This window comes from Burkholderia sp. AU33545 (assembly GCF_020419685.1).
Lineage (GTDB): Bacteria > Pseudomonadota > Gammaproteobacteria > Burkholderiales > Burkholderiaceae > Burkholderia > Burkholderia diffusa.
Map to the genome: position 1 here is coordinate 1 of NZ_JAIZRQ010000008.1, position 57,122 is coordinate 57,122.

Below are 57,122 nucleotides of genomic sequence, written 5' to 3' on the forward strand. Positions count from 1 at the left end.
CCCATCCCGAACAGGACCGTGAAACGACTCTACGCCGATGATAGTGCGGATTCCCGTGTGAAAGTAGGTAATCGTCAGGCTCCCTAAGCCAAAAACCCCCGCCCAAAAGGCGGGGGTTTTTGCATTTCGGCTGCGAAAGCGCGAGTGCAGGGAGGTGTCCGGATTGCCGATCGATCGGATTACGATCCACAGGATCGGAAAGGTTCTGCCCGGCAGCACGCAGGACTCTTTTTTCACCGACTTTTTCGGCCCCGAGCATCAGATAGAACGGCACGGCATTGTGATCCGCCTCGAGCACAAAGCTTCGGTCCCTTTCCTTGCCGCTTCCGTCCGGATCTCCTTCCGTAGCGCGCGGGCAACGCCGTGCCCCACATGCTCCGGATGGACGAATAGCCAACCGGGCGTCGGGAGATCCGAATCCGCCGACGGCCGGATTCAGAACCCGATCACCATCCCTCCGGCTTCGGCGACGTAGCCCGTGCGGTTGCTCAGGCTGTTGGCCTTCAAAGGAAGTTCTGGCAGAACCGTTCTCTTTTGCTTCAAGAGGCGATTCCTGCGCATTCGACGGCCACGCAATCGATTCGGCTGCGAGCACGTGATCACTCTGCAGTTTATTGGCGCTCAATCGCCTCCGGCTGCGCCAACGACACGACGCAGCATCGACCACGCCGCATGCCGGCTCCAAGTTGCGCGTTGCGCTGCCTGACCACATACTGACCGGCCCATGCGAACAAGGCCGCATTGATGGTGACTGTCGATCAGGGTGCCGCTTCAGTGCTGGGTGTCGTGGGATCTGCCGTGTCCTTGCTGGCAGCCATTCCGCACGCGCGCGCAATCTACCGGCGCGGCGTTCGGCCGCACCTGTTCACGTGGCTCATCTGGTCGGTCGTCACGGCGATCGCGGCCGCCGGCCAGTTGGTTGCGGGTGCCGGACCGTTCGCATGGTGCACGGCGGCGATCGCACTCACCTGCTTTCTGACTTTCGTCGCGTGCCTGTTTCTCGAGATCTCAGCGGAGGCAATAGAAGGATCGATCGACTGCTGAAATTCACAGTGGTCATGCACGTCAGCGTTACCCTTTTGCGCGCTCGCACCGAGTGTGACGCGCGCCCGCGCCGCAATTCAATGCTCCGCCTGCGCCGCGTTGACATCCCGCCGAAATGCTCCCGGGCTCGTCCCGGTCCATTTCCGGAACGCGCGATGAAACGCGCTGGGCTCCGTAAAACCGAGTTCCGCCGCGATTTCCGCGACGCTGAGCGTGTGCCCGCGCAGCAGCGACTGGGCCAGCGCTCCGCGCAGTTCGTCCTTGATCGACGCGAAGCTCTGCCCCTCGCTGCGCAACCGTCTCCGCAGCGTCGCGGGCGTCGTGCCGAGGCGCACGGCCAGCGTGTCGAAGTCCGGCCACTCGGCGGCCGGTTGCGCCTTGAGATGCGCACGCGTCTTCGCCACCCAGCCGGTGTCGTGCCGATAGCGCACGAGCAGGTTGCCGGGCGCGCCGCGCAGGAAGGGTTTCAGCGCCTGCGCGGAGCGGATCGTCGGCAGCGCGAGGTACGCGGCGTTGAACGCGAGTCGGCTGTCCGGGCGGTCAAAATGCACGGGCACGCCGAAGAACTGGTGGTAGTCGCTGCGCTGGTCGGGGCTCGGGCACGCGAAATCGATGCGCTGCAGCGGAATGCGTCGGCCGATCAGCCAGCAGGCGACGCCGAGCAGGATCAGCCAGAACGTCCGGTACGCGAACGCCGAATACGGTGCGCCCGCCTGCGTGAGGACGATCTGCGCCTGGCCGTCGGCGACCGCGAGCTCGCCGCGCGGTTCGTCGAGCACCACGCGCAGGAACTGCAGCGCACGCCGCAGCGCCTTCTCGAGCGTGCCCGCGTGCAGCACGGCGTGGCACAGCAGCGTGAAGCTGCCGCGCCGCATCGGGCGGGCCGCGAGCCCGAAGAATTCGTCGTCGATCGCGTTGGCGATTGCCAGCCACAGGCGACCGTACTGTTGTGGCGTGACGGGCTCGCGCACGGTGGCCGGCAGGCCGGCAACGCGCAGCACGGGTTCGGTCGGAATCCGCTGCCGGCGCAGGCTCTCGAGCGCGTCCTCGACGAAATCCGGCGAGATCATCTGCGGCCCCATTTTTTCATGTCCTCCAGACATGGCAAAAGCGATCACGATTCTAGATTCTGTTTGTCATTGATTGCAATGTGACGGCTGTCTACCATCATCGATATACCCCCGGTTCGCCGGCGGACATAACGAACAGGAGACACGCATGCGTGATGGAGCAACCACCCGGGTGGTGCCGGCTTACGCCGACGCCGTGGCCGGCTTCCGTATCGAGACCGCCGCCGCATATCTGCACGGCGACCTGGAGCAGGGCCTGAACGCCTGCGTCGAATGCTGCGACCGGCATGCGGCGGCGGACGCGAATGCGATCGCACTCGACTGGATCGACGTCGGCGGCCGGCACTGCAGCTTCACGTTCGCGCAGATGCAGGCGCTGTCGGCGCGGGTCGCAAACCTGCTGGTCGAGCAGGGCGTGAAGCCGGGTGACGTGGTTGCCGGCCTGTTGCCGCGCACGCCCGAACTCGTCGCGACGATCCTCGGCACGTGGCGCGCGGGCGCCGTCTATCAGCCGCTCTTCACCGCGTTTGGGCCGAAGGCGATCGAGCACCGGTTGCGCATGAGCGATGCGCGGCTGGTCGTCACCAACATCGCGAATCGCGCGAAGCTCGACGAGATCGTCGATTGCCCGCGGGTCGCGACGGTGCGCGAGTCGGGCGACACGCTGCCGGCGCGCGACATCGATTTCCGCGCGGCACTCGACGCGCAGTGCGACGTATTTGAACCGGTCCCGCGCAAGGGCACCGACCTGTTCATGATGATGTCGACGTCGGGCACGACGGGTTTGCCGAAGGGCGTGCCGGTGCCGCTGCGCGCGCTGCTCGCGTTCGGCGCGTACATGCGCGACGCGGTGGACCTGCGCGCCAGTGACCGCTTCTGGAACATCGCCGATCCGGGCTGGGCATACGGCCTCTATTACGCGATCACGGGCCCGCTGCTGCTCGGCCATGCAACGACGTTGTACGAGGGCGCTTTCACGGTCGACAGTACCTACGACGTGATCGAACGGCTCGGTATCACGAGCCTCGCTGGTTCGCCGACCGCGTTCCGGATGCTGATGGCGGCCGGCACCGAAGCGGCCGCGCGCCTGAAAGGGCAACTGCGGGTTGTCAGCAGCGCGGGAGAACCGCTGAATCCGGAAGTCGTGCGCTGGTTCCACGCGGCGCTCGGCGCGCCGATCTACGACCACTACGGCCAGACCGAACTCGGGATGGTCGTGAACAATCATCACGGGCTCGAGCACGTCGTCCATGCCGGGTCGGCGGGTTTCGCGATGCCCGGCTATCGCGTCGCGGTGCTCGACGAAGCCGGCCGCGAACTCGGCCCCGGCGAGCCCGGCATCCTCGCGATCGACATCGCGCGCTCGCCGCTGCTGTGGTTCGATGGTTACTGGAAGCAAGACACGCCGGCGATCGCGGGCGGCTATTACCGCACCGGCGACAACGTCGAACTCGAGCCGGACGGCACCGTGAGCTTCATCGGCCGCGCGGACGACGTGATCACATCGTCCGGTTACCGGATCGGTCCGTTCGACGTGGAAAGCGCGCTGATCGAGCATCCGGCCGTCAGCGAGGCCGCGGTGATCGGCGTGCCGGACCCGGAGCGCACCGAGATCGTCAAGGCGTTCGTCGTGCTGTCGAAAGACTTCGACGGCACACCGGCGCTGGCCGAAGAACTGAGCCAGCACGTGAAGCGGCGGCTGTCGGCACACGCCTATCCTCGCGCGATCGACTTCGTCGACGCGCTGCCGAAAACCCCGAGCGGCAAGATTCAGCGCTTCATGCTGCGCAAGCTGGAAGCCGAGAAGACCGCTCAATCCTGAATATTGACTATGGACTGCGAATGAACATCAAGGATCGCGTTTTTCTGATTACGGGTGCCGGTTCGGGCCTCGGCGCAGCGGTGGCGCGCATGGTGGTCGCCGAAGGCGGCAAGGCCGTACTGCTGGACGTCAATGAAGACGCCGGTGCGAGCCTCGCGCACGAACTGGGTACGTCCGCACGCTTCGTGAAGACCGACGTGACGAGAGAAGCCGACGGGCAGGCCGCCGTTGCTGCCGCGCGCGACGCGTTCGGCCGCATCGATGCGCTCGTGAACTGCGCGGGCGTCGCGCCGGGCGAGAAGGTCGTCGGCCGCGAAGGCCCGCATTCGCTCGACCGTTTCGCGCGTGCGGTGTCGATCAACCTGGTCGGTACGTTCAACATGATCCGGCTGGCTGCGGAAGCGATGTCGAAGCAGGACGCCGACGCGGAAGGCGAACGCGGCGTGATCGTCAACACCGCGTCGGTCGCGGCGTTCGACGGACAGATCGGGCAGGCCGCGTATGCGGCATCGAAGAGCGGCGTGGTGGGCATGACGCTGCCGATCGCGCGCGAACTCGCGCGGTTCGGCATTCGCGTGGTGACGATCGCGCCGGGCATCTTCGCGACGCCGATGATGGCCGGCATGCCGCAGGACGTGCAGGACGCGCTCGGCAAGAGCGTGCCGTTCCCGCCGCGGCTCGGCCGCCCGGAAGAATTTGCGGCGCTGGTGCGCCACGTCGCCGAGAATACGATGCTGAACGGCGAAGTCATCCGTCTCGATGGCGCGCTGCGCATGGCACCGCGCTGACACTGGAGGAATGCAATCATGACGACACAGGATCCGATCGTAATCGTTGGCGCGGCGCGCACGCCGATGGGTGGTTTTCAGGGCGACCTGGCCGCGGCCAGCGCGAGCGAGCTTGGCGCGGCGGCGATTCGTGCGGCGCTCGAACGCGCGAACGTGCCCGCCGAGCGCATCGATGAAATCGTGTTCGGCTGCGTGCTGCCGGCCGGCCAGGGTCAGGCACCGGCGCGGCAGGCCGCGCTGAAGGCGGGCTTGCCGCTGGCGGCGGGCGCGACCACGGTCAACAAGATGTGCGGCTCCGGGATGAAGGCCGCGATGTTCGTGCACGACCTGCTGCTGGCCGGATCGGCGGACGTGGCCGTCGCGGGCGGGATGGAGAGCATGACGAATGCGCCGTACCTGCTGCCGAAGGCGCGCGCGGGGATGCGCATGGGGCATGGCCAGGTGCTCGATCACATGTTCCTCGACGGGCTCGAGGACGCGTACGACAAGGGCCGGCTGATGGGCACGTTCGCGGAGGATTGCGCGCAGGCATATCAGTTCACGCGCGAGGAGCAGGATGCGTTCGCGATCGCATCGCTGACGCGCGCGCAGCGTGCGATTGCAGAAGGACGCTTCGTGTCGGAGATCGCGCCGGTGACCGTGAAGGCCGGCAAGACGGAAGCCGTCGTGTCGATCGACGAGCAACCGGGCAAAGCGAAGCTCGACAAGATTCCGACGCTCAAGCCGGCATTCCGCGAAGGCGGCACGGTGACGGCGGCCAATTCGTCGTCGATTTCTGACGGCGCGGCCGCGCTCGTGATGATGCGTCGCTCGGAAGCGGATCGGCTCGGCCTCGCGCCGAAGGCAGTGATCGTCGGGCATTCGACCTACGCGAACAAGCCGGGCCTGTTCGCGACGGCACCGATCGGCGCGATCCGCAAGCTGTCGGAGAAGACCGGCTGGAACCTGCGCGATGTCGACCTGTTCGAGATCAACGAAGCCTTCGCGGTGGTCGCGATGGCCGCGATGCGCGATCTCGACCTGCCGCACGACAAGGTCAACGTGCATGGCGGCGCGTGTGCGCTTGGCCATCCGATCGGCGCATCGGGCGCACGCGTGATGGTGACGCTGCTGGCCGCGCTCGAAACGTACGGCCTGAAGCGCGGCGTCGCGTCGCTGTGCATCGGCGGCGGCGAGGCGACGGCGATCGCGATCGAGCGGGTCGCGTAACGCGAACGCATTGATGCATCACGCGCGAGACGGCACCCATGCCGTCTCGCGACGCGGGCGGCGGGCATCGTGCCCGTCGCCCGTTTCGCTTTCCGGCGCGCGCGCGATCGCGTTACGCGTTCGCCTCCGGCGACACCGCCCCGCACGCACGAATCACGAGCTGCACGACCTGCTCGGTCTTCTCGGCGAACGCCTTCTGCGTGAACGCACGCTTGCCGCTCAGCGCCCGGATCTGCGCGTCGAAATCCGCATAGTGCTGCGTCGTCGCCCAGATCAGGTACATCAACGCGTGTGCATCGATCGGCGCGAGCAGCCCGCGCGCGATCCAGCCCTCGATCACCTTCACGCGCGTGTCGAACCAGGGCTTCACGCGTTCCGACAGGATGTCCTGCATGTGCGCGGCACCGTGGATGATCTCGTTGGCCCACACTTTCGAGCCGAGCGGGCGCCGTCGCGACAGATCCATCTTCGCGCGCACGTAGCCGCCGATCGCTTCCACCGGATCGTCGCCGGCCTCGAACGAACCTGCCGCGCGATGCCAGTCCTCGAACAGGTCGTCGAGCACGCGACGGTACAGCGCAAGCTTCGTCGGGAAGTAGTAATGCAGGTTCGCCTTCGGCAGGCCCGCACGTTCGGCGATCATCGCCGTGCTCGCGCCGTCGAGCCCGCGCTCCGCGAACACGGCTTCCGCACAGGCCAGCAGATGCGCTTCGTTGGACTCGCGGATATGCGCCTTGCGTCGCCGCAAGGGCGTGTTCGTTTCGTCGTCGCCGGTGGCTTCGGCGGCCGCTTCGTCATGTTTCATCGTTACCCTCGCGCGGCTTGCATGCCGCGTTGCGCTTCATTCTAGCCGCTGGTTCGCATCGAACGCACGTGCCCGCCCACATCGGCGCGCGTGATGCTGCAATGCGGTGGCACGTTTCTCGCTCGCTCGATTCACGCAAGAAAGACATTGCGCTGGGCATTTTGATCGTCTAAAACCTGTCCAATCGGACAGGATTTGATGATCGACGGAATGCAGTGCCGGCAATCCGCCGATCGGTCGGACGAATCACACGAACGATGCGCATCTGCACCTTGCCGGTGCGGGCTTGCCCCGACAGCGGCAATGCGTGCACCGGCGGCAACCGGAATGACAACATGACCGACCCCACAGGAGCGATACGAATGAACGCGGTATCGGAAACAGTGAAGCGGGCAGCATTCGACACGTCGATCAAGGTCGACGGCAAGCGGTTGTGGGACAGCCTGATGGAAGTCGCGAAGATCGGCGCGACGCCGAAGGGCGGCGTGTGCCGCCTCGCGCTGACCGATCTCGACAAGGCCGGACGCGACCTGATCGTCGGCTGGGCGAAAGCCGCCGGCTGCACGGTGACGGTCGATACGATGGGCAATGTGTTCATGCGTCGCGCGGGCCGCGTGGCCGACGCGGCGCCGGTCGTTACCGGCTCGCATGCGGATTCGCAGCCGACGGGCGGCCGCTTCGACGGCATCTACGGCGTGCTCGGCGGCCTCGAGGTGATTCGCAGTCTGAACGATCACGGCATCGAGACCGAGCATCCGGTCGAGGTCGTGATCTGGACCAACGAGGAAGGTTCGCGTTTTGCGCCGGCGATGGTCGCGTCGGGCGTGTTCGCGGGTGTGTTCCCGCTCGAGTACGGGCTGTCGCGCAAGGATGTCGACGGCAAGACGATCGGCGAGGAACTCGCGCGCATCGGCTACGCGGGCGACGTACCCTGCGGCGGCCGCAAGCTGCATGCGGCGTTCGAGCTGCATATCGAGCAGGGGCCGATTCTCGAGGCCGAGTGCAAGACGATCGGCGTCGTGACGGACGCGCAGGGGCAGCGCTGGTACGAGATCACGTTCACCGGCCAGGAAGCGCACGCGGGGCCGACGCCGATGCCGCGCCGCCGCGACGCACTGCTCGGCGCATCGCGTGTGGTCGACCTCGTGAACCGGATCGGCCTCGATCACGCGCCGTTCGGCTGCGCGACGGTCGGCATGATGCAGGTTCACCCGAACTCGCGCAACGTGATTCCCGGCCGCGTGTTCTTCACCGTCGATTTCCGTCATCCGGACGACGCGGTGCTCGCGAAGATGGATGCTGCATTGCGCGAAGGTGTGGCGCGCATCGGGGGCGAGATCGGGCTCGAATCCGCGCTCGAGCAGATTTTCTACTACAAGCCCGTCGCGTTCGATCCGGCCTGCGTAGCGGCCGTGCGCGGCGCGGCCGATCGCTTCGGCTACTCACATCGCGACATCGTGTCGGGTGCGGGGCATGACGCGTGCTATCTGGCGCAGGTTGCGCCGACGTCGATGGTGTTCGTACCCTGCGTCGACGGCATCAGTCACAACGAGATCGAGGACGCGACGCCCGCATGGATCGAGGCCGGCGCGAACGTGCTGCTGCACGCGATGCTGTCGCGCGCATGCGAGCCGACTTCATGACGGACCGGATCTAGCGCAGCCGGCAGGCCGCTCATCGCCTGACCGTGGCATTCCCAAGCAGGACCGCCCCGACTGTGCATTCGCAGCCGGCGGGGACGGCTTTGTCTCCACCCAGTCGAAGGAACGCGTATGACCACCAAGCCAACCGGCGATATCGCCGCGCATCGCCTGTCGTCCACGCAACTCTCGTGCGAATTCGCAGATATCGCGCCGCTGCTCGATCCGACTGCCGCCGCGGCCGCCGCCAGCCGCTGCCACTACTGCTACGACGCGCCGTGCGTGCAGGCCTGCCCGACGCAGATCGACATCCCGAGCTTCATTCGCAAGATCGGTAACGGCAACCTGAAGGGTGCCGCGACCGACATCCTGTCCGCGAATCCGCTCGGCGGGATGTGCGCACGCGTTTGCCCGACCGAGATCCTGTGCGAAGGCGCGTGCGTGCGCAATCACCAGGATGCGCAGCCGGTCGCGATCGGCGCGCTGCAGCGGCACGCGACCGACTGGGCGATGGCGAGCGGCGCGGTGCGCTTTACGCGTGCGCCCGATACGGGGCGGCATGTCTCGGTGGTCGGCGCGGGGCCGGCCGGGCTCGCTTGCGCGCACCGGCTCGCGCTCGCCGGGCATCGCGTCACGCTGTTCGACGCGCGGCCGAAGGCGGGCGGCTTGAACGAATACGGGATCGCCGCGTACAAGACGGTCGACGATTTCGCGCAACGCGAGGTCGATTGGTTGCTGTCGGTCGGTGGCATCGCGCTGCAGACGGGTGTCGCGCTCGGCCGCGACGTGACGCTCGACGCATTGCGCGAGCGGCATGACGCGGTGTTTCTCGCGATGGGCCTGGGCGGCGTGCGCACGCTCGCGATCGACGGCGAGGAATTGAGCGGCGTCATGGACGCGGTCGACTTCATCGAGCAGGTGCGGCAGGCCGACGCGCTGGAGAACGTGCCGGTCGGGCGGCGCGTGGTCGTGATCGGCGGCGGCAATACGGCGATCGACGCGTCCGTGCAGAGCCGCAAGCTCGGCTCGGAGCGCGTGACGATGGTGTACCGGCGCGGCGTGGACGCAATGAGCGCGACCTGGGCCGAACGCGAGTTCGCGCAAAAGAGCGGCGTCACGCTCGTCACGCACGCGAAGCCGGTGCGTATCACGGGCGCGGATGGGCATGTGACGGGTGTCGAATTCGAGGCCGCGTCGGGCGAGCGTTTCACCGTCGACGCGGACATGGTGCTGAAGGCGATCGGCCAGACGCTGGTGCCGGACGGTGTCGCGGCCGCGCTGCTGACGGCGGACGGCACGCGCATCGCGGTCGACGCGGACGGACGCACGGCGTTGCCCGACGTGTGGGCCGGCGGCGATTGCGCGGCGACGGACGGCATCGACCTCACGGTGCAGGCCGTGCAGGACGGCAAGCGCGCGGCGGCGGCGATCGACGCGGCGCTCGCGCGGCGTGCCGCCAAGGCCGCGTGAGCGCGGCATACGCAACGGCATCCCGCGCATCGCGTGCATTGCGCGCGCCACGCGAATCACGATAGACGCCCCATTCTTACGGAGCCGAACATGGCCGACCTTCGCTGCACCATCGCAGGCATCACTTCGCCGAATCCGTTCTGGCTGGCCTCCGCGCCGCCGACCGACAAGGCGTACAACGTCAATCGCGCGTTCGAGGCGGGCTGGGGCGGCGTCGTCTGGAAGACGCTCGGGCTCGATCCGCACGTCGTCAACGTCAGCTCGCGCTACGGCGCGGTGCAGTGGAACGGCCAGCGGATCGCCGGGCTGAACAACATCGAGCTGATCACCGACCGGCCGCTCGACGTGAACCTGAAAGAGATCGCGCAGGTGAAGCGCGACTGGCCCGATCGCGCGCTGATCGTCTCGCTGATGGTGCCGTGCAACGAGCGCGACTGGAAATGGATCCTGCCGCTGGTCGAGGATACGGGCGCCGATGCGGTCGAGCTGAACTTCGGCTGTCCGCACGGGATGAGCGAGCGCGGGATGGGTGCGGCGGTCGGACAGGTGCCGGAATACGTCGAGATGGTCACGCGCTGGGTCAAGGAAGGCACGAAGTTGCCCTGCCTCGTGAAGCTCACGCCGAACATCAGCGACATCCGGATGGGCTCGCGTGCCGCCTACAAGGGCGGCGCGGACGGCGTGTCGCTGATCAACACGATCAACTCGATCGTCGCGGTGGACCTCGACCAGATGGCGCCGATGCCCACCGTCGACGGCAAGGGCACGCACGGCGGCTACTGCGGCCCGGCGGTCAAGCCGATCGCGCTGAACATGGTCGCGGAGATCGCGCGCGACCCGGAAACGCCGAACCTGCCGATCTCCGGCATCGGCGGGATTTCGTCGTGGCGCGACGCGGCCGAGTTCATGGTGCTGGGCGCCGGCAGCGTGCAGGTGTGCACCGCCGCGATGCATTACGGATTCCGGATCGTGTCGGACCTCGCCGACGGGCTGTCGAACTGGATGGACGAGAAGGGCTATGCGACCCTCGACGACGTGCGCGGCCGCGCGGTGCCGAACGTGACCGACTGGAAATATCTGAACCTGAAGTACGACATCAAGGCGCGTATCGACCAGGACCGCTGCATCCAGTGCGGGCTGTGCCATATCGCGTGCGAGGACACGTCGCACCAGGCGATCACGGCCGAGAAGGACGGCGTGCGGCACTTCGAGGTGGTGGACGCGGAGTGCGTCGGGTGCAATCTTTGCATGCATGTGTGTCCGGTCGAGCAATGCATCACGATGGAGCGGGTCGACGCGGGCGACTACGCGAACTGGACCACGCATCCGAACAACCCGGCGCGTGCCGACGCGGGTGCGAGCCCGGCGGAACCCGCGAAGCATGCGAAGGCGGCCTGACCGGCGGCCGGCGGCGCGGCATCGTCCGCACTGCTGCTTGTGTCCTGTTCTGCCGGCATCGCACGATGCCGGCGCTGACGTTTACGTGGAGCGCGTCCGATGAAACCAGCAGCGATTCCCGCCGATCCCGACAGCGCCGCGGCGCCGGCCGGCAGCCTGTACAACGACGACCTCGCGCCGACGACGGCGTCACAGCGCACGTGGCGCTGGTATCACTTCGCGGCGCTGTGGGTCGGGATGGTGATGAACATCGCGTCGTACATGCTTGCGGCCGGACTGATCCAGGAAGGCATGTCGCCGTGGCAGGCCGTGCTGACCGTGTTGTTCGGCAACCTGATCGTGCTCGTGCCGATGCTGCTGATCGGCCATGCGGGCGCGAAGCACGGGATTCCGTATGCGGTGCTCGTGCGCGCGTCGTTCGGCACGCAGGGCGCGAAGCTGCCCGCGCTGCTGCGCGCGATCGTCGCGTGCGGCTGGTACGGCATCCAGACCTGGCTTGGCGGCAGCGCGATCTATACGCTGCTGAACATCCTGACCGGCAACGCATTGCACGGCGCCGCGCTGCCGCTCGTCGGCATCTCGTTCGGGCAGCTTGCGTGCTTCCTCGTGTTCTGGGCGCTGCAGCTGTACTTCATCTGGCACGGCACCGATTCGATCCGCTGGCTCGAGAGCTGGTCCGCGCCGATCAAGGTCGTGATGTGCATCGCGCTCGTGTGGTGGGCGACGTCGCAGGCGGGCGGCTTCGGCACGATGCTGTCTGCGCCGTCGCAGTTCGTCGCGGGCGGCAAGAAGGCGGGACTCTTCTGGGCGACGTTCTGGCCGGGCCTGACCGCGATGGTCGGCTTCTGGGCGACGCTCGCGCTGAATATTCCCGACTTCACGCGCTTCGCGCATTCGCAGCGCGACCAGGTGATCGGGCAGTCGATCGGGCTGCCGCTGCCGATGGCGCTGCTGTCGGTGGTGTCGGTCGTGGTGACGTCGGCCACCGTCGTGATCTACGGCAACGCGATCTGGGATCCGATCGACCTGACGAGCCGGATGACGGGCATCGGCGTCGGCATTGCGCTCGTGATCCTCACGCTCGACACGATGTGCTGCAACCTCGCGGCGAACCTGGTCGGTCCTGCTTACGATTTCTCGAGCCTGTGGCCGAAGGCGATCTCGTACCGCACGGGTGGGATGATCACCGCGACGCTCGCGATCGTGATGATGCCGTGGAAGATCCTCGCGACGACGGACGGCTACATCTTCACCTGGCTCGTCGGTTATTCGGCGCTGCTCGGGCCGGTCGCGGGCATCCTGATGGTCGACTACTTCCTGATTCGCGGCACGCGGCTCGATACGCGCGCGCTGTTCGACGAGCGCGGCGACTTCAGCTACGCGCGCGGCTGGAACCCGGCCGCGCTGGCGGCGCTCGCGATCGGCGTGCTGCCGAACCTGCCCGGCTTCCTGCACACCGCGTTCCCGGCGTCGTTCCCGAACGTGCCGGCGTTCTTCAACACGCTCTACACGTATGCGTGGTTCGTCGGCCTCGTGCTGGCGTCCGGCGTGTACGGTACCTGGATGAAGTGGCGTGCCGGACAGCGCGCGCAGATCGCGAGCGCGTGATGCGCGAACGCATGCGGCACCCGACAGTCAACGAGGAGGCAACCAAATGGCAATCCTGATTCGCGGCGGCACCGTGGTCGATGCGGACCGCACCTATCGCGCGGACGTACTGTGTGCCGACCCGCAGGACGGTGGCACGATCTTGCAGATCGCGGAGACGATCGACGCGCCGGCCGGCGCGACGGTGGTCGACGCGCACGACCAGTACGTGATGCCGGGCGGCATCGATCCGCATACGCACATGGAACTGCCGTTCATGGGCACGACGGCGAGCGACGACTTCTATTCGGGCACGGCCGCCGGGTTGTCGGGCGGCACGACCAGCATCATCGACTTCGTGATCCCGAGCCCGAAGCAGCCGCTGATGGACGCGTTCCACGAGTGGCGCGGCTGGGCCGAGAAGGCCGCGGCCGACTACGGCTTCCACGTGGCCGTCACGTGGTGGGACGAATCGGTGCACCGCGACATGGGCACGCTCGTACGCGAGCACGGCGTGTCGAGCTTCAAGCACTTCATGGCGTACAAGAACGCGATCATGGCCGATGACGAGGTCCTCGTGAACAGCTTCTCGCGTTCGCTCGAACTCGGCGCGCTGCCGACGGTGCACGCGGAGAACGGCGAACTCGTGTTCCGGCTGCAGCAGGCGCTGCTCGCGCGCGGGATGACGGGGCCCGAGGCGCATCCGCTGTCGCGACCGCCGGAGGTGGAGGGCGAGGCTGCGAACCGCGCGATCCGCATCGCGCAGGTGCTCGGCGTGCCCGTGTATATCGTGCACGTGTCGGCGAAGGACGCGGTTGACGCGATCACGCGCGCGCGCAGCGAAGGGCTGCGCGTGTTCGGCGAGGTGCTGCCGGGACACCTGGTGATCGACGAGTCGGTGTATCGCGACCCGGACTGGACGCGTGCGGCCGCGCACGTGATGAGCCCGCCGTTCCGCTCGGCGGAGCATCGCGAGGCGCTGTGGCGCGGGCTGCAGGCGGGGCAGCTGCATACGACGGCGACCGATCACTGCGTGTTCTGCGCGTCGCAGAAGGCGATGGGCCGCGAGGACTTCACGAAGATCCCGAACGGCTGCGGCGGCGTCGAGGATCGCATGTCGGTGCTGTGGCATCACGGCGTGAATCATGGCCGCATCACGCCGAATGAATTCGTGCGGATCACGTCGACGAACGCCGCGCAGATCTTCAACCTGTATCCGCGCAAGGGGGCGGTGCAGGTCGGCGCCGATGCCGATCTGGTCGTGTGGGACCCATCCGCGACGAAGACGATCTCGGTGAAGACCCATCACCAGCAGGTCGATTTCAACGTATTCGAAGGGATGACGGTGCAGGGCGTCGCGACCCACACCATCACGCGCGGCGCGCTCGCATGGGCCGACGGCGAGCTGCGTGCCGTGCGCGGCGCGGGCCGCTATCTGAAGCGGCCACCCGCGGCCGGCTACTACGAGGCCGCGCGCATCGCGAACCGACTGCGCGAGCCGCATCCGGTTGAACGCGCGGGCTGAGCGGCGTACTGCGTCCGTTGCGCGGGGTGTGTCTGTTCGAACGGCACGCTCCGCGCACGTTTACGCGGCCGGTCACGTGCAGCGCCGGCCCTGCCTCTTCTCGGCCTTCCGTCGATTCTCTCAATATATGGGACGAATCGGGCATCGTCACGTCCATCCGATTTCCAGGTACATAGAAGAACTGAGCAAATAGACGACGCAAGCGAGACCGCACGGAGCATGCCATTTTGATTGCGTTGTCGTCATGCATGACGGCGAGTAATATCCACCGACGGCGTTATACAGGCGTGCCGGGCCGCCTGCCGATCATTCAAATAAACATCGAGAGAAAGGAGTACGAGGTGGATATTCTGCGCAGTCTCCTGGGCATGCTGTTCCTGCTGCTGGTGGCCTATCTGCTGTCGAACAACCGGCGCGCTGTGAGCGGCCGGACCCTGATCGCCGCGCTGCTCACGCAGTTCGCGATCGGCGCGCTGGTGCTGTTCGTGCCGTCGGGACGCGCGGCGCTCGCGGCGGCCGCGAACGGCGTCAATCGCGTGCTCGACATGGGCAATCACGGCATTGCGTTCGTGTTCGGCGGGCTGGTCGACGCCCGGATGTTCCAGTTGTTCGGCGACGGTGGGTTCGTGTTCGGCCTGCGCGTGCTGCCGATGATCATCTTCGTCACCGCGCTGATCGCGGTGCTGTATTACGTGGGCGTGATGAAGTGGATCGTCGCGATCCTCGGCGCGGGGCTAGCGAAAGTGCTCGGCGTGAGCCGCATCGAGGCGTGCTCGGCCGTCGCGACGATCTTTCTCGGGCAGAGCGAAATGCCCGCACTCGTGAAGCCGTTCGTGCGGCACATGACGGGCGCCGAGATCTTCACGGTGATGGCGAGCGGCATGGCGTCGGTCGCGGGCTCGGTGCTGGTCGGCTACGCCGGTCTCGGCGTGAAGATGGAGTACCTGCTCGCTGCGTCGTTCATGGCGGTGCCGGGCGGGCTGCTGTTCGGCAAGCTGCTGTTCCCGACCGTGGAGCCGAGCCGTGTCGTGGTCGACGGGCTCGATTTCGACGACAAGCGGGCCGCCAACGTGATCGAGGCGGCGGCGTCCGGCGCATCGGTGGGTCTGCGGATCGCGATCAATGTCGGCGCGATGCTGATCGCGTTCGTGGGGCTCATCGCGCTGATGAACCTCATCGTCGGCGGCGTGGCCGCGTTCGCGGGCTTTCCGCAGGTGACGCTGCTGGGCATCATCGGCCACCTGTTCGCGCCGCTGGCGTGGATCATCGGCGTGCCGTGGCACGACGCGGCGCTGGCCGGCAACTTCATCGGCGAGAAGCTGATCTTCAACGAGTTCGTCGCGTACGGCGACCTGTCGCCGTATCTGAAGGGCGGCGCGCACGTCGCGGCGGCCGGCCTGCAGGTGCTCGACCCGAAGACGCTCGCGATCGTGTCGTTCGCGCTGTGCGGCTTCGCGAACTTCTCGTCGATCGCCATTCTCGCGGGCGGCTTCAGCGCGGTCGCGCCGGAGCGCCGCTCGGAAGTCGCGCGGCATGGCTTGCGTGCGCTGACGGCCGCGACGTTGTCGAACCTGATGAGTGCCGCGATTGCCGGCCTGTTCTTTTCGCTGCACTGAGCGAGCAAGGAGACGCAACGATGTTTCTGCCGCAGGAGTTCATTCGCCGCAAGCGCGACCGGCAGCCGCTCGATCGCGACGAGATTGCCGCGTTCGTGCGCGGCGTGACCGACGGCAGCGTGACCGAGGGCCAGGTGGCGGCGTTCGCGATGGCGGTGTACTTCAACGACCTGAGCACCGATGAGCGCGTCGCGCTGACGATCGCGCAGCGCGACTCGGGCGACGTGCTCGACTGGCGTGCGCTCGATCTCGGCGGACCGGTGATCGACAAGCATTCGACGGGGGGCGTCGGCGATGTCGTGTCGCTGATGCTCGGGCCGATGGTGGCCGCATGCGGCGGCTATGTGCCGATGATCTCGGGGCGCGGGCTCGGCCATACCGGCGGCACGCTCGACAAGCTCAGTGCGATCCCCGGCTACGACGTGACACCGGACACGGACACGTTTCGTCGTACGGTGCGTGACGTCGGCGTCGCGATCATCGGGCAGACCGCGCGGCTCGCGCCGGCGGACAAGCGCATCTATGCGATTCGCGATGTGACGGCGACCGTCGAGTCGGTCGCGATGATCACCGCGTCGATCCTGTCGAAGAAGCTCGCGGCGGGGCTCGACGGGCTCGTGATGGACGTCAAGGTCGGCTCCGGCGCGTTCATGCCGACCGCCGAGAAGTCGGCCGAGCTGGCACGTAGCATCGTCGACGTCGGAAACGGCGCCGGCATGAAGACGACCGCGATCCTGACCGACATGAACCAGTCGCTCGCGCCGTGCGCGGGCAATGCACTCGAAGTCGCGTGTGCGATCGACTACCTGACGGGCAAGTCGCGACCGGCGCGCCTGCATGACGTCACGATGGCGCTGTCGGCGCAGTTGCTCGTCACCGGCGGGCTGGCGCCCGACGTCGCGCAGGCGCGCACGATGTTGCAGCAGGCGCTCGACTCGGGCGAGGCGGCGGAACGCTTTGCGCGAATGGTGGCGACGCTCGGCGGCCCCGTGGACCTGATCGAAGCGCCCGCGCATCATCTTGCGCGGGCGGATGTGATCGTGCCGGTTCCGTCGCCCGCGAGCGGAGTGGTGAAGCGGGTCGATTGCCGCGCGCTCGGGCTCGCGGTCGTCGCGCTCGGCGGCGGCCGCACGCGCGCGGAGGATGCGATCGACTACCGTGTCGGCCTGACGGCACTCGCGGAGATCGGGCAGCGTGTCGAAGCCGGCCAGCCGCTCGGCTATGTGCATGCCCGCGACGACGCGGCGGCCGCACGTGCGGTGGCCGAGGTGCGGCAAAGCTACGTGCTGGGCGAGACGGGCGAGGCGCACCCGACCATTTACGAGCAGATCGGCTGACCGTGCGCCGATGCCGGCGCGGCGGAACGTGCCGGTGTCGGTGCTCGCCTTACATGACGGGGGAGTATCGTGCCGGCCGGGATGCGTCGTGTCGATGCATCCCCGCACACGACTGGAGGCACCATCGAGATGGAACGAGACGAACTGATCGAACAGGCCAAGGTGGCGCGCGAACGCGCGTATGCGCCGTATTCGCGCTTCAAGGTCGGCGCTGCGCTACAGGCGCGCGACGGAACGGTTTTTCACGGCTGCAACGTCGAGAACGCGTCGTACGGACTGTGCAATTGCGCGGAACGCACGGCGATGTTCGCGGCGATCGCGGCCGGCTATCGTCCGGGGGACTTCACGCGGCTGGCGGTCGTCGGCGATACCGACGGCCCGATCGCGCCGTGCGGCGCGTGCCGTCAGGTGATCATCGAGATCGGCAAGCCCGACATCGAAGTGATCCTGGCCAACCTGAAAGGGGCCGTCGAGGTCACGACGGCCCGCGCGTTGCTGCCTGGCGCATTCAGCCTGTAACGGACACGCTGCGCGCATCACGTGCCGTCACGCGCGTCCCGGATCGGGATCACGGTGCGCGCGCCGCACTGGCGCAGCAGGTCGCGCAGTTCGTTGATGACCGGAAACACCTCGTGGTTCCAGTCGGCGCCCTGCCGGTCGTGCGCTTCCTGCTCGCGCTCGACGATCCAGCGATCCTCGCGGAAGATCCGCTCGGTGAACCAGACGAGCAGCGGCCACGCGAGATCGAGCGCGAACGGGATGCCGGGCTTGTGGATCGACAGCAGTCCGAACGTGCGGTTGGTACGCTGTTCCGCATCGAGCGGCACGTAGACGATCCACAGGTCCATCACGAGCGTGCCTTCGCTCGAGCGGATCTGAAGCGTCTGGTACGGGTAGCCGGTGCGAACCGTCATCACGCTCTTGTCGGCCTGGTCGCCGGGCTTCTTGCTCGAGCCGAACACGAGCGCCTCGCCGACCGGCTGCTTGCCTTCCATGCGCGCGAACGTGTAATCGACCTCGACCCAGTCGTCGCCGCGGCGCCGGCCGAGTGCGCGCGCCCGCATCTGCCCCATCTGCTTGCGATGCAGGAACTGATGGTTCATGTCCATCAGGTTCTCGTGCATGAACGAGTAGTGGCACTTGACCTCGCGGCCGAAGCGGCGCGTCTTGAATGCGCGGTCGTCCGCCGATTCGAGCGCGGGGAACGGGCGTTCGTCGGCGAGCGTCGCGTCGCCGGGGAACACGAAGATCAGTCCGTGCGCCTCGCGGCACGGGTACGCCCGCACGCCGTTGGGCAAACGCTCGCGGCCGAGGTAGGGCACGTCGACGCAACGGCCGCTGTCGCACGCATAGGTCCAGCCGTGGTAGCAGCAGCGCAGCGTTTCGCCGCTCACGACGCCCGCATGCAGCGGCACCTGGCGGTGCGCGCAACGATCTTCGAGCGCATACACGGCGCCGGATTCGGTGCGCACGAGGACGATCGGATCGCCGGCGAAGCGCACGCCGAGCGTCTTGCCGCGCTTCAGTTCGCGCGACCACGCGAGCGGATACCAGTGATCGGGATGGATGGGCACGCGGCGCAGGTCGCGCACGACCGCGCCGGTGGACGGTTCTTCGAGGGTGCTGCTGTCAGACAAAGGCACTGCGCGCATGCGTGACGCCTCCTGGCTGGACGGAAGGTCCGGACGCCGCAACAAGCGGCGTGGCTTGGGAGAAGTCTACGCGAAGTTGCACCGCATGTCGGACGCGATGCGGGTTTGCACCGGCACGGCGGGCGCGGTTTGTTTGATGCGGCGCAATCCGGGGCGCGGGCGGCACCCGCGGCATGCGAGGCCGCCCTGCTGCGGCCGCGTGCCGGTCACGAGCGGGCATCGCGCCACAGCACCGGATCGGCGCGGTACAGCGCCGGGAAGTAGTGTTTCAGCCCGGCGACCTTCGGCAGGTCGTTGAACGCGATGTATGGCGCGTCGGGATGCAGTTCGAGGTAGTTCTGGTGATAGGCCTCGGCCGGGTAGAACCCCTTGTAGTCCTCGATACGCGTGACGACCGGCGCCGGAAACACGTGCGCGGTGCCGAGCTGCGCGACGTACGCGGTCGCGACCGCGCGTTGCTGCGCGGTGGTCGGGAAGATTGCCGACCGGTATTGCGACCCTTCGTCTGGGCCTTGCCGGTTGAGTTCGGTCGGATCGTGCGCGACCGAGAAGAACACCTGCAGCAGCCGGCCGTAGGTGATCTGCGTCGGGTCGTAGACGATGCGCACCGATTCCGCGTGCCCCGTCAGCCCGGACCCGACGAGTGCATAGTGCGCGGTTTCGGACGCGCCGCCCGCATAACCGGCCGTGACCTGCTTCACGCCCTTCACATGCTCGAACACGCCCTGCACACCCCAGAAACAGCCGCCGGCAAGCACGGCCGTCTCGTCGTGCGATGCGCCGGGTGTTTCGTCGAGTGTCGGCGCGGGCACGGTGCGCATCGGCTCGGCAGAGTTGACGATGCGCTGGTAGCCGAACACGGCGGCGGCCGCGACGGCGAGGGCGCCGATGCGGCGCAGCATCGCTGCGCGCCGTCGCGGCGTGGAAGCGCGGGTGGGTGTCGGGTTCATGGTGGGCTCCTTCGGAATGCGTTGGGGAAGACGGCGGTCGGGTGTCGGCCTGGCATGCGTTCAACCGAACGTGAATGCGTACGCATCGACACCCGGATCGAGAAACTCGATCGCGAATGTGCGGTCGGCGATGGCGCCCGGCTGACGGACGAGCTGGTACAGGCGCTGCCCGGTGACCGTGCCGTAGCCCTGCGCGTCGACGTCGGTGCCGTGTGCGGCACCGGGCGCCGCGCCGTCGAGCGTCACGCGAAAGCGCACCGGCTTGCCGTTCGCTCCCGGCCCGAGCACGAGGTGCAGGTCGCGCGCATGGAAGCGGTAGACGATCCGGCCGGACGGCGCGGCGAGCGACGCGCGCTCGGCGCCGACCTGCCAGGTGCCGGCGAGGCCCCAGTCGTTCAGGTCGGGGTGGGCGGGCGCGTCGTAGCGGTGTGCCGCGTCGCGCACCACGCCGCCCGGCGACGTGAAGTCGTCCGCGCGCGCATAGCCGACATAGGTTTCGGGCGAGCGGACGTCGGCGCTGTCGGCCGCCGCGAGCGCGCCTTTCGCGGGAACGCCGGCGAGCCCGAGCGGCACGTTCAGCGCTTCCGGATGACCGGCCTCGGCGAGCAGCGACTGGATCGCGCGTTCCGACTGCGCGTATTCGCCTTCGCCGAAGTGGTGGCGGCGCACGCGTCCCTGTGCGTCGACGAAGTAGTGCGCGGGCCAGTATTCGTTGCTGAACGCGCGCCAGATCGTGTAGTGGTTGTCGATCGCGACCGGGAAGTCGATGCCGAGGTCGTGTACGGCCTTTTTCACGTTGCCGATGTCGCGCTCGAACGCGAACTCCGGTGCGTGCACGCCGATCACGACGAGACCGTACGGCGCGTACTTGCGTGCCCAGGCCGTGGTGTACGGCAGCGTGCGCAGGCAGTTGATGCACGAGTAGGTCCAGAAGTCGACGAGCACGACCTTGCCGCGCAGGCCGGCTGCGGTCAGCGGCGGCGAATTCAGCCACTGCACGGCGCCGTCGAGCGACGGCAGCGTGCCTTCGACGGGCAGCGCGGCCGGCGCTTGCGGCGCGGGCGCGATCTCCGCCGCGCGCATCATCGCGCCGCCGGACTGCACGGCATCGGCCGTCGCGGCCATCATCGCGCCGCCCGAACCGTTCGCGGTGTGGTCTGCCGAGCCGTTTGCCGGCGAACCCGTCGCGTCCATCGCCGCCGGCGCGCCGTTCGAGCGCCCGCCGAGCCGGTCGACGAGCTTCGTCTCGAGGCCGCCCGTCGTGACGGTCGACAACTGCGCGAGCGCACCCGTATCGAGGCCGAGCGCAATCGCGCCGACGCCGGCCAGCAGCGCGGCGCCGATCCCGCGCTTGATCCATTCGCCCGCGCCGAGCGAGCGCTTCATCGCGGCGAACACCTTGCCGCCGATCACGAGCGCGACGCCGAGCGACGTCGCCGCGCCGGCCGCATACGCAACGAGCAGCAGCGTCGTGCCGACGCTCGCGCCGCGCAGCGCGGCGCCGGTCAGCACGAGCCCGAGGATCGGGCCGGCGCACGGCGCCCACAGCAGGCCGGTGGCGACGCCGAGCAGCAGCGACGACAGCGGGCCGGCCGGGCGGCCGTCGCGCTGCGCGAGGCCGGTGAGGCGGTTGCCTGCGGCGACGAGCGGGCGCGTCAGGTGTTCGGCGAGGCGCGGCATCAGCAGCGTCAGGCCGAATACCCCGAGCAGCACGATGGCAACCCACCGGCCGGCCTGGTTGGCTTGCGCGACCCAGCCCCCGCCGACGGCGGCGAGCGTCGCGACGACGGCGAACGTGAGCGCCATGCCGGCCAGCAGCGGCAGGCCGGTGCGCACGAACGGCTGGTCGGCGCGCGCGAACACGAACGGCAGCACGGGCAGGATGCACGGGCTCAGGATCGTGAGCACGCCGCCGAGATAGGCAAGGACGATGAGCAGCATGGTGCGTTCTCCAGTCGGTCGGGGATGGGGCCGGATCAGGCGGCGGCCGGGTGGAAGGCGAGCGCGAGCCCGTTCATGCAGTAGCGCAGGTTGGTGGGCGGCGGGCCGTCGTCGAACACGTGGCCGAGATGGCCGCCGCAGCGGCGGCAGTGCACCTCGGTGCGGACCATCCCGAACGACGTGTCGGCGTCGGTCGCGACAGCGTGGTCGAGCGGCTTCCAGAAGCTCGGCCAGCCCGTGTGGCTGTCGAACTTGGTGGCCGACGAGAACAGTGCGAGGCCGCAGCCCGCGCACGCGAACGTGCCGGGGCGGTGCTCGTCGTTCAGCGGGCTGCTGTATGGCCGCTCGGTGCCGGCGTCGCGCAGGATCGCGTACTGGGCGGGCGTGAGCCGGCGATGCCATTCGGTGTCGCTGAGGGTGACCTCGTATGGCGCGGCCAGCTTCGGCGCGGCCGTCGACGCGGCGAACGCGCGGCTGACCAATGTGCGGCGGCCGGCCGACGACAGCGCCGCGAGCGTGGCGAGGCCGGTGGCGCCGGCGAACAGCAGCAGATGTCTGCGGGTGGGCATGATGGGCTCCTGGAAGCAGGTCCTGAAAACATGCGCCCATCGTAGTCAGCGGCCGGTGTCGAAGTCCTCACGGAAAGTTAAATGAATTGTGATGTTTGCCGGAGGAGGCGGCCGCGTCGACGGGATGGTGTCCGGCCAAGCGCCGGCCGGCCAGGGCTCGGTAGTCGGCTGCGCCGGGTTCTGCCGTGACCATGAGCAAGAGGCGTCTCCAACTACGGCCATGCATCAAGTATGCGACTGCTTCCCGGTGTTCGCTGCGGCAGCAAGCAGGCGGGATGAGTCCGGCGGCGGTGTGGCGCAGTCAGGTCCCGGTCGGTTGAAACTGCCGGAGGGTTCGCCGTCATAGGAGGCAAACGCGTTGCAAGGTCACTGTGCGCTGATACACGGCTTTATTGAGCCACGGCACGAACACGTACTCGTCGTATGCGTCGCAGCCGATCAGGATCCAGTGGGACAGGACGTTGGACACGATGGGCCTCCTTGATTTCGCTGGCGTCGTTGTGGCGGGGCCTATGCATCGCGATCGGCATCCGTCGTGCTCACACCCGGTATACCGGGCGAGCCCGGCGCCTATTCCCGAGGCCGCGTGATGCGCTTCATGCGCCGGATGCCGCGCGTCGCCGGAATAAACGGGACCGCTCGGTGGTATGCCGATCAGGCAGCATCACTCAGCGCACGTTTCGACGGGGAGGTTTCGATGAACGACAAGCCCACGCAAACCCGTGACATCCTGCGCGGAGCGCGGCGCGTTCGCGAGGTTCCCGCGAACGCAGACGAGGCCTCGGCGTCACCATCCTTCCGGGAACACGTCGACATGCGCCCGCCGTCGCACGACCGCGCGTCGTATCCCGCGCAGCACGCGCACGATGCCGGGAAGCCGGCGTCCGCGCATGACGGGCTGCACAAGATAGCGCGGAGGCTGCAACTCGGCTCCGGCATCATGTTGTGGATCTATATTTCCGTTCACATGGTCAATCATGCGCTCGGCATCTGGTCGGTCGACGTTGCCGAGCGCGGCCTGCACCTGGCGATCGGTGTCTGGCAAAGCCTGCCCGGGACGATCCTGCTGTACGGCGCAGCCGGCCTGCATTTCGCGCTGGCGCTCCGCACCATCTACGGCCGTCGGCACTGGGCGCTGCCGCCGGCCGAATGGCTGCGTCTTTGGGCGGGACTCAGCCTGCCGCTGCTGTTGATCCGCCACGTCGTCGGCACACGCGTCGCGACGTCGTTCTACGGCTTCGAACCGAACTACGCACGGGTCGTCGTGGCGCTGCTGACGAGCGGCACGCAGGGCCTGCAGATCGCGCTGCTCGCGCCGGGGTGGGTGCACGGCAGCCTCGGGTTGTGGTTTCATTTGCGCCGGCGTGCGTTTTTCCATCGCGCGAGGTTTGTGCTGCTGGGGGTGCTCGTACTATTGCCCGTGCTGTCGGCGGCCGGATTCGTGCAGATGACGCGGGCGGTGGTGCCGGGCAGTCTCGCCGTCGCGGCCCCCGACGCGACGCTGGTGGCCCATCGTGCCGCGCTCGACAGCTGGCGGCATCTTCTCGTCGCCGGCTACCTGTCGCTGATCGTCGTTGCGTTCGCCGGCGGGCAGTGGCGAAACCGGTTCGCTGGCGGCGTTTCGCGCGGCGCGCCCCGGGAGCAGTAAGCGGGTGCGCGAACCTGCCGGGTCCGCGCCTGGCCGGCGATCCGCACGAGTCGGCTGCGTCTGCTCGAAGCTTGCGCGGCCGAACATGGCACGCGGCATCTCGACACCGGCCTGCCGCCGGTCACGCCCGTCCCATGATCCGCGTGCCGAGCGAGATGCCGAGTTCGGACAGCGAAGCGTTGTTCGCGAGCTGGGCGGCCTCCCAGCGCGACAGCGCGGCGTCGAATGCGCATGCGCGCACGCCGCCGCGCAGCGCTTCGGCGAGACCAACCGCGTTCTGCGCCGCCTTCGCGACACCGGCGGCCGTATGCGGTCGCACGAGGCAGGCCGCGTCGCCGAGCAGCACCGCGCGGCCGAACGCCATGCGCTCGACCGCGAGATCGAGGATCGCCTGCGCGAACGGCGCCTGGGTCGCCTCGACGAGCGCGGCGAGCGTTGGCGCGAGCAACCGGCGGCCGGTGTCCACGAGTTCGAGCCGGTTGTCGTCGCGCATTGCGCCGGGCGGCAGCGAGCCGTCGCGCTGCGTGCCGTCCTGCGCGAGAAACAGCGACGGCACGCGATCCTGCTCGAGCCGCCGGTACCAGACCCAGTTCACGCGCCGCTTGCCCGGATCGATCGCACCGTCGCGGCCGGGCACGAGGTAGGTCAGGAACAGATGCGCGTTGCCTTGCTGGAACGTGAACCGATCGCGCAGCACCTGCAGCACCGAGTCGGGAAGCGTGTGCTCGTCGACGAGCCCGCGCCATGCGACATAGCCCGCATACGCGGGCCGCGCGTCGGGCAGCAGCTGGGCACGCACGGCCGAGCGGCCGCCGTCCGCGCCGACCAGCAGGTCGGCACACTCGACGCGCCCGTCCGCGAAATGCGCGATCACGCGCGCGCCGTCCTGTTCGAACCGCTCGAACGATACGCCAGCGTGCACGACGCCGGCGGGCAGCGCGCGCTTCAGCGCGGTGTAGATCACGTTCCACGCGGTCTGCGTTTGCGGCATGTAAAGGCGCTGCACGATCCGGTCGTGCTCGTCGAGATAGATCCGGTCGACCGAATCGACGCCCGCATCGCGCGGCACCGGCACGCCGCCGAATGCGAACGCGCGCTCGATCGGCGGCTGCAGCACGATGCCGCCGCCGCGGCTGTCGAGGTCGTTGGGCGACTGTTCGAATACCTTGACGCGCCATCCGGCCGCGCGCAGCGCGGTCGCCGTGAACAGTCCGCCCACCGATCCGCCAATGACGATCGCCGAGGGGCCCGCAACGTCGCTCATGATTCCGCTCCCGCGATGATTCGTCGCGCGCGGCGAATCATCCATTCCCAATGCTTCAGGAAATCGACAGGCAATGCGTTCACGCGCTCCGGCTGTTCTTCGCGCGCCATGTTGCGCTTGTCGTAGCCGGTGGCCGGCCCGCTGCCGGCGTCGATGTAGTGCAGGCGCCGATCGTTCGCGGTGACGGCGTGATGCGTGATCGAAGACGTGTTGGTGGTCATGTGACGGTCCCAGTGCGGTTCGGCCCGCAGGCGCCCGGACGCGGGCGCAAGTGCCTTTCGAGGATAGGCGAAGCGACCGGCACACCGGATGAATTGTTCTGAATTCGTCGGGCGGCGCGCGGGGCCGCGCTACACGCGGCGGCGTCGCCGCGCGGCCGCGCCGGACGCGAGCTGCTTGAGCGTAGCGGGCGTGCCGTGGAGAAACGCGTCGACCAGCCGTTCGATTTCGGTGTCGAGATCGTCGGGCACCGGCAACCCGTACACCCACTTGCGAACGCCGAAATAGAAGATGCTCGCGTGCAGGCTCCAGACGAGCTCGATTTCAGCGTTGCGCTGGGCCTCCGTCGCCGGCGTGGCGATGTCGTATTCGTGCCGCAGTTCGCGCAGCACCGGCAGGAACACGCGTTCGCGCAGCCGCGACAGATAGCGCGTGTTGAAGCCCTCGCGGCTGAGCCCCGCGAAGATGAAGGTGCGGATCCATTCGCGCCGCAGGATGGTTTGCGCGTACGCGCGGTAGAACGCGACCAGCCGCTCCTGCAGCGGGACCGTGCGATCCGCGATCATTTTTTCCCAGTCCGGGTTCCACGTGTAGACCTCGTCGTACACGCGATCGATCAGCGCTTCCTTGCTCGGAAAGTACCGGTACAGCAGCGGCTGGGTGACGCCGATCTGCCGCGCCAGCTCGCGCGTGCTGCCGGAAAAGCCGTGCGTCGCGAAGTGCTCGATCGCCTTCTCGACGATTTGCCGCTCGCGCGCTTCCGGCGCGAGGCGCCGGCCCGGCGTGACGGCGTTGCCGTCGGCATCCGTCCCGCGCTCTCGGGCTGGCGTGCTGCGTTTTCTTTCGGTCATGCATCGGCTCCTGATCGCGTGCGCTCTTAAGCTATCGATCGAAAAATAACACGATCGGACCGCGAGGGCCGCTCGGGGCGTGCCTGCCGACGCGATGCGCGAACCGTTGCGCACGTGCCGCGCGTCGCGTCGACCGCGCCGTCCGTCGGGGCGTCCGGGCAGCCAATTCAGGAAAATTCAGGCCCATCGCCATGACATTAAGACGCGCCTTAACTAGTCTTGCTTCCGAACAGCCGTTTGGACCGGACGCCAGTCGGCACCGCCGGGCCGTTCGGCACAACCGGAGCGGAACATGCGTGATCTGATCTCGCCGGACGCAGGCATCGCGTGCGCCGGCGCAACCGTCGCCATCCAGGAGGCCGGGGCATGCCGACGCAGCCGGTAACCGCGGCCGCGGCACCCGATCACGTGCGTGGCGAGGACGTCTTTCTTGCGTCGATCGCCGGCTACGTCGACACGCTCGGCTTCGTCGCGCTGTTCGGCCTGTTTACCGCGCACGTCACCGGCAACTTCATCCTGATCGGCTCGGGGCTGGCCGGCGTCGGGCAAGGGCTCGCGATCAAATGGCTCGCGTTTCCGGCCTTCATCGCCGGTATCGTCGGCGCGCGCGTGCTCGATCACCGGATGCGTTCGCTGGGCCACGGCCCGCGCGCGCGTTCGCTCTATGCGCTTCAGGCCGTGCTGCTGGCCGGGTTCATGCTGGCCGGCGTGATGGCGTCGCCGATCGCCGACGCCGATGCGCCGCGCACGATCCTGTGCGGTCTGCTCGGCGCCGCGGCAATGGGTGTCCAGAACGCGCACGGCCGGCTGACGGCCCGCTCGGTCGTCGCCAACACGGTGATGACGGGCAACGTCACGCAGGCGGTGATCGATGCGTTCGACTGGCTCGTGCCGCTTGCCGCGCCGGCCGAACGCGACGCCGCGCGCGCGCGACTGCGGCGCACGCTGCCGCCGGTCGCGGCCTTCGCGCTCGGTGCGGGCGCGGGGGCCGCGGCGTACGTATTCGCCGCCTTCTGGGCGCTGGCGCTGCCGCTCGCGACCTTGTGCTTCCTCGCCTACCGATCCGGCCGGCCCGACGTCGGGCCGGCATCACGCTGAATCCGCGCGCGACGCACGGCAGCGCTTACCACTTTCAAGGAGAATTTCGATGATTGCACTGAAGTTGCGACAGGTATTGCGGATGACGGCCGCGTCGACGGCCATGCTCGGCGCATTGCTGGCGACCGCGCCGGCCCATGCGGACGAGACGCGTCTGCTCGAGACCTCGTCCGCGAAGGTGCCGGCCGTCTCGGTCGGTCCGCAATACGACACGACGCACGTGTGCGTCGCGCCGGAAGACTTCGACCGCTTCACCGACAGCTTCGTCGCCACGTTCGGCGGCAAGAAGTCGCAGCAGGGCGTGTTCCAGGTCACGCCGACGCCGAGCCAGACGATGTCGCAGCTCGTGTTCACGCCGTCCGGCACGATCTCGGTGTTCGGCTTCAAGACGCCGATCCCATACCCGTTCTGCGAGGAGCGCACCGGCTACCTCGTCACCGACATGGACGTCGCGATGAAGTCGGCGCGCGCGCATGGCGCGGACGTGGTCGTCGACACGTTCCCCGATCCGATCGGCCGCGACGCGATCATTCGCTGGCCGGGCGGCGTGAACATGCAGCTGTACTGGCACACCCAGGCGCCGCACTACGATCCGCTGCAGACCGTGCCGGAAAATCGCGTGTACGTGTCGCCGGAAAGCGCGAGCAAGCTGGTGCACGACTTCGTCGCGTTCTCGCGCGGCAAGGTCGTGTCCGACGTGCGCAAGGCGCCGGGCATCGAGATCGGCCGGCCGAACGACACGTACCGCCGCATCCGCATCGAGTCGGGCTTCGGCAAGATGACCGTGCTCGCCACCGACGGCCATCTGCCTTATCCGTTCGGGCGCGAAATGACCGGCTACGAAGTGGCGGACCTTGCCGCCACGCTGGAGAAGGCCAAGGCCGCCGGCGTGACCGTTCTGGTACCGACCTTCACGTCGGACGGGCGCGATGCGGCGCTCGTGCAGTTCCCGGGCGGCTATGTCGCCGAGATTCACGCGCGGTCGAAGTGATGGACCGGCGGTCGATGAGGCGGTCGATGAAGCGGGCGTGGCGTGGCGCGTTGCCGGCGGCCATGCTGGTGGGCGGCGTCGCGACGCACGCCGGGACGGCCGCTGGCGCCGAGGAAACCGCGGCGCCTGCATCGACCGCCGCCGCGACGTGCACCGCGACGCGTCCTGCGGTGCTGTTCAACCGCTGGCAGGAAGACTGGTCGGTGCTCGCCAATCCATGCGTTCCGCGCAAGCCGCTCGACGGGCTGAAGTACATCCCGCTCGGCGCCGACCCGTCGACCTACCTGTCGCTCGGCGCGAACCTGCGCGAGCGCTTCGAGCTGAACAACGCGCCGCTGTTCGGGCTCGGCGCCGCCCACGACGACAACTACGTGATCCAGCGTGCGACGGTGCATGCGGATCTGCGCTATGCCGGACATTTCCAGGCGTTCGTCCAGTTCGTCGATGCGCGGCCGTTCGGCAAGGATACGGTCGGCCCGGTCGACAAGGATCAGCTCGACATCGAGCAGGCGTTCGTCGCGTATGTCGACCAGGTCGGCGGCGGCACGTTCAAGACCCGCATCGGCCGGCAGGAGATGGCGTTCGACTTGCAGCGGTTCGTGTCGGTGCGCGACGGCCCGAACGTGCGCCAGGCGTTCGATGCGCTGTGGGCCGATTACGAAATCGGCAAGTGGCGGCTGATCGGCTATGTGACGCGTCCTGTGCAGTATCGCAACGACGCGGTATTCGACGACGTGTCGAACCGGCACCTCAGATTCGACGGCGTGCGCGTCGAGCGCAACGATGTGGGACCCGGTGACCTGTCGGGCTACTGGTCGCGCTATACGCGCGACAACGCGCGCTATCTGGGCGGGGCCGGCACCGAGCGGCGCGACGTGTTCGACATGCGCTACGCCGGCAAGTCTTCCGGGTTCGACTGGGACGCCGAGGCGATGCTGCAGACCGGGCACATCGGGCAGGACACGATCGGTGCGTGGGCGTTCGGCGCGCTGGGCGGCTACACGTTCGCGAAGACGCCGGGTACGCCGCGCATCGGCATCCAGGTCGACGGCGCGTCGGGCGACAAGCATCCCGGCGACGGACGCATGGGCACCTTCAACCCGCTGTTCCCGAACGGCTCTTACTTCACGCTCGCCGGCTATACGGGCTACACCAACCTGATTCACGTGAAGCCGTCGCTGACGTTCAAGCCGGCCGGCAACGTGACAGTGCTGACCGCGGTCGGTTTCCAGTGGCGCGAGACGACGGCCGACGCGATCTACGGGCAAGGGATGCAGGCCGTGCCCGGCACGGCCGGCAAGGGCGGCGCGTGGACGGGCATGTACGCGCAGGCCCGCGTGGACTGGCTCGTCAATGCGAACACGGCGCTGGCGGTCGAGGCGGTGCACTTCCAGCTCGCCGATTCGATTCGCGCGCTGGGCGCGCGCAATGCCGACTATGTCGGCGTGGAGGCGAAGTTCGGCTGGTGACGCGACGTGCCGCGCGGCTCAGTGCTGCGCGCCGGCGAGCGTCTCGACGAAATCGATGAACGCCGTGACGCGCTTCGAGCCGCGCTGATTCGGCAGGTACAGCGCGGTGACGACCGAGCGCGCCGCATCGGGCATGACGTCGTACTGTTCGAAGAGCCTGCGCAAGCGGCCCGACTGGACGTCGGCATCGACCAGCCAGTCGGGCAGCAGCGCGATGCCGGCGCCGTCCAGCACGGCATCGCGCAACACTTCGCTGTGGTTCGATTTCAGGCGCCCGGTGACGAGCACTTTCGTCGTGCCGTGCGCATCCGCAAACGTCCACGCCTGCTGGTCGCCGCCGAAATGAAAGCGCAGGCAGCCGTGATCGACCAGCTCGCCCGGCGCCGATGGCGTGCCGTGTGCATCGAGGTAGTCGTGGCTCGCGACGACATAGCGCTGGAACGTGCCGAGCTGTCGCGCGACGACTTCCGCGGATGGGGCCGCTTCGCCGAGCCGGATCGCGACGTCGATCCGGCCGGTGACGAGATCGACGCGTTCGTCGGTGAGCTGCAGGTCGAGATCGAGCTTCGGATAGCGCGCGAGGAAGGCCGCGACGTGCGGCGCGATGCGGCGCATGCCGTACGCGACCGGCACCGACACGCGCAGCGGCCCGGACGGCTCGTCGCCGCGATCGGCGACCAGTGCGTCGGCTTCCGCGAGTTCCTCGAGCAGCCGCTTCGCGCGTGCGTAGTACACGGAGCCGGCATCGGACAGCGTGACCTGTCGCGTCGTGCGGTTCAGCAGCACGGTGCCGAGCGACGCCTCGAGCGCATCCACCGCGCGCACCACCGACGAGGCCGCGAGATCGAGACGTCGTCCCGCGCTCGAGAAGCCGCCGGCTTCCGCTACTTCCACGAACGCGCGCAGCGCGGAGAACTTGTCCATGTCGTCGCCCTTGTAACTTCGTGACTTCGTGCCTTTGTGCGTATCGCAACGATGCGTTGCGTGCCGTTCGCATTCTATCGCCGGCCCGCAAGCGCTATCTTCAGGACTGGCAATGTACAGGAAGGAGCGTGCGATGAAACCCCTCGAAGTAACGGTGACCTACGATCTCATCTGCCCGTGGTGCTGGATCGCGGAGCACAGGCTCGCGGAAGCGATCGACGAAGCAGGCCTGGTCGGCAACGTGAGCGTCCGGTTCGTGCCGTTCGAACTGAACCCGACGATGCCGGCCGGCGGCATCGACCGCAAGGCGTACCGGAGCGCGAAGTTCGGCAGCTGGGCGCGCTCGCAGGCACTCGACGCGCATGTGGCCGAAGCCGGCCGCGCGGCGGGCCTCGTGTTCGATCATGCGCGGATCGCGCGCACGCCGAACACGCGGCTTGCACACCGGCTCGTCTGGTTCGCCCAGCAACGCGGCAGCGCCGTCGCGCTCGTCGATGCGCTATTCGCCGCGTATTTCCGCGACGGCCGCGATATCGGCGACGCGGACGTGCTGGTCGAGATTGCGACGGGCGCCGGTTTGCCGGGCGACACGGTGCGTGCGTTCCTCGCGTCCGGCGAAGGGCTCGACGCGGTGGTCGCGCTCGAAGCGGAGGCGGTGCGTGAAGGCGTCGCTTCGGTGCCGTCGACGCGCATCGGCCTGTCGGTCGTCAGTGGCGCGCAGCCGGCTGCCGTCTTTCGCGATGCATTGATTGACGCGCAGCGCGCGCTCGACCAGATCGCCTGAATCTTGGCCGGCGCCGCCGAGGCATGGCTTTCAGAACGATTCATGTCCCGCTCAGGATTATTGCGAACCGGGCCGGTAAGCTCGGTGTCGTGCGCACGTCGCCGGCCGGGCCGGCAAGCCGGCGCGCAATGTCGCAACGTCGATATGCAACCGGGAAACGGACATGAAGAACCTGAATTGGCGCACGCGCGCGGGCGGCATGCTGCTCGTCGCGTGGTGCTTCGGCATCCTCGCATCGGTCGCGTTCGCCGCAGAGCCGGGCGGCGGAAACCAGGCCCCCGGCTTCTATCGGCAGAAGCTCGGCGATCTGCAGATCGTCGCGCTGTCTGACGGCACGCATCCGTTTCCGATCGATACGGTCTTCCGCGATGTGTCGAAGGCCGAAATCCGGCGCGATCTCGATCGCGCGTTTCTCGAACCGCCGGTACAGGGGTCGATCAATGCGTTCCTGGTCGATACGGGAACGAAGCGGATTCTCGTCGATACCGGCGCCGGCGTGCTGTACGGCGACTGCTGCGGCAAGCTGCTCGCCAACTTGCGTGCGGCAGGCTATGCGCCCGAGCAGATCGACGAAGTGTTGCTCACGCACCTGCACAAGGATCACGTCGGCGGCATCGTGTCGAACGGCAGGATGACCTTTCCGAATGCGGTCGTCCGCGTGAACGAGGTCGAGGCGAATTATTGGCTCGATCCGGACAACAAGGCACAGGCGCCGGCGTTCCTCGCGTCGTTTTTCGATGCGGCGGCCGCGTCGGTCGCGCCGTACGTCGCGGCCGGGCGCTTCAAGACGTTTCGCGGCGAAGCGACGCTCGCCCCGGGCATTCGCGCGGTGCCGATGCCCGGTCATACGCCGGGCCATACGGCCTATCTGATCGAGAGCGGCAACGCCGGGCTGCTCGCGTGGGGCGACATCGTGCACGTCGCGGCGATCCAGTTGCAGGATCCGGACGCGACCGTCCAGTACGACAGCGATGCCGACACGGCGCGCCGCACCCGGCGCGATACGCTGAAGCGCGTCGCGGACAAGCGTTATCTGGTCGGTGCCGCGCACATCGCGTTTCCCGGGCTCGGGCATTTGCGCAGGGATGGGGAGCAGTATGACTGGGTGCCGGTCAATTACGACACGACACCGGTTCGGTGACGCGAAGGCGCGCGGCAGCAGTGATCGCGCGTGACGGAATCAGCGCGACAGTTCGCGCCGCCATGCGCCGGGCGGATGGCCGACGATCCGCGCGAACACGCGGTTCAGGTGGCTCTGGTCCGAGAAGCCGCAGGCGACCGCGATTTCCGCGAGCGTCATGTCGGTCGTCTCGATGAGTTGCCGGGCGCGGATCACGCGCTGTTCGAGCAGCCATTGATGCGGCGTGCGTCCCGTCGTTCGCGAGAACGCACGGATGAAATAGCCGCGCGACAGGTCGCATTCGCTCGCGACCTCCTCGATCGACACGCCGAGATCCGCCTTTTCCATCAGCAGCTCCTTGGCGAGCGCGGCTTTGGCCGGCGACAGTACGCCCTTGCGCTGCAGGTCGCGCGCGCGCGTATTGCCGTAGCGGCATGCCAGATGCGTGCCGATCGCGAGGCCCATCTGCTCGACGAACAGCGTATTCAGCGCGCCGGGCGCGTCGAGGCTGTCGGCGACGGCGTGCGCGAGATGGCCCAGCACCGCGTCCTGCACGTCAGGCGCGCAGGTCAGCCCGCCGATTTCCGTGCCGTCGTGCTCGCGGCCGAGGCGGTCGAGGTAGCTGTGCGACAGCTCGACGAGCACGAAGTCGAACTTGCCGTACAGGTCGGCGCGGAAATTCCGGGAAAAGTCGCGAATGTAGATCGAGTTGTGCTGAAACCGCCGCTCGGATTTGCCGGCCCCGCCGTAGATCGTGCGCCGGTGCCCGCCATTGAGCGACACGCCGATCAGGAAACCGCGATCGCTGGCCGCCATCTCGATGCGCTCGAATTGCTCGTCGCGCATGCATTTGCGATGGAGCTTCAGGCCGCCGACCGACCTTTCGATATCCTTGGACAGCAGGCTCGACAGACATCCGAGCGTGTCTTTCGGCGGCGCCGCGGGTGGCGCGACGAGGGGGACTTGCATGGCGGAACAATCCTTCGGTTGGGTACGGCGCGCGGGCATTTTTACGCGCAGTTTATACGGTGCGTCCGGCAGCCCCCAAGATAACTTGAATAAATGTCCGCTGGCTGACGAAATGCTTGCGGCGAACCGATTCGTGCCGCGCCGGCCCGGCAGGCGCGCGAAGGCGCTATTCCGGTCGATGTTGCCCCATTTGTATTTGCGCGACGCGGGTTCGGGGGCGTGCCCATGCGGAGGTCGCCAGTGCATTTTCCTTCAAGATTTTTATTTATACGGCGTTTACACTCGGCCCACTTTTTGAGATATCGCACCCGGCCCGTAGGGCTGGCCGGGTGCGCACTCCCGCCCCGGTGAACTGCCGTGTTCACATGGCGGTCATCGTGGGGAACCTGGAGGCGGCCATGATCCAGATCGGGACGTTGTCGGTGGATTTCGAGCAGCGAGACATTCGCTGCCACGGCGCGTCGTTGCGTATCGGCGCACGCGCGCTTGACATACTGGAAGTACTGCATCGCGCCAACGGTTCCGTCGTGTCGAAGGACGACATCATGGATGCCGTCTGGCCGGGCCTGATCGTCGAGGAGAACCGGCTGCAGGTCCATGTCGCGACGTTGCGCAAGGCGCTGGGCGCGAACCGCGACCTGATCAAGACGGTGCCGGGCCGCGGTTACCTGCTGATCGCGAATCCCGCCGTCGCACACGAGGCGCCGCCGCGCGCGACCGCGTTGCCGCAGGACGCCGTCGTCGCTGCCCGTCCGGTTCCGCTGGTCGGACGTCAGGCCGAGATCGAGCAGATCGTCGCCATGATCGAACGCGCGCCGGTCGTCACGCTGGTCGGTGCGGGCGGCATCGGCAAGACGAGCCTGGCCGACCGGGTCGCGCACGAACTGCGCAGCCGGTCCGGCGAGCGCGTCCTGTTCGTGGCGCTGGCGAGTGCCGCGACGCGCGACGACGTGCTGCTCGCGATTGCCGCGGAACTGGGACTCGAGACGGACGGCTTGTCGGGCATCGACCGGATCGGCGATGCGTTCGCCGCGTCGCCAGGCCTGCTTGTGCTCGACAACGCGGAGCACGTCGTCGATCTGGTTGCCGACCTCGTCGATACGCTGACGTCGCGCGCCACATCGCTGCGTGTGCTCGTGACGAGTCGCGAACCGCTTCATATCTCGGTCGAAGCCGTGTTTCGCGTGAGTCCGCTGGCGGTGCCGGACGGCGGTGCATCCGTCGACGAGATCGAGCGCTATTCGGCCGTCGAGCTGTTCCTGGCGCGGATCCGTGCCGCCACGCCCGACTGCGCGGTCGATCCGGCCGGCATCCGGCTGATCGGCGATATCTGCCGGCGTCTCGACGGGCTGCCGCTTGCCATCGAGCTGGCTGCCGCGCGCGTCGCGACGCTCGGGCTCGAGATCGTCGCGTCCCGTCTCGACGACAGGCTGAACCTGCTGACGGGCGGGCTGCGCTCGGCGCTGCCGCGCCACCAGACGTTGCGGGCGACGTTCGACTGGAGCTATGTGCTGCTGGATGCGGCCACGCGGTCGCTGTTTCGCCGGATGGCGTGCTTCATCGGCCCGTTTACGTTCGATGCCGCCCGCGAGGTTGCGATGGAGCCCGGCATGTCGGCCGCCGAGATGATCGCGGTGCTCGGCGAACTGGTCGCGAAGTCGCTGGTGACCGTCGAGTTCGACGGCGCGCAGGCGCGCTACCGGTTGACGGAATCGACGCGCGCGTATGCGCTCGAAAAGCTGCACAACGAGGGCGAATTCGACGCCATCGCCGAGCGCCATGCGCGCTACGAGCGCGAGCAGGCGGAAGCACGGATGCAGACGCAGGCACAAGCCGCGGACCTCGCGAGCCTGCGTCCGGCCGCCGGTGCGCCGGCACCGCGCGAGCCTGTGGCGGCCGAGCCGCAGGCGCTGGAGCTGGAGGCGGACGCGTTGGCGCTCGCGTTGCTGGCGCCGGCGCGGATGCGCGAATGTTCGATACCGGCGCGGCGAGCGCTCGACGCGATCGAGGCCGGGGGGGCCGCGTCCGCCGACGCGGCGCGCGAGATGCGCTTGCGCGCGGCCTATGCGGCGGCGCTGCTGCATACCGATGGCGATACGCATACGGCCGCCGCGATGTGGGACCGGACGCTCGCGCTCGCGGGCCGGATCGGCGACGAGGCATTCGACGCGCGTGCGCTGGTCGGGCTGTGGAACACGATGCTGACGCGCTCCGACATCCACGAATCGTTGCGCTACGCGACGCGCTTCGAGCGCGCCGCCGAGCGGCGGGGCGACCGGTCGCAGCGGCTGCTGGCGAACGCGATGGTCGCGACCTCGCTGCATTACTTCGGCGAGCACGCGCAGGCGCGCGAGCGGCTGGAGGCGGCGACGGACGAGCTGGCCGAGGCCGGCGAACCGCCGTGCGCGGAGGCAGCGCTGGGGATCGACGTCGCGACGCTCGGCCGGACGATGCTGACGCGGCTCGTGTGGATGCAGGGCGATCCGGAATATGCGATGCGACTGGCGGCGCAGGCGGTCGAATGCGCGCGCCGCGCCGGGGCGGGGCTGGCGTTGTGCGTCGTGCTCGGCGCCGCGGCCGTGCCGATTGCATTGCGCTATGGCGATCACGACGTGATTTCCGACTATCTCGGCACGCTGCGATCGACCGCCGAGGCGAACGGGTTCGACATCTGGCTCAATCACGCGGAATGTCTGGCCGGGCAGTTCGACATGCAGACCGGGCACCCCGGTGCCGGTCTCGCGCGGCTCGAGCCTGCGCTGCAGCGCATCGAAACGAGCGGATTCCGGCGCGCGCTCGCACCGCTGACCGTCGCGTACGCGGAGGGACTGACGCGCACGGGCCGCGCGGCCGAGGCCTGCACGAAGCTCGACGCGACGCTCGCGCGCTGCCGCGCGCACGGCGAGCATCTGTTCGTGCCCGAACTGTTGCGCGCCCGGGGGCTCGCGATGCTCGAACAGGCCCGCACTGCCGATGCGGACCTCGCGATCGCCTGCGAAGCCGACGGGCACCGTCATCTGCTGATGGGGATCCATACCGCGAACGGGCAAGGGGCAGCCATGTGGGCGCTGCGCGGCATGCTCGATCTCGCCGATCACCTGATCGAGCGTGGGCGTACCGCGCAGGCTTCGGCGCTGGTGGCCAATCTGACAGGGCATTTCGATCCGCAATCGCGCGCGTTCGATGTTCGCCGGTTGGCGCGCGTGCAGAACTTTGTTCGCCCGGAGACGACGCCGTCGACGGCCCGTACGCGCATGCGGCACGAGGCGGCGGATGCGATGCAGCAGGTGGCGTAACGGCGCGCCGGGCCCGCGCAAGACGCCGCCGCGCCATCGCGCCGCAGCCTGCCGGTCCGATCGTTCAATGTTCAAGGGGGAGTGGATGGTCCGTGTATCGTCAGTCCGGGTGCCTGCCGCGTGCGGCCGTATGCCGGCTTTGGGCGCAAGCAGGAGGCAGGACGGTGCTTAAGGCGACGGAACCCGCGGAATCGGCGGACCTCATCGTGTACAACGGCAAGATCGCGACGCAGGACGACCGGCAGTCGTTCGTGACCGCGCTCGCGGTGAAGGACGGCCGGATCCTCGCGGCCGGCAGCGGGCCCGACGTGATGCTCCACGCGCGCGCCGACACGCTTCGCATCGACCTGAACGGCCGCACCGTGATCCCGGGGCTGAACGATTCGCACCTGCACGTGATTCGCGGCGGCCTGAATTTCAACCTGGAACTGCGCTGGGACGGCGTGCCGACGCTGGCCGATGCGCTCGCCATGCTGCGCCGCCAGGTGCTGCGCACGCCGGCGCCGCAGTGGGTGCGCGTCGTCGGCGGCTGGACCGAATTCCAGTTCGCGGAGAAGCGCGGGCCGACGGTGGCCGAGCTCAACGCGATCGCGCCCGACACGCCGGTGTTCATCATGCACCTGGGCGACAGCGCGCTGCTGAACGCGGCCGCGCTGCGCGCGATCGGCTATGGCCGCGACACGTCCGATCCGCCCGGCGGCGAAATCCAGCGCGATCGTCTCGGCAGGCCGACCGGCATGCTGATCGCGCGACCGGACATGGCCGTCCTGCACACCGCGCTCGAGAAGGGCCCGAAGCTCGGTCACGACGACCAGATGAATTCGATGCGGCACTTCATGCGCGAACTGAACCGCCTCGGCGTGACGAGCGCGATCGACGCCGGCGGCGATTTCCAGGCCTTTCCGGACGACTACGGCGCGATCCTGGCGCTCGCAAAGCGCGGCGAACTGACGGTGCGCATCGCATACAGCCTGTTCGTGCAGCATCCCGGACGCGAACTCGACGACTACGCGCGCTGGGTGACGCTGGCGAAGCCCGGCGACGGCGACGCGTTCCTGCGGATGAACGGCGCGGGCGAACTGCTGGTGTATTCCGCGGCCGACTTCGGGAATTTTCTCGAACCGCGCCCCGATCTGCCCGACGTGCTCGAGGCCGAACTGGCCTCGGTGGTGCGGCTGCTGGTGCGGCATCGCTGGCCGTTCCGGCTGCACGCGACCTACGACGAATCGATCGGCCGCTTCCTGAACGTGCTCGAAGCCGTGAACCGCGACATGCCGTTCGACGGGCTGCGCTGGTTCTTCGACCACTGCGAGACGATTTCGGATGCGAACATCGCGCGCATCGCCGCGCTCGGCGGCGGCGTGACGGTCCAGCACCGGATGGCGTTCCAGGGCGAGTACTTCATTGCGCGCTACGGCGCGGAAGCGGCCACGCGCACGCCGCCGATCCGCGCGATGCTGGCGGCCGGGCTGCCGGTCGGCGCGGGCACCGATGCGACGCGCATCGCGAGCTACAACCCGTTCGTGTCGCTGTACTGGATGGTGTCCGGGCGCACCGTCGGCGGCACGGCGCTCTATCCCGAACGCAACCGGCTCAGCCGAATGGAAGCGCTGCGCCGCTACACGGTCGGCAGTGCATGGTTCTCGAACGAGGACGATCGCAAGGGCGCGTTGGTGCCCGGCCAGTATGCGGATTTCGCGGTGCTGACGGACGACTACTTCACGATCGACGAACCGCGGATCAAGTCGCTGTCGTCGGTGCTGACGGTCGTCGACGGCAAGGTCGTGCATGCGGACGACGAGTTCGCGCCGCTCGCGCCGCCGCCGCTGCCGGTCAGCCCCGCGTGGTCGCCGGTGGCCGAATTCGGCGGCGCCGGCGGAATCGGCCAACGTCGTCCGGCCGCGTCGGCGCAGCCGCGCGCGGCGGCCGGCGATGGCCCGGACGCCGGTTTCGCGCGCGGTCGCGGGCGTCGTTTCGCGCAGCGCCTTCATGTGGCAGCGATGGAGGCTGTCGAGCAGTGCGAAGCATTCGGTCAACCCGGTCTCGCGTTTTAGGATGGCGTCGGTCAACGGGCAGGCCGGCTACCCTGGCACGTGTCGCGCGATGAATGGATGATTATTCGCCCCCGGCGCGGGGCAGAAGGAGACGAGATGAGTTCTGCGCACACCTGCGCACGGGCCGGTGACGAAGTCGCCGGCGTCCGCATTCCCCGGACGCCGATGGCGATCGACGCCGCCGAAGCGGCATGCGCGTCGCTACCGCAGGTGATCACCGATCACGCTTGCCGGGTGTTCGTCCTCGCGTCGCTGGCTGCGCGCCGGGCAGGCGAGACACTCGATGCGGATGCGCTGTACGTGGCCGCGATGTACGCGAACATGGGACTGAGCACCGCGTATGGCCGCTCGACCGAGCGCTACGAGCTCGACAGCGCCGATGCCGCGCAGGCGTTCCTGCTGCGCCATCAGACGTCGCAGCACATGCGCGACGACGTGTGGCGCGCGATCGCACTGCATACGACGCCCGGCGTGGCCGCACGCGTGTCGCCGCTCGCGCGTGCGCTGGCGTCCGCCGTAGCGACCGACCTGATGGCAACCGACTTCGACGCGTATTCGGCCGACGAGCGGCGGGCGCTGCTCGCCGCGTATCCGCGCGGCGACGGGTTCGGCGACGCGTTTCTCGACGCGATCGCACGCGGGGTCGCGCACCGGCCGGCGACGACGTTCGGCACGTGGAGCGCGGATGTGCTCGAGCGCGCCGATCCGGATTTTCACCGGCCGAATTTTTGCGGACGCGTGCTGGGCGCGCGCTGGAAAGACGCCTGAAGGGATTGTTCCGGACGATCCGGCCGGCTTCGTCGGCCGTCGGGGCCGCCCGGCGATTGTCGTGCCGGGCTGCCGCCGGTGCGGGCTCAGGCGTTCCGGCCCGCCACGTCGTGACGCGCGTAGTCGACGTATCCCGCGCGGTCGCCGCCATACCAGCCGACCGTCTTCGGCGTCGCGAGCGGCGCATTCGCCGCGAGGCGTTCGACGAGATCCGGGTTGGCGATGTACGCGCGCGCGAACGCGACGAGATCGGCGTCGCCCGCATCGATCAGCGCATTCGCGGCATCCGGCGCGATGCCGCCGTTGACGATCAGCGTGCCGCCGAAGTGCTTGCGCGTGTTCTCGACGATGCGCGGCAGGTCGGGCTCCCCGCTCCAGCCGTTGGTGTCGGCCGCGTGCAGATAGGCGACGCCGGCTTCGTCGAGCATGCGGCCGACGTATGCGTACGTCGCATCCGGATCGGCGTCGCGCACGTTGTTGTACTTCGCGTACGGCGAGATGCGCACGCCCACGCGGGCCAGCGGCATCACGCCGCCGACCGCGTCGACGATTTCCTCGAGGAAGCGCGCGCGGTTCGCGACCGAGCCGCCGTAACGATCGTCGCGGCGGTTCAGCGTCGACGACAGGAACTGGTGCGGCAGGTAGCCGTTGGCCGCGTGGATCTCGACGCCGTCGAAGCCGGCTGCCATCGCGCGGACGGCTGCCTGGCGGAATTCGCCGACCGTCGCGGCGACTTCGTCCGTCGTCATCGCGCGCGACGGCGTCGCGTGAATCTTCGTGTAATAGCCGTTCTGCAATTGCGCCCACACCTGCAACTGCTCGAGATCGTCGTTGACGCCGGACGGCGACAGCGGCGCATCGCCGCCGAGCAGCGTCAGCGAACTGACCCGGCCGCCGTGCCACAGCTGCGCGAAGATGCGGCCGCCGTTCGCATGGACCGCGTCCGTGATCTGCTTCCAGCCGGCCGCCTGCTCGTCGGTGACGAGCCCCGGCGTCAGTTCGAACGCCGCGGAGGCCGGGCTGACGTTGGTCGCTTCGGTCACGATCAGGCCGGTGGACGCGCGCTGTGCGTAGTATTCAGCCATGAGTCCGGTCGGCTGGCCGCGCGACGGCGCGCGAGAGCGCGTCATCGGGCCCATCACGACACGATTGGGAAGCGGCAGGCCGCGCAGATCGTAGTGGCTGAGCAGGGAAGACATGATGGATTCCTTTTGCGTGGAGCAGGGCGGCGGCGCGTATCGTCCGACGGGCCCTGCGGAACGTTCGGTTGGGATGCCGGTGACGTGCCGGCAGCGTTCCGGCGCGCGAACGGCCCGGGCGGGATTCGCGCGTGAACCGGTGCCGGCGCTGGTTCAGGCTTGAGCGTGGCGTTCGGCGTGCGGACGCCCGATCACGAGGTAGTGAGCAAGCGCAATGATCGGGAACGCGCCGGCGACGGCGGCGACGAGCGGCCAGCCGCCATGCTCGTACAGCGGGCTCGCGAGCGCGGAGCCGACCGCGCCGCCGACGAAGATGCTCGTCATGTACAGCGCGTTCAGGCGGTTGCGGCTCGCCGCATGCAGCGCGTAGATCTCGCGCTGGCCGAGCACCATGTTCATCTGCACTGCGAAATCGAGCACGATGCCCGTGACGACGAGGCCATACAGGCCGGCGCCGTGGATCAGCGCAACCGCGTACGACAGCGTGCCGGCGACCAGCGCGATCAGCGTTGCCCGCACGGTATGGCCGGCATCCGCGAGGCGGCCCGCGACCGGCGCCGACGTCGCGCCGATCGCACCGACGAGCGCGAACAGGCCGATGGCCGATTGGGACAGCCCGTAGTGACGCGTCAGCTCGACGGGCACGGCGGTCCAGAACAGGCTGAACGACGCGAACATCAGGCCCTGGTAGAACGCGCGATGGCGCAGCACCGGCATCGTGCGGACCAGATGCAGCAGCGAGCCGATCAGTTCGAAGTAGGTCGCGCGATGATCGGGCTGGCGCGACGGGATCGTCAGCGCGAGCACGGCCGTCACGAGCGTCATCAGCACGGCGGCGGCCGCGAACACGAAGCGCCAGCCGAACGCGTCGGCCACCACGCTCGACAGCGGGCGCGCGAGCAGGATGCCGAGCAGCAGCCCGCTCATGATCGTGCCGACCACCCGGCCGCGCGAATGATCCGGCGCGAGGTGCGCGGCGAGCGGCACCAGAATCTGGACGGCAACCGAGCTGAAGCCGACCAGCAGCGAAATCGCGAGGAACAGCCCGGGCGTCTGGACGACCGCGGCCGCCGCGAGGCTCGCGATCGACACGACGGCCGTGACGATCATCAGCTTGCGGTTCTCGAGCAGGTCGCCGAGCGGCACGATGAAGAACAGGCCGAGCGCATAGCCGATCTGCGTCAGCGACACGATGAGGCTCGCGGTTCCGCCGGACATGTGCAGGCTCGGCGCGATGAGTTCGGTGATCGGTTGCGCGTAATACAGGTTCGCGACGATCGCGCCGCAACTGAACGCGAACAGCAGGATGAGGCCCTGCGTGAGCTTGGCCGCGTGCCCGTGGGCCGCAACCGGGGTGGATTCTGCTGACATGGTCGACTCCTTGAAAAGAGATGTCGGGTGCCCGTTCATCGGGCGGGCGTTACGATTGCCGTCGCGGCGAAGCGGAAGCAGCCGCATTGCCGTCAAGATTATTGATCGATCGATAACAAGGGAATACGTCCGGGACGCAATCGAGCATTGCGCGGCACGCAAAGGGGGCGGACCGTGGGCGGGTTCATGCGTGGGCGGCGAGGCCGAGATCGGTCGCGAACCGCACGCCGGCGTCGGCGAGACCGCCGCCGGGGTCGGGCAACGGCCGGTCGCGGCACTCGTGGACGACGACATCGTGGCCGATGCCATTCAGCGTGACGGCGGCGGCCAGGCCGCCGATGGAACCGCCGGCGATCGCGATCTTCATGATGCGCCTCTCGAAACGGGCCTCCGGCGCGGATGTCGCGGATCGCGAAGCCCGATGAGAGCAGTCTGGATCGACCGGACTGAATAGTCCTAAACCGCGTCTTAATTCACTTGATTCATGTGGTGCGCGCGGCGGCGCGGACGATCGGTTTCAACGGCGGGTTTCGACTACCGGCTTCAACCGCGCTTGCCCTGCAACGTCGGAATCTGCGCGAACAGCCCCGCGAGCCAGTCGACGAAGACCTTGAGCTTGACGGGCGTATGCCGATTCGGCGGATAGAGGATCGAGATCGGCCGGGGCGGCGTGTTGAAATCGGTCAGCACCTCGCGCAGGCGCCCCGATTGCAGATACGGCTCGACCAGGTACAGCGAGGTCTTGATCAGGCCGATGCCCGCGACGCCGGCCGCGATGTAGGTGTCGGCGTCGTTGACCGCGACCGTGCCGCACATCTGGATGATCCGCGTTTCGCCGTCGACGACGTAGTCCCAGGACCGCGGGCGGCCCGTATCGGCCGAGATGTGGCTGACCGCGACGTGCTGCGCGAGATCGTCCACAGTCTCGGGTGCGCCGCATCGTTCGAGATACGCGGGGGCCGCGCACGTGCAGGTCGTCAGGCTGCCGATCCGTTTCGCAACCAACCCTGAATCGTCGAGCGCGCCGATCCGCACGACGCAATCGACACCCTCGCCGACGAGATCGATCTGGCGATCCGTCACGCCGAGCTCGATCGAGATGCCCGGATGGGCGGCGAGAAACTCGGGCAGGGCGGGTACCATGATCTGCTTGGCCATGGCCGGCGGCAGGTTCACTTTCAGCCGGCCGCGCGGCACGTTGCGCGCCTGCGAGACGGCCGCTTCCATGTCGTCGATCTCGCGCAGCACGCCGACGCAGCGTTCGTAATAGGCCTGCCCGTCCTCGGTCAGCGAAATCCGGCGCGTCGTCCGGTTCAGCAGCCGGCAGCCGAGATGCTGTTCGAGCGTGCTCAGCAGCGCGGACACCCGCGGCGTCGTGAGTCCGGTCGTGTCCGACGCGCGCGTGAAGCTGCCCGTCTCGACGATACGCGTAAACACGCGCATCGAAAGCAAGGTATCCATCGTTCAGAAATCTCCAGCCTGTTTGTTGCCCGCGCCGGTTCGTGCCGGCGCGATTTGTTGTGGTCGTGTGATGCCGCTACGCGTCGATGCGTTTCCTGAGCCCTTCACCGGCAAACGGCATTTCGCGCAGGCGCTGGCCGGTCGCGTCGAAGATCGCGTTGGCCAGCGCGCCCGCGGTCGGCCCCATCGACGCCTCGGCCGCGCCGAGGAACGGTGCGCCCGGACGATTGATCAGATGCACCTTGATGCTTTGCGGTGCGGCGCCGAAGCGGAGAATCGGATAGCTGCTCCAGTCGAAGCTGCGCACGCGTTGCGTATCGTATTTCAATGCCTCGTACAGCGTCCAGCTCGCGGACTGGATGATGCCACCCTCGATCTGGTTGCGAATGCCGTCGGGCGATACGATCTGGCCGGCGTCGACGGCCGCTTCCGCACGTTCGAGCGTCACCTGGCCGGTTTCCGGAACGACCGACACCTCGACCGCGATCGCGACGTAGGCCATCAGGTTCTTGTATTTGCCGAACGCAAAGCCGACGCCGCGATTGCGTGCACGCGGCGGCCGCGGCCAGCCGAATTTCGTCGCGGCGAGCTGGATCACCTGGCTCGCGCGGTGATCCTGCATGTGGCGCAGCCTGAATTCGACCGGATCGACGCCGGCGGCGTGCGCCAGCTCGTCCATGAAGCTTTCGATCGCCCAGACGTTCGTGTGCGCGCCGAGCGAGCGCATCGCCGACGTCTGCAGCGGCATCGTCGGCGAGAAGTTGTTGACGATGTGCATGTTCGGCAGCGCGTACAGCGGGATCGCGTTGCGATCGCCGCCGCCCTCGGGCTGCAGCATCGGCGTCGACGGCGCGGAGACGAACGGCGGTTCGAGCATCCGCGCGGGCAGCAGCCGGCCGGCGTTGACGATGCGCTCGTTGTGCGAGCTGCTCCACAGCGCGTAGTTCCAGTCGACGATGCGGCCGCTCGCGTCGAGCGACGCGCTGAGCTCGGTGATCATCGCCGGCGTGAAGTGGTCCCACGTATGTTCCTGCTCGCGCATCCACTGGACGCGAATCGGCTTGCCGGGCATCGCGGCCGCGATCAGCGCCGCATGCGCGGCCGCGTCGTCCGCACCGTTGTGTCCGTAGCAGCCGGAGCCCTCGGTGTGGATGCAGCGCACGTTCGCCTTCGGCATCGACAGCATCTCGGCGAGCGCGTCGCGCAGCGGATAAACGCCCTGTGAGTGGGTCCACACGGTCAGTGTGCCGTTCTCGAGATGGGCGACCGAGCAGGACGGCCCGATCGAGCCGTGCAGCAGATAGTTCTTCAAAAACGTGGCGGAGAGCGTCTTCGTCGCCGGCGCGGCTTGCGCATGCGTGTTGGCGATCTCGATGCGCTGTGTCGCGATCCGCTTCAGGTCCGCGTGGACCGTCGCGCGATCGGGCAGCGCCCGGCCAGGCGACCAGCGGCAGCCGGCGGACAGCGCGCGCTGCGCGACGACCGCCTGCCATTCGCCCTGCGCGACGACCGCGAGCATGCTGCCGTTGCGCACGATCCGCACGACACCGGGCATCTTCAGGATCGCGGCTTCGTCGAACGACAGCAGTTTCGCGTCGTACACCGGCGGCATCACGACGCGCGCATGCAGCATGCCGGGCAGGTCCATGTCCTGCACGTAGCTGACGCCGCCCGTGACCTTGTTCGGAATGTCCACACGCGGCAGCGACGTGCCGATCACGGCGAACGTGGCCGGCGGTTTCAGCGGCGACGTCGGCGTGGCGTTGCGGTGCAGGTCGACGGTACGCACCGCGTCGGCGTAGCGCATCGTGCGGCCGTCCGGCGCCTTGATGACGGCATCCGCGACGGTCAGCGTGCGCGGATCGACGCCGAACTGCTTCGCGGCGCCGTCGACCAGCAGCCCGCGCACCTGCGCGGCGGCGTTCAGCAACGCGGAGCCGCTGTCCGCCATCGTGTGGCTGCCGGCCGTCAGGCCTTCGTCGGGCGACGCGCCGGTGTCGGCGGTCAGGAACGTGATCAGCGAGGGCTTCATGTTCAGCTCCTCGGCGGCCACCTGCAGCAATGCGGTGCGCACGCCGGTGCCGAGCTCGACCTTGCCGGTAAACACGGTGACCTTGCCGTCGGGCGCGATCTTGATCCACGCGTCCAGCAGCGGGTTGGTCTTCAGGCTGCCGGCCAGCGTTTCGGTGGCCTTGGCGACGTGGACGGCGGCGCCTTCGTCCGCGATCACGACCTCGGCGAGCGCGCGCGCGGCCGGCGCGAGGGTGAACGCGACGAAGAGCGCACCGGAAACCATGAAGTGCCGGCGGCCTTCGTCGATGTCGTCGGGTGCGTTCATCAGATTTCCTTATTGATCATGACGGGCGCGGCAGACGGTTCCGGCTCCGGCAGCCCGGCGACCTGGCGCACGGCCGCCAGGATCCGCATGTGGGTGCCGCAACGGCACAGGTTCGGTTCCATGTGCGTGCGCAGCTCGCGTTCGGTCGGTTTCGGGTTGCGTTCCAGCAGCGCCTGCGCGCGCATGATCATGCCCGCGATGCAATAACCGCACTGCGCCGCCTGATGATCGATGAATGCCTGCTGAAGCTTGCCCGGATGCTCGGCGGTGCCGAGGCTTTCGATGGTCCTGACGCGGCGCTCGCCGAGCGCGGCCACCGGGATCAGGCACGAGAACATCGGCTTGTCGTCGACGATCACGGTGCACGCGCCGCATTGCCCGAGGCCGCAGCCGAACTTCGCGCCGTGCAGGTGCAGGTCGTTGCGCAGCGCGTAAAGCAGCGGCGTGGACGGATCGATGTCGAGCGTGTGCCGCACGCCATTCACGGTGAGGATGATCATTGCGTGCGGTCCTCCTTTCTGAGCTTCGCGGCAAGGGTGTCGATGCCGCTCCACGCGGGGCGATCGGAGTACGTCTCGCGGATGTATGCGGCGAGGTCCGCGATCTGCGCGTCGTCGTACTGGTCGATGTAGGACGGCATGTAGTTCAGCGTGTCCTCGCCATGCCAGCCGATCCCGTTGAACATCATCTGGATCGCGTTGCGCGGCGTGTCGGCGGCGATCGCCGTGCTGAACGCGAGCGTCGGCCGCTCGCCGATCGACTGCATCGGCGATGCCGGCCCGTGGCACTGCGCGCACGACGCCTGGAACAGCACCGCGCCGCGCTGGCCGGCAGGTGTCGTCGCATGGCGTTCGGCGACGGTCGTCGCGGGCCGTGCGGCGGCCGGCTTCTGGATCGACAGGATATAGGCCGCGATGGCCTCGACATCCTCGACCGGCACCGTCGCGAGATCGCGCGTGACGGGCAGCATCGGTCCGGCGGCTGCGCCATGCTCGCTCGCGCGGCCGGTGCGCAGGTACGTGACCAGTTGCGCTTGCGTCCACGGGTGGACCGCGTTGCCGAGCGTATTGAGCGGCGGGGCTTCCCAGCCGTCGACGATGCCGCCGTCGAACGCCTTGCCTGCTTCCTCGCCACCGATCGCGTTGAGCGGCGAATGGCACGACGCGCAGTGTCCGAGGCCGTCGACGAGCAGCTTGCCGCGATTCCATTGCGCGGATTGCGACGGGTCCGGCTGGTACGCGCCTTCGCGCAGGAACAGGATGTTCCAGAACGCGACCAGCGGCCGGAAGTTGAGCGGGAAGATCAGGTCGTTCGCCGGCGACTTCGCTTGAACCGGTTCGCGTGTCATCAGGTACGCGTATGCGGCCGCGATGTCCTGGTCGGACATCCGCGTGAAGTGAATGTACGGAAAGGCCGGGTAGAGCGGATGGCCGTCGCGGGCGATGCCGCTGCGCAGCGCGCGCGCGAAGGCGGCCTGCGACCAGCGGCCGATGCCGGTGTCCGCATCCGGCGTGATGTTGGTCGCATAGATCGTGCCGAACGGCGTCGCGAGCGGCAGCCCGCCGGCGAACGGCTTGCCGTCCTTCGCGGTGTGGCAGACGATGCAGTCGCCCAGCGCGACCACGCGTGCGCCGGCCTTGATCAGTTGCGGATCGAACGACGCGCGGGCCGGCGGATCGATCGGCGCGATCGACGGCCGATACATGATGCCGATCGCGGCCGCCAGGCCGATGATCGCGATGCCTGCCGCACTGAACCAGAGTCGTTTGTGCTTCATGCGCGCTCCATGCGGACCGGTTCATCCGGCGTCATTCGACAGGCGGGGCAATGGACGGCGCGTCGGCCGCGTGCGTTCTCGTGACGATTGCACGCGGTACCGCAGATCCGGTTGCCGAGTCGGACGGACCCACATGTGCGGCCCGGCGTGCGTGCGCTCGCGACGGTCGTTCCGGTCGGCGCCGCCGGCTGGCGGTGCGGCATCGCCGATCGATTCGGCCATGACGGGCCTGCTCGGCGGCAGCGATTCGCGGCGGAGATCATGTCGTTACTCCAGGGATGGGGACCGCGCGCGGGCCGTGGCCGGCGCGCTCGTTGGTGGAGGCAGTCTACGCGGGCGCCGACGCCTTTTCCTGAAGCTGCGCTGAAACGTTCTGAACGGGCGCACGAACCGTTCCGGCGCTTGCATTCATGCGTCAGCGCGGCGTGCCGAGACCGAACGCCGCGGCAAGTTGCGGACCCTTGTCGAGCAGCGACGTCACTTCCTCGCGCCGCCGCGTCGACCATTGCGCGAGGCGCGCGATGACGTCGGTCGCGTCAGCCGGCAGCGCTTCGGCGAGCGACACGGCATCGCTCGCCGCCTTCGACGTGCCGGACGCCGTATGGGGGCGCACGGTGCAGGCCGCGTCGCCGATCAGCGCGACGCGGCCGTCGACGAAGCCGGGGCTCAATGCGTCGACAATCGCCTGGTTGAATGGCGCGCGCGTCGCGAGCACCAGTTGCGACAGGGAAGCAGGCAGCCGTTCGACGGCGAGTTGCCGCAGCGTCGCGATGGTGTCGTCGGCAAGCTGCCCCGGATGCACGGACGCGTGATGAACGTGGCCGTTCCGATCGGTCAGGTGGCGGCGCAGCGCGTCGGGATCGGCTTCGTTGCGATACCACAGCCAGTTGAAGCGGCGCGCGCCCGGCGCGAGCGAGCCGTCGAGCGAGGGAATCAGGAACGCCATGAACAGCTCGCCCGGCGCCTTGTGCAGCGTCATGTTCTCGACCAGCGATGCGATCGCGGCGGCGTCGAAATCGGCTTCGTCGACGATGCCGCGCCACGCGAGGTAACCGGCAAACGATGGCGTATAGCCGGGGAAGATACGCGCGCGCAGGTTCGAACCGGAACCGTCGGCGGCAATCAGCACGTCCGCGCGAATGCGTTCGTCGTCGACGTGCACGTCGACACCGTCCGCGTCCTGGTCGAAACCGGTGACCGTGCGGCCGTAGTGGATGCGCCCGCGCGGCAGCGTCTCGCACAGGGAGCGATAGACGGCGTCCCACGACGAGAACGGCAGCATTTCGGGTTCGTCGCGCGTGACGATGCCGTCGCGATCGATCCAGCGCCGCCGATGCGTCGGCACGCTGATCATCTGGCGGCAATGGCGTCCATGCTGTTCGAGAAACGACATCATGCGTCGCAGCACGGCCACGCCGCCGCCCTGGCCGCGCAGCGGCGTGCGCGAACGCTCGCAGACCGTGACGTCGTGCCCGATGCAATCGAGCGTCAGCGCGGCCGCGAGGCCTGCGATCGAACCGCCTGCAATGACTATCTTCATCGTGCGTGACTCCCGTGTTCGAATTGCGGCGTGCATTGCCGGCCGGCTTTCGTGATGCGTAGCGTCGCACGCCAGTCCTCACGGTTCGCCGGATGATGCCATGTCCGGCAACGGGCTGCGCCGAGCGTGCAGGCGTCGTCCGACGCCCACGCAACGCCGGTCGGAACGTTCGCGCTAGATCCTCAGCAGCTTGCCCGCGTTGCCGCCGAGGATCATCGAACGCTGTTCCGCCGTCAGGTCGAGGCGGTCGAGAAAGCGGACCGGTTGCTCGTAACCCATGTCGAAACAGTAGTCGCTGCCGAGCACGAGCCGGTCGACCCCGACGTTCTCCATCAGGAAGTTCAGCACGGGGCCCGAATGAGACACCGTGTCATAGCTGAAGCGCCGCAGATAGCTGCTGGGCTTTTGCGCGAGCCGGCGCGTTTCGGGGCGGGCGGTCCAGCCCGCGTCGAGGCGCCCGACGAGGATCGGCAACGCGCCGCCCGCGTGCGGCAGCGTGACGTGCAGGGTCGGGTGGCGGTCGAGCACGCCGCCCAGGATCAGGTGCGAGCCCGCGATCGCCGTATCGAACGGATTGCCGAGCAGGTTGCTCAGGTAGAAATCGCCGAGCCGCGCGCCGCCGACCGTTTGCTGCGGATGCAGGAACACGGGCAGGCCCAGTTGCTCGATACGCGCGAACACCGGCGCGAACAGCGGATCGTCGAGATCTCGGTTGTCGATGTTGGTGCCCATGTACACGCCGCGCACGCCCGGCAACTGCGCCGCGCGCTCGAGTTCGTCGATCGCATCGGTCGCGTTCAGCATCGGCAGCGTCGCGAGGACGACGAAACGCGTCGGGTGCCGCTGGTAGACGCGCGACGCGGCCGAATTCCAGTCGCGTGCGAGCTTCGCGTTGAACGGCCGGTCGCCCCAGTACGCCATCGGCACGCTGAGCGACAGCGCCTGGACGTCGACGCCGGATGCGTCCATGTCCTTGAGCCGCGCGTCGACGTCGATGAACTTCATCGGCAGCGGCCCGAGGCCGCCGGCGGGCGTCCGGAACGTGAACGACGCATCGTCGCACGTGAACGCGCCGCCGAAGCGCTTGCCTTCGCCGCCGACCAGGTCGCAAAAGCTCTCCGGGTAGTAGTGCGCGTGGATGTCGATCGAACGGGGCCGGTGCGGCGGCACGGCGGCAGGTGCGCTCGCGGTGTCGGCCGCCGATGCGGGGCGTCCGGCGACGGCCGTACCGGCGAGCGCGGCAAACGCGCCGAGCAGGCGGCGCCGCGCCGGCGACATGCAGCAGGTGCAATTCATCGTGTGGTTTCCTATGGGATATCGATTTTTCGGATCGCGCGGATCAGCCGCGTTGCGTCGTGCCCATTTCGCATGCGACGAGCTGCGTGTCGAACTGCGCGCGCTCTCGTTGCGCACGGGCCGAGCGATCGGTCACGGAGAACAGGACGACGCCGAGGAACGCCGCCGCCATCGAGAACAGCGCCGGATATTCGTACGGATAGACCGCATGCGCATGACCGAGCACCTGCACCCAGACGGTCGGGCTCAGCACGGTCAGCGTGACGGCGGTCGCGAGCCCGGTCAGGCCGCCCAGCACCGCGCCGCGCGTCGTCAGGGCGCGCCAGTAGATCGAGAGCAGCAGCACGGGAAAATTCGAGCTTGCCGCGATCGAGAACGTGAGGCTGACGATGAACGCGATGTTCTGCTTCTCGAACGCGATGCCGAGCAGGATCGCGAGCACGCCGAGTACCAGGGTCGTCCCGCGGGCCACGCGCATTTCCTCACGATCGGACGCCTGACCGCGACGCAGCACGTTCGCATAGAGGTCGTGCGAGATCGCCGACGAACCCGCGAGCGTCAGTCCGGCGACCACGGCCAGAATGGTCGAGAACGCGACCGCGCAGATGAAACCGAGGAACACGTTGCCGCCGACCGCATGCGCGAGATGGATCGCCACCATGTTCGCGCCGCCCGCGATCGCGCCGGACGCGTCGTGGTATTGCGGGTCCGACGCCACGAGCGCGATGGTGCCGAAGCCGATGATGATGATCAGCACGTAGCCGGCGCCGACGATGCCGGTCGCATAGAGGATGCTCTTGCGGGCCGCCTTGACGTCGCCGACCGTGAAGAAGCGCATCAGGATGTGCGGCAGGCCCGCCGTGCCGAAGATCAGCGCGAGGCCGAGCGACACGGCCGAGACCGGATCGGATACCAGGCCGCCGGGGCGCATGATCGCCGCGTGTTTCGGATGGACGAGAATCGCCTGCGCGAACAGCGCATCGAGGCTGAAGCCGAAACGGCTCAGCACCATGATCGCCATGAAGGCCGCACCGGCGAGCAGCAGCACGGCCTTGATGATCTGGATCCAGGTCGTCGCCAGCATCCCGCCGAAGAACACGTAGACGACCATCAGCACGCCGACGAACAGCACCGCGACCGTGTAGTTCAGGCCGAACAGCAGCTCGACCAGCTTGCCGGCGCCGACCATCTGCGACACGAGATACAGCAGCACGATGACGATCGAGCTCGAGGCCGCGAACGCGCGGATCGGCCGTTGCCGGAGGCGATAGGACACGACGTCGGCGAGCGTGTACTTGCCGAGGTTACGCAGCGGCTCGGCGATCAGGAACAGGATGATCGGCCAGCTCGCGAGAAAGCCGACCGAATAGATCAGGCCGTCGTAGCCGCTCGTGAACACCAGCGCGGAGATGCCGAGCAGCGACGCCGCCGACATGTAGTCGCCGGCGATCGCCCAGCCGTTCTGGAACGCGGTGATCTTGCCGCCCGCGGCGTAGTGGTCGGCCACGCTGTGGTTCTTGCGCGCGGCCCAGCGCGTGATGAAAAGCGTCGACGCGACGAACAGCAGGAACATGCCAATCGCGACCGGATTGTGCCCGTGCGCAAGCGCCGCGGGGCCGGCCGCGAATGCCGGTGCCGCGCCGGCGGCGACGACGAAGAAGATCGATGCGAGGAGCAGGCGTTTCATTGATCGCCTCCGTGACGAATGGATGCGACGATCGTGTCGTATGCCGAATTGGCCCGATACACGTAAAGCGCGACCAGTGCGAACGTGACGACGAAGATGCCGAACCCGATCGGGATGCCCCATGGCGTAGGCCGGCCCGGCACGATCGGCTGTCCGAGCAGCGTCGGCGAAAACGCCAGCGTCAGGATGAACGCGAAATAGAGGGTGAGCATGACGAGTGTCAGCGACCAGGCGAACAGCCTTCTGCGCCTGACGAGATCGCGAAAGCGGGCATCGCGCAGCAGCGGATGCGTGGCCTGCGCCGGCGCGTCCAGGTCGGGCGCGGTGCCGGCGGCAGCCGGAATGGGGTGGTTCACGGTGTCTCCTTTTGGTTTGGGTATCCGGGCCGGGCAACGGGCAGAGGGCGCCGCGCGTCGCGCACGCCGCGCCCGTGCCCGATCAGAAATGCGGCGGAACGGCGGTTTCCCGCATCACGACTTCCGGCGTGCGATAGCGCTCGGCCATTTCGCGTTCGGTGTCGTTCTTCAGTTGCGCCTGCATGTAGGCGCCGAGGTGGCGCGCGTGCTGCACGATCGCGGCACCGAATGCCGTGCGCGTTTCGCTGTATTCGCACAGCGCGTCGAGCGTGTCGGTGCGCGTGGCGAGCGCCGTGACGAGCGCAAGCGCATCGCCGGCGGCTTTCGTGACGCCCATTCCGCAATGCGGCCGCGCGACGAACGCGGCGTCGCCGAGCAGCGCGATCCGGCCGAACGCCATGTTCGGCACTTCGAGGTCGTAGATCGGCTGGAACAGCGGTTGCGTCGCGCGCGCCACGACCTCGGCGAACTGCGGCGCAAGCAGCGCGTGCGCCGCGTCTTCCAGCTCGGCGAGGACGTCGCGCCGGATCAGCGTCGGTGGAATGCCGCCCGCCCACAGCTTGCCGGTCTCGTCGGTCAGCAGGTTCGGCAGGTCGGACGCTTCGCGAGTCGCGCGATACCAGACGAAGTTGTAGCGGCGCTCGCCGGGTTTCGTGCTGTTGCCCTGGCCGGCGACCGGATAGCCGAGGATCTGCTCGTGCGGCGGCAGGCCGAACGCGAATTTATCGAACAGCGTCGCGTGGGTCGCGTCCGACAGGTCGGCTTCGTTGACCAGCCCGCGCCAGGCGACGTAGCCCGCGTACTGCAATTGCGCATCCGGCAGGAATTTCTCGCGGATCGCGGAGCGGAATCCGTCGGCCGCGATCACGAGATCGGCATGCACGATCGAGCCGTCGGACAGCGTGACCGATGCGCGATCCGGTCCGTCCGCGACATCGGTGACGACGCCGCCCGAGTGGTAATGCTGGTCGGGCAGCGCGGCGCGCAGCACGTGGTACATCTTGCTCCACGCGGTGAGCGTCTGCGGCAGCCTGCGTTCCGACTCCACGGTGCCGTCTGCGGCCAGCGTGATGCGCGATTCGACCTTCACGCCGATCGATGCGTCGATGCGCACGCCCGCGGCGAGCATCACGTCGAACAGTTCCGGGTGCGTGACGATGCCGGCGCCGCGGCCCGAGAGCGCCTCGGGCACGCGTTCGAACACATCCACGTCCCAGCCGTTGCGCAGCAGCAGATTCGCGGCAAACAGCCCGCCCAGCGAACCGCCGATGATGGCGGCCTTGCGATTCGTCGAAGTGCTGTTGTTCATGTCAGTCTCCACGGGAGTTGCCGGCCGATGCAGCGGCGGCGGGAAGTTCCAGGCCCGCGACCTCGGCGGCAGGGAAGTTGAGCTCGATCGTCACGCCGGACGGATCCTCGATGAAGACCTGGTGCAGCCCGAGGCCCGGCACCGTGCGGTCGCGCCACGCGACGTTTTCGGCACGCAGCGTGTCCCACATCGCCTCGACGCCGGTCGCGAGGAACGCGATGTGGTCGACGGTTCCGGTGCCCGTTGCGGGCAGATCCTTGGCGCCGAGATAGGCCGCGAGCCCGTCGGGGTTCGCCGGATCGACGCCGATGATGTGGACCGTGCCGAAATCGGCTTCGTCGCCGCCCTTGTAGAGCCATGCGCCGGGAAAGTCGAACGGCGGGCGATAGCCGCGTTTGAAGCCGAGCACACGTTCGTAGAAGCGGCACGATTTCTCGAGATCGAGCGTGCGGATCGAGTAGTGCGCGAGTCGGGATACTGGCATGGCGAACCTCTTGTTTATCGAAAGATAAGTTATCGTTCGATAAATACTAGTCGAAAAAAGCGGTGAGAAGAAGCCGCAATCGAATCGTGTTAACCCTAGGCCCGAAACGGTGCCGGATGCCGGTGCGCGGTGCGCTACGACGCGATTTCGCCGGCCATGACGTCGTCCGCATAGCACCAGACCCAGCGCTCGCCGGGCTCGATCGAACGCGCCAGTGGGTGAGTCGTTTCGTGGAAATGACGGCTGGCGTGGCGGTTCGGCGACGAGTCGCAACAGCCGACGTGCCCGCAGGTCAGGCACAGGCGCAAATGCACCCACCGGCTGCCGGACTTCACGCATTCCTCGCAGTAGTCCTTATCGGTGGTCAGGATGCGTGCTTCACCGAGATGGGTGCAGGTCGTGGCCATCTTCCGCTCCAATGCCGGCGCCGGAGATCGCTCGCGGCGCGGCCGGCGCGAAGCTGCGAGCGGAGTTGGATACGGTTCATTGTGGACGGTCGCGTCGCGAGCGGACCTTAATTCTTGTTAAGCGTGTCGGCCCGGAGGGCAGGGAGGACGTACAGTCACGAGTGCGGCCGGTGCGACATCCGGCCGGAATCCGACATGGCGATCATCGGGAGGCGCTTATGACTCAGTCGCAGCATGTCAAGGTAATCGGCTTGCCGAACAGCAAGGAAGCCTACGCAATCCGCGACTTCCTGAAGCGCGGCGTGGTCGAGTACGAATGGTGCGAGTTGACGTCCGACACCGATTGCGTGCGCGAGCTGGGCATCGCGCCGCTGCGCGACATCCGGTTGCCGGCCGTCATTTTTCCGGACGGCTCGTGCATTTTCCAGCCGACGCTGCCGGAGATTGCCGCCAAGCTCGGCTGGGTCGCCCGGCCGCGTTTCATCGAGTACGACGTATCGATTTACGGCGCCGGTCCGGCCGGCCTGTCGGCGGCCGTCTACGCGGCGTCGGAAGGGCTGCGGGCCGTCGTGATCGAACGCGATGCGATCGGCGGGCAGGCGGGCACGAGTTCGCTGATCGAGAATTACATGGGGTTCCCGGAGGGCATTCCGGGCGCCGAGCTGGCCGAGCGCGCGCGCCAGCAGGCGGTGAAGTTCGGCGTCGAACTGCTGATGATGCGCGAGGGCGTGCACGCGACGTTCGTCGACGGAAAAATTCGCGTCGACCTGGCCGATGGCTCGATCCTGACCGCGCGCTCGAACATCTGCGCGACCGGGATCGAATACCGCAGTCTCGGCCTGCCCGACGAACAGAAGTTTCTCAACGCCGGGCTGTTCTACGGCGCGGGGTCGAGCGAAGCGCCGATGTGCGAAGGCAAGCACGTGTTCATCGTCGGCGGCGGCAATTCGGCGGGGCAGGCCGCGATGAACTTCGCGCGGCACGCGCGCGAAGTCACGATGATCGTCCGGGGCGCATCGCTGGCGGCGACGCTGTCGCGCTACCTGATCGACCGGATCGAGCGCATGCCGAACGTGACGGTGCGGTACGGCTCGACCGTCGACGCGCTGCACGGCGACGGCCGGCTCGAAGCGATCGTGATTCGTTCGGAAGACGGTGCAAGCGAAGTGCTGCCGGCGACGCACCTGTTCGTCTGCATCGGCGGTGCGCCGAACACCGAATGGGCCCGGGATACGAACATCATCCGCAATCCGGGCGGCTATCTGGTGACCGGCAGCGACCTGTACGACTGCCCGGCATTCGAGCGCGTGTGGCCGCTCGAGCGCCGGCCTTACTATCTGGAAACGAGTGTGCCCGGTTCGTTCGCGGCGGGCGATGTGCGCTCGGGTTCGGTCAAGCGGGTGGCGTCGGCGGTCGGCGAAGGGGCGATGGCCGTGACGTTCGTGCACCGGTTCCTCGGCGAAGACGCGCATCGGCCGAGTGGCACTTGAGCCCGAGCCGCGCGGCGCCGGTTCCGCCGCGTGCTCGCCCCCGTCGTCATCGCGTCGTTGAAACCGGCAGCCGGAACGTCAGTACGGTGCCGTTCCCGTCGCGCGGCGCGGCTTCGAGCGTGCCGCCATGCGCTTCGACGATCGATCGGCAGATCGCGAGGCCCATCCCCATGCCGTGCGATTTCGTCGTGAAGAACGGATCGAAGATCCGGTTCGCGATCTCGGCATCGATACCGGCGCCGCGGTCGGCGACGGAGACGACCGCGTAACCGTCGCCGACGTGCGACGCGATCTCGAGTTCGCACGTTGTGGCCAGTCCGTCCATCGCGTCGAGCGCGTTGGTGACCAGGTTCAGGATCACCTGCTGGATCTGGGTGCGATCGGCCATCACGCGGATGCCGTTGCAATGCAGGTCGACGCACAGCGCGACCTGCTTCGCGTCGATTTCGGTCGCGGTGAGGTGCAGCATGTCGCGAATCAGGTCGTCGATCGCGAGCGGCGCCAGCGCGGGCGGTGCCTGGCGCGCGAG

Annotated in this window: 49 protein-coding genes and 1 pseudogene (1 of these 50 running past the window's edge); 22 read left to right on the forward strand and 28 right to left on the reverse strand. The window is 68.1% G+C overall.

All coding sequences use genetic code 11. The features are described from left to right. The coding region (locus LGM71_RS33340) for a hypothetical protein (RefSeq protein ID WP_319000401.1) at positions 1 to 237 on the reverse strand (237 nt) is incomplete at its 3' end. Positions 238 to 744: 507 nt separating this feature from the next. Here LGM71_RS33340 and LGM71_RS25160 point away from each other — a divergent pair. Then, positions 745 to 999 (forward strand): annotated as a pseudogene (locus tag LGM71_RS25160) (hypothetical protein); the annotation flags it as partial. Positions 1,000 to 1,121: 122 nt separating this feature from the next. On the opposite strand, the gene LGM71_RS25165 reads toward LGM71_RS25160, so the two are convergent. Then, positions 1,122 to 2,126 (reverse strand): AraC family transcriptional regulator, encoded by a 1,005-nt coding sequence (locus LGM71_RS25165; RefSeq protein WP_226117085.1) that lies wholly within the window; start codon positions 2,124 to 2,126, stop codon positions 1,122 to 1,124. A 136-nt stretch (positions 2,127 to 2,262) separates the two neighbouring features. Here LGM71_RS25165 and LGM71_RS25170 point away from each other — a divergent pair, with 136 nt between their 5' ends. From LGM71_RS25170 to LGM71_RS25180, 3 genes are read left to right on the forward strand one after another with little or no spacing between them, the layout of a single operon-like run. Then, the gene (locus tag LGM71_RS25170; protein ID WP_226117087.1) at positions 2,263 to 3,936 is read left to right on the forward strand and encodes an acyl-CoA synthetase; all 1,674 of its coding nucleotides are present in this window, start codon (positions 2,263 to 2,265) and stop codon (positions 3,934 to 3,936) included. Positions 3,937 to 3,956: 20 nt separating this feature from the next. Continuing rightward, the gene (locus LGM71_RS25175) at positions 3,957 to 4,724 is read left to right on the forward strand and encodes a 3-hydroxyacyl-CoA dehydrogenase (protein ID WP_226117089.1); all 768 of its coding nucleotides are present in this window, start codon (positions 3,957 to 3,959) and stop codon (positions 4,722 to 4,724) included. 18 nt (positions 4,725 to 4,742) lie between these two features. After that, a complete protein-coding gene (locus LGM71_RS25180) occupies positions 4,743 to 5,933 on the forward strand; it encodes an acetyl-CoA C-acetyltransferase (RefSeq protein WP_124902487.1) in 1,191 nt (396 codons plus the stop codon). A gap of 112 nt (positions 5,934 to 6,045) precedes the next feature. On the opposite strand, the gene LGM71_RS25185 is transcribed toward LGM71_RS25180, so the two are convergent. After that, complete coding sequence (locus LGM71_RS25185; protein WP_151051227.1) at positions 6,046 to 6,738, reverse strand: TetR/AcrR family transcriptional regulator; 693 nt, start codon at positions 6,736 to 6,738, stop codon at positions 6,046 to 6,048. A gap of 362 nt (positions 6,739 to 7,100) precedes the next feature. Here LGM71_RS25185 and LGM71_RS25190 point away from each other — a divergent pair, with 362 nt between their 5' ends. The 8 genes from LGM71_RS25190 to LGM71_RS25225 all read left to right on the forward strand — a co-directional run bounded on the left by LGM71_RS25190 (position 7,101) and on the right by LGM71_RS25225 (position 17,830). After that, positions 7,101 to 8,381: a Zn-dependent hydrolase gene (locus tag LGM71_RS25190; RefSeq protein ID WP_226117091.1), complete on the forward strand. Its 1,281-nt coding sequence runs from the start codon at positions 7,101 to 7,103 to the stop codon at positions 8,379 to 8,381. A 129-nt stretch (positions 8,382 to 8,510) separates the two neighbouring features. Continuing rightward, on the forward strand, positions 8,511 to 9,848 hold the full coding sequence (locus LGM71_RS25195) for an NAD(P)-dependent oxidoreductase (protein ID WP_226117093.1): 1,338 nt from the start codon (positions 8,511 to 8,513) through the stop codon (positions 9,846 to 9,848). A gap of 90 nt (positions 9,849 to 9,938) precedes the next feature. Beyond that, the gene (preA, locus tag LGM71_RS25200) at positions 9,939 to 11,246 is read left to right on the forward strand and encodes an NAD-dependent dihydropyrimidine dehydrogenase subunit PreA (RefSeq protein WP_059606025.1); all 1,308 of its coding nucleotides are present in this window, start codon (positions 9,939 to 9,941) and stop codon (positions 11,244 to 11,246) included. A 99-nt stretch (positions 11,247 to 11,345) separates the two neighbouring features. After that, the gene (locus LGM71_RS25205; RefSeq protein WP_226117095.1) at positions 11,346 to 12,854 is read left to right on the forward strand and encodes an NCS1 family nucleobase:cation symporter-1; all 1,509 of its coding nucleotides are present in this window, start codon (positions 11,346 to 11,348) and stop codon (positions 12,852 to 12,854) included. A 46-nt stretch (positions 12,855 to 12,900) separates the two neighbouring features. Beyond that, a complete protein-coding gene (hydA, locus tag LGM71_RS25210; protein ID WP_226117097.1) occupies positions 12,901 to 14,358 on the forward strand; it encodes a dihydropyrimidinase in 1,458 nt (485 codons plus the stop codon). Positions 14,359 to 14,699: 341 nt separating this feature from the next. Continuing rightward, positions 14,700 to 15,974, forward strand: a complete 1,275-nt coding sequence (locus LGM71_RS25215; protein ID WP_124627320.1) for a NupC/NupG family nucleoside CNT transporter — start codon at positions 14,700 to 14,702, stop codon at positions 15,972 to 15,974. Positions 15,975 to 15,994: 20 nt separating this feature from the next. Beyond that, a complete protein-coding gene (gene deoA / locus LGM71_RS25220) occupies positions 15,995 to 17,311 on the forward strand; it encodes a thymidine phosphorylase (protein ID WP_226117099.1) in 1,317 nt (438 codons plus the stop codon). 129 nt (positions 17,312 to 17,440) lie between these two features. Next, positions 17,441 to 17,830, forward strand: coding sequence for a cytidine deaminase (locus LGM71_RS25225; RefSeq protein WP_151052166.1), 390 nt, complete (start codon positions 17,441 to 17,443; stop codon positions 17,828 to 17,830). 17 nt (positions 17,831 to 17,847) lie between these two features. On the opposite strand, the gene LGM71_RS25230 is transcribed toward LGM71_RS25225, so the two are convergent. The 5 genes from LGM71_RS25230 to LGM71_RS33210 form a co-directional block, all read right to left on the reverse strand. Next, the gene (locus LGM71_RS25230) at positions 17,848 to 18,963 is read right to left on the reverse strand and encodes an aromatic ring-hydroxylating oxygenase subunit alpha (RefSeq protein ID WP_124627313.1); all 1,116 of its coding nucleotides are present in this window, start codon (positions 18,961 to 18,963) and stop codon (positions 17,848 to 17,850) included. A gap of 206 nt (positions 18,964 to 19,169) precedes the next feature. Continuing rightward, positions 19,170 to 19,913 carry a peptide-methionine (S)-S-oxide reductase MsrA gene (gene msrA, locus LGM71_RS25235; protein ID WP_151052162.1) on the reverse strand — a complete coding sequence of 248 codons (744 nt, stop codon included), beginning with the start codon at positions 19,911 to 19,913 and terminating at the stop codon, positions 19,170 to 19,172. 60 nt (positions 19,914 to 19,973) lie between these two features. Beyond that, positions 19,974 to 21,854: a cytochrome c biogenesis protein DipZ gene (locus LGM71_RS25240; RefSeq protein WP_226117101.1), complete on the reverse strand. Its 1,881-nt coding sequence runs from the start codon at positions 21,852 to 21,854 to the stop codon at positions 19,974 to 19,976. A gap of 35 nt (positions 21,855 to 21,889) precedes the next feature. Further along, positions 21,890 to 22,423, reverse strand: a complete 534-nt coding sequence (msrB, locus tag LGM71_RS25245) for a peptide-methionine (R)-S-oxide reductase MsrB (RefSeq protein WP_226117103.1) — start codon at positions 22,421 to 22,423, stop codon at positions 21,890 to 21,892. Positions 22,424 to 22,763: 340 nt separating this feature from the next. Further along, complete coding sequence (locus LGM71_RS33210; RefSeq protein ID WP_257129397.1) at positions 22,764 to 22,892, reverse strand: hypothetical protein; 129 nt, start codon at positions 22,890 to 22,892, stop codon at positions 22,764 to 22,766. Between the two features lie 228 nt (positions 22,893 to 23,120). On the opposite strand from LGM71_RS33210, the gene LGM71_RS25250 reads away from it, so the two are divergent. Next, complete coding sequence (locus LGM71_RS25250) at positions 23,121 to 24,071, forward strand: hypothetical protein (protein ID WP_319000402.1); 951 nt, start codon at positions 23,121 to 23,123, stop codon at positions 24,069 to 24,071. Positions 24,072 to 24,192: 121 nt separating this feature from the next. Here LGM71_RS25250 and LGM71_RS25255 read toward each other — a convergent pair whose 3' ends face one another. The 3 genes from LGM71_RS25255 to LGM71_RS25265 form a co-directional block, all read right to left on the reverse strand. Continuing rightward, positions 24,193 to 25,335, reverse strand: a complete 1,143-nt coding sequence (locus LGM71_RS25255; protein WP_226117105.1) for an FAD binding domain-containing protein — start codon at positions 25,333 to 25,335, stop codon at positions 24,193 to 24,195. Further along, a complete protein-coding gene (locus LGM71_RS25260; protein ID WP_226117107.1) occupies positions 25,332 to 25,556 on the reverse strand; it encodes a hypothetical protein in 225 nt (74 codons plus the stop codon). Before LGM71_RS25260 ends, LGM71_RS25255 begins: the two co-directional genes overlap by 4 nt. Before the next feature lie 129 nt (positions 25,557 to 25,685). Next, positions 25,686 to 26,405, reverse strand: coding sequence for a TetR/AcrR family transcriptional regulator (locus tag LGM71_RS25265; protein ID WP_059606062.1), 720 nt, complete (start codon positions 26,403 to 26,405; stop codon positions 25,686 to 25,688). Positions 26,406 to 26,771: 366 nt separating this feature from the next. On the opposite strand from LGM71_RS25265, the gene LGM71_RS25270 reads away from it, so the two are divergent. The 3 genes from LGM71_RS25270 to LGM71_RS25280 are packed head-to-tail and all read left to right on the forward strand — an operon-like array spanning position 26,772 to position 29,963. Continuing rightward, the gene (locus LGM71_RS25270) at positions 26,772 to 27,503 is read left to right on the forward strand and encodes a YoaK family protein (protein ID WP_059681405.1); all 732 of its coding nucleotides are present in this window, start codon (positions 26,772 to 26,774) and stop codon (positions 27,501 to 27,503) included. 49 nt (positions 27,504 to 27,552) lie between these two features. Then, the gene (locus LGM71_RS25275; RefSeq protein ID WP_175817121.1) at positions 27,553 to 28,494 is read left to right on the forward strand and encodes a glyoxalase; all 942 of its coding nucleotides are present in this window, start codon (positions 27,553 to 27,555) and stop codon (positions 28,492 to 28,494) included. A gap of 26 nt (positions 28,495 to 28,520) precedes the next feature. Then, positions 28,521 to 29,963 carry an alginate export family protein gene (locus tag LGM71_RS25280; RefSeq protein ID WP_226117109.1) on the forward strand — a complete coding sequence of 481 codons (1,443 nt, stop codon included), beginning with the start codon at positions 28,521 to 28,523 and terminating at the stop codon, positions 29,961 to 29,963. An 18-nt stretch (positions 29,964 to 29,981) separates the two neighbouring features. Here the strand turns inward: LGM71_RS25280 and LGM71_RS25285 are convergent, their stop codons facing one another. Then, positions 29,982 to 30,887: a LysR family transcriptional regulator gene (locus LGM71_RS25285; protein WP_124902499.1), complete on the reverse strand. Its 906-nt coding sequence runs from the start codon at positions 30,885 to 30,887 to the stop codon at positions 29,982 to 29,984. A 133-nt stretch (positions 30,888 to 31,020) separates the two neighbouring features. Here LGM71_RS25285 and LGM71_RS25290 point away from each other — a divergent pair, with 133 nt between their 5' ends. Further along, complete coding sequence (locus LGM71_RS25290) at positions 31,021 to 31,671, forward strand: DsbA family oxidoreductase (protein WP_226117111.1); 651 nt, start codon at positions 31,021 to 31,023, stop codon at positions 31,669 to 31,671. A 199-nt stretch (positions 31,672 to 31,870) separates the two neighbouring features. Beyond that, on the forward strand, positions 31,871 to 32,812 hold the full coding sequence (locus tag LGM71_RS25295; RefSeq protein ID WP_226117503.1) for an MBL fold metallo-hydrolase: 942 nt from the start codon (positions 31,871 to 31,873) through the stop codon (positions 32,810 to 32,812). 39 nt (positions 32,813 to 32,851) lie between these two features. Here LGM71_RS25295 and LGM71_RS25300 read toward each other — a convergent pair whose 3' ends face one another. Then, positions 32,852 to 33,760, reverse strand: coding sequence for a helix-turn-helix domain-containing protein (locus LGM71_RS25300; protein ID WP_124627294.1), 909 nt, complete (start codon positions 33,758 to 33,760; stop codon positions 32,852 to 32,854). Between the two features lie 398 nt (positions 33,761 to 34,158). Between LGM71_RS25300 and LGM71_RS25305 the strand changes: the two genes are divergently transcribed. The 3 genes from LGM71_RS25305 (at position 34,159) to LGM71_RS25315 (ending at position 39,878) form a co-directional block, all read left to right on the forward strand. Beyond that, the gene (locus tag LGM71_RS25305) at positions 34,159 to 37,056 is read left to right on the forward strand and encodes an ATP-binding protein (protein WP_226117112.1); all 2,898 of its coding nucleotides are present in this window, start codon (positions 34,159 to 34,161) and stop codon (positions 37,054 to 37,056) included. Between the two features lie 164 nt (positions 37,057 to 37,220). Next, a complete protein-coding gene (locus LGM71_RS25310) occupies positions 37,221 to 39,110 on the forward strand; it encodes an amidohydrolase (RefSeq protein WP_226117114.1) in 1,890 nt (629 codons plus the stop codon). Positions 39,111 to 39,206: 96 nt separating this feature from the next. After that, the gene (locus tag LGM71_RS25315; protein WP_226117116.1) at positions 39,207 to 39,878 is read left to right on the forward strand and encodes a phosphohydrolase; all 672 of its coding nucleotides are present in this window, start codon (positions 39,207 to 39,209) and stop codon (positions 39,876 to 39,878) included. An 86-nt stretch (positions 39,879 to 39,964) separates the two neighbouring features. Here the strand turns inward: LGM71_RS25315 and LGM71_RS25320 are convergent, their stop codons facing one another. The 14 genes from LGM71_RS25320 to LGM71_RS25385 form a co-directional block, all read right to left on the reverse strand. Next, on the reverse strand, positions 39,965 to 41,077 hold the full coding sequence (locus tag LGM71_RS25320; protein WP_226117118.1) for an alkene reductase: 1,113 nt from the start codon (positions 41,075 to 41,077) through the stop codon (positions 39,965 to 39,967). 153 nt (positions 41,078 to 41,230) lie between these two features. Beyond that, entirely contained in the window at positions 41,231 to 42,448 is a 1,218-nt protein-coding gene (locus LGM71_RS25325) for an MFS transporter (protein ID WP_226117119.1), read from the reverse strand. Between the two features lie 184 nt (positions 42,449 to 42,632). Next, a complete protein-coding gene (locus tag LGM71_RS25330) occupies positions 42,633 to 42,815 on the reverse strand; it encodes a hypothetical protein (RefSeq protein ID WP_226117121.1) in 183 nt (60 codons plus the stop codon). Between the two features lie 176 nt (positions 42,816 to 42,991). Continuing rightward, entirely contained in the window at positions 42,992 to 43,909 is a 918-nt protein-coding gene (locus LGM71_RS25335) for a LysR family transcriptional regulator (protein WP_059606109.1), read from the reverse strand. 76 nt (positions 43,910 to 43,985) lie between these two features. Beyond that, positions 43,986 to 46,247, reverse strand: a complete 2,262-nt coding sequence (locus tag LGM71_RS25340; protein WP_226117129.1) for a xanthine dehydrogenase family protein molybdopterin-binding subunit — start codon at positions 46,245 to 46,247, stop codon at positions 43,986 to 43,988. Further along, positions 46,247 to 46,747: a (2Fe-2S)-binding protein gene (locus tag LGM71_RS25345; RefSeq protein ID WP_226117131.1), complete on the reverse strand. Its 501-nt coding sequence runs from the start codon at positions 46,745 to 46,747 to the stop codon at positions 46,247 to 46,249. The genes LGM71_RS25340 and LGM71_RS25345 overlap by 1 nt, the downstream gene beginning before the upstream one ends. Further along, positions 46,744 to 48,024, reverse strand: coding sequence for a c-type cytochrome (locus LGM71_RS25350; protein ID WP_226117133.1), 1,281 nt, complete (start codon positions 48,022 to 48,024; stop codon positions 46,744 to 46,746). The genes LGM71_RS25345 and LGM71_RS25350 overlap by 4 nt, the downstream gene beginning before the upstream one ends. A 415-nt stretch (positions 48,025 to 48,439) precedes the next feature. Then, on the reverse strand, positions 48,440 to 49,564 hold the full coding sequence (locus LGM71_RS25355) for an FAD-dependent monooxygenase (protein WP_264160606.1): 1,125 nt from the start codon (positions 49,562 to 49,564) through the stop codon (positions 48,440 to 48,442). Positions 49,565 to 49,738: 174 nt separating this feature from the next. Beyond that, the gene (locus LGM71_RS25360; RefSeq protein ID WP_226117137.1) at positions 49,739 to 50,860 is read right to left on the reverse strand and encodes an amidohydrolase family protein; all 1,122 of its coding nucleotides are present in this window, start codon (positions 50,858 to 50,860) and stop codon (positions 49,739 to 49,741) included. Positions 50,861 to 50,903: 43 nt separating this feature from the next. After that, positions 50,904 to 52,547 carry a cation acetate symporter gene (locus tag LGM71_RS25365; RefSeq protein WP_226117139.1) on the reverse strand — a complete coding sequence of 548 codons (1,644 nt, stop codon included), beginning with the start codon at positions 52,545 to 52,547 and terminating at the stop codon, positions 50,904 to 50,906. Next, complete coding sequence (locus LGM71_RS25370; RefSeq protein ID WP_226117141.1) at positions 52,544 to 52,903, reverse strand: DUF485 domain-containing protein; 360 nt, start codon at positions 52,901 to 52,903, stop codon at positions 52,544 to 52,546. The genes LGM71_RS25365 and LGM71_RS25370 overlap by 4 nt, the downstream gene beginning before the upstream one ends. An 82-nt stretch (positions 52,904 to 52,985) precedes the next feature. After that, on the reverse strand, positions 52,986 to 54,212 hold the full coding sequence (locus LGM71_RS25375) for an FAD binding domain-containing protein (protein ID WP_226117143.1): 1,227 nt from the start codon (positions 54,210 to 54,212) through the stop codon (positions 52,986 to 52,988). Between the two features lies 1 nt (position 54,213). Beyond that, a complete protein-coding gene (locus LGM71_RS25380; RefSeq protein WP_226117145.1) occupies positions 54,214 to 54,696 on the reverse strand; it encodes a VOC family protein in 483 nt (160 codons plus the stop codon). A gap of 134 nt (positions 54,697 to 54,830) precedes the next feature. After that, entirely contained in the window at positions 54,831 to 55,103 is a 273-nt protein-coding gene (locus tag LGM71_RS25385) for a ubiquitin carboxyl-terminal hydrolase 14 (protein WP_226117147.1), read from the reverse strand. A gap of 218 nt (positions 55,104 to 55,321) precedes the next feature. On the opposite strand from LGM71_RS25385, the gene LGM71_RS25390 reads away from it, so the two are divergent. After that, entirely contained in the window at positions 55,322 to 56,593 is a 1,272-nt protein-coding gene (locus LGM71_RS25390) for an NAD(P)/FAD-dependent oxidoreductase (RefSeq protein ID WP_226117149.1), read from the forward strand. Between the two features lie 46 nt (positions 56,594 to 56,639). Here LGM71_RS25390 and LGM71_RS25395 read toward each other — a convergent pair whose 3' ends face one another. After that, positions 56,640 to 57,122, reverse strand: the end of a protein-coding gene (locus tag LGM71_RS25395; protein WP_226117151.1) for an AAA family ATPase. Its footprint extends 4,602 nt past the window's final position; only the last 483 of its 5,085 coding nucleotides appear in the window; the start codon falls outside the window, past its right edge — the gene reads right to left on this strand; it ends in the stop codon at positions 56,640 to 56,642.

What these genes read in the sequence shown, in the direction of transcription:
- LGM71_RS25175 (WP_226117089.1), top strand. Translation starts at nt 3,957, where the DNA reads ATGAACATCAAGGATCGCGTTTTTCTGATTACGGGTGCCGGTTCGGGC.
- LGM71_RS25340 (WP_226117129.1), bottom strand. Translation starts at nt 46,247, where the DNA reads ATGAACGCACCCGACGACATCGACGAAGGCCGCCGGCACTTCATGGTT.
- LGM71_RS25225 (WP_151052166.1), top strand. Translation starts at nt 17,441, where the DNA reads ATGGAACGAGACGAACTGATCGAACAGGCCAAGGTGGCGCGCGAACGC.
- LGM71_RS25350 (WP_226117133.1), bottom strand. Translation starts at nt 48,024, where the DNA reads ATGAAGCACAAACGACTCTGGTTCAGTGCGGCAGGCATCGCGATCATC.
- LGM71_RS25230 (WP_124627313.1), bottom strand. Translation starts at nt 18,963, where the DNA reads ATGCGCGCAGTGCCTTTGTCTGACAGCAGCACCCTCGAAGAACCGTCC.
- LGM71_RS25320 (WP_226117118.1), bottom strand. Translation starts at nt 41,077, where the DNA reads ATGTCTTCCCTGCTCAGCCACTACGATCTGCGCGGCCTGCCGCTTCCC.
- LGM71_RS25255 (WP_226117105.1), bottom strand. Translation starts at nt 25,335, where the DNA reads ATGAGCGACGTTGCGGGCCCCTCGGCGATCGTCATTGGCGGATCGGTG.
- LGM71_RS25375 (WP_226117143.1), bottom strand. Translation starts at nt 54,212, where the DNA reads ATGAACAACAGCACTTCGACGAATCGCAAGGCCGCCATCATCGGCGGT.
- msrB (WP_226117103.1), bottom strand. Translation starts at nt 22,423, where the DNA reads ATGCCCACCCGCAGACATCTGCTGCTGTTCGCCGGCGCCACCGGCCTC.
- LGM71_RS25190 (WP_226117091.1), top strand. Translation starts at nt 7,101, where the DNA reads ATGAACGCGGTATCGGAAACAGTGAAGCGGGCAGCATTCGACACGTCG.
- LGM71_RS25270 (WP_059681405.1), top strand. Translation starts at nt 26,772, where the DNA reads ATGCCGACGCAGCCGGTAACCGCGGCCGCGGCACCCGATCACGTGCGT.
- LGM71_RS25285 (WP_124902499.1), bottom strand. Translation starts at nt 30,887, where the DNA reads ATGGACAAGTTCTCCGCGCTGCGCGCGTTCGTGGAAGTAGCGGAAGCC.
- preA (WP_059606025.1), top strand. Translation starts at nt 9,939, where the DNA reads ATGGCCGACCTTCGCTGCACCATCGCAGGCATCACTTCGCCGAATCCG.
- LGM71_RS25260 (WP_226117107.1), bottom strand. Translation starts at nt 25,556, where the DNA reads ATGACCACCAACACGTCTTCGATCACGCATCACGCCGTCACCGCGAAC.
- LGM71_RS25205 (WP_226117095.1), top strand. Translation starts at nt 11,346, where the DNA reads ATGAAACCAGCAGCGATTCCCGCCGATCCCGACAGCGCCGCGGCGCCG.
- LGM71_RS25360 (WP_226117137.1), bottom strand. Translation starts at nt 50,860, where the DNA reads ATGAATTGCACCTGCTGCATGTCGCCGGCGCGGCGCCGCCTGCTCGGC.
- LGM71_RS25315 (WP_226117116.1), top strand. Translation starts at nt 39,207, where the DNA reads ATGAGTTCTGCGCACACCTGCGCACGGGCCGGTGACGAAGTCGCCGGC.
- LGM71_RS25355 (WP_264160606.1), bottom strand. Translation starts at nt 49,564, where the DNA reads ATGAAGATAGTCATTGCAGGCGGTTCGATCGCAGGCCTCGCGGCCGCG.
- LGM71_RS25330 (WP_226117121.1), bottom strand. Translation starts at nt 42,815, where the DNA reads ATGAAGATCGCGATCGCCGGCGGTTCCATCGGCGGCCTGGCCGCCGCC.
- hydA (WP_226117097.1), top strand. Translation starts at nt 12,901, where the DNA reads ATGGCAATCCTGATTCGCGGCGGCACCGTGGTCGATGCGGACCGCACC.
- LGM71_RS25265 (WP_059606062.1), bottom strand. Translation starts at nt 26,405, where the DNA reads ATGACCGAAAGAAAACGCAGCACGCCAGCCCGAGAGCGCGGGACGGAT.
- LGM71_RS25180 (WP_124902487.1), top strand. Translation starts at nt 4,743, where the DNA reads ATGACGACACAGGATCCGATCGTAATCGTTGGCGCGGCGCGCACGCCG.
- LGM71_RS25390 (WP_226117149.1), top strand. Translation starts at nt 55,322, where the DNA reads ATGACTCAGTCGCAGCATGTCAAGGTAATCGGCTTGCCGAACAGCAAG.
- LGM71_RS25185 (WP_151051227.1), bottom strand. Translation starts at nt 6,738, where the DNA reads ATGAAACATGACGAAGCGGCCGCCGAAGCCACCGGCGACGACGAAACG.
- LGM71_RS25250 (WP_319000402.1), top strand. Translation starts at nt 23,121, where the DNA reads ATGAACGACAAGCCCACGCAAACCCGTGACATCCTGCGCGGAGCGCGG.
- LGM71_RS25280 (WP_226117109.1), top strand. Translation starts at nt 28,521, where the DNA reads ATGAAGCGGGCGTGGCGTGGCGCGTTGCCGGCGGCCATGCTGGTGGGC.
- LGM71_RS25305 (WP_226117112.1), top strand. Translation starts at nt 34,159, where the DNA reads ATGATCCAGATCGGGACGTTGTCGGTGGATTTCGAGCAGCGAGACATT.
- deoA (WP_226117099.1), top strand. Translation starts at nt 15,995, where the DNA reads ATGTTTCTGCCGCAGGAGTTCATTCGCCGCAAGCGCGACCGGCAGCCG.
- msrA (WP_151052162.1), bottom strand. Translation starts at nt 19,913, where the DNA reads ATGAACCCGACACCCACCCGCGCTTCCACGCCGCGACGGCGCGCAGCG.
- LGM71_RS25195 (WP_226117093.1), top strand. Translation starts at nt 8,511, where the DNA reads ATGACCACCAAGCCAACCGGCGATATCGCCGCGCATCGCCTGTCGTCC.
- LGM71_RS25385 (WP_226117147.1), bottom strand. Translation starts at nt 55,103, where the DNA reads ATGGCCACGACCTGCACCCATCTCGGTGAAGCACGCATCCTGACCACC.
- LGM71_RS25295 (WP_226117503.1), top strand. Translation starts at nt 31,871, where the DNA reads ATGCTGCTCGTCGCGTGGTGCTTCGGCATCCTCGCATCGGTCGCGTTC.
- LGM71_RS25335 (WP_059606109.1), bottom strand. Translation starts at nt 43,909, where the DNA reads ATGGATACCTTGCTTTCGATGCGCGTGTTTACGCGTATCGTCGAGACG.
- LGM71_RS25290 (WP_226117111.1), top strand. Translation starts at nt 31,021, where the DNA reads ATGAAACCCCTCGAAGTAACGGTGACCTACGATCTCATCTGCCCGTGG.
- LGM71_RS25380 (WP_226117145.1), bottom strand. Translation starts at nt 54,696, where the DNA reads ATGCCAGTATCCCGACTCGCGCACTACTCGATCCGCACGCTCGATCTC.
- LGM71_RS25275 (WP_175817121.1), top strand. Translation starts at nt 27,553, where the DNA reads ATGATTGCACTGAAGTTGCGACAGGTATTGCGGATGACGGCCGCGTCG.
- LGM71_RS25345 (WP_226117131.1), bottom strand. Translation starts at nt 46,747, where the DNA reads ATGATCATCCTCACCGTGAATGGCGTGCGGCACACGCTCGACATCGAT.
- LGM71_RS25170 (WP_226117087.1), top strand. Translation starts at nt 2,263, where the DNA reads ATGCGTGATGGAGCAACCACCCGGGTGGTGCCGGCTTACGCCGACGCC.
- LGM71_RS25325 (WP_226117119.1), bottom strand. Translation starts at nt 42,448, where the DNA reads ATGTCAGCAGAATCCACCCCGGTTGCGGCCCACGGGCACGCGGCCAAG.
- LGM71_RS25165 (WP_226117085.1), bottom strand. Translation starts at nt 2,126, where the DNA reads ATGGGGCCGCAGATGATCTCGCCGGATTTCGTCGAGGACGCGCTCGAG.
- LGM71_RS25240 (WP_226117101.1), bottom strand. Translation starts at nt 21,854, where the DNA reads ATGCTGCTCATCGTCCTTGCCTATCTCGGCGGCGTGCTCACGATCCTG.
- LGM71_RS25365 (WP_226117139.1), bottom strand. Translation starts at nt 52,547, where the DNA reads ATGAAACGCCTGCTCCTCGCATCGATCTTCTTCGTCGTCGCCGCCGGC.
- LGM71_RS25300 (WP_124627294.1), bottom strand. Translation starts at nt 33,760, where the DNA reads ATGCAAGTCCCCCTCGTCGCGCCACCCGCGGCGCCGCCGAAAGACACG.